The sequence below is a fragment of the Mycolicibacterium aichiense genome (assembly GCF_010726245.1).
GTDB classification, from domain to species: Bacteria; Actinomycetota; Actinomycetes; order Mycobacteriales; family Mycobacteriaceae; genus Mycobacterium; species Mycobacterium aichiense.
In genome coordinates this window covers 513874-569745 of record NZ_AP022561.1, presented here as the reverse complement: position 1 = coordinate 569745, position 55872 = coordinate 513874, and the positions used below count along the sequence as shown (strand labels likewise).

Below are 55872 nucleotides of genomic sequence, written 5' to 3'. Positions count from 1 at the left end.
CCCCCGAGGGGCACGTGCGCTGACGACACTCCCTTGGCGAAGGTGATGACGTCGGGCTTGACATTGAACCGGGTCGAGCCGAACCACTCCCCGAGCCTGCCGAATCCACAGATCACCTCATCGGCGACCAGGACGATGCCGTACCGATCGCAGATCTCGCGCACGCCTTCGTGGTATCCCGCCGGAGGCACCAGCGAGCCCCCTGCGTTCTGCAGCGGCTCCAGGAAGACTCCCGCCACGGTTTCCGGTCCCTCCTGCACGATCAGCGATTCCATCTCGCTCAAGAGCAGACCGGTGAACTGCTCTTCGGTCTCCCCCGCCGGCCGCCTGTAACGCTTGCTGTTCGAGATGTGCCGAGACCCGTACATCAGCGGTTCGAACTGTTTGCGCAAATTGGTCATCCCGTTGAGAGACAGTGCTGCGTAGGACGTTCCGTGGTAGGCCGAGCGGCGCGAGAGAAACTTGATTCGCGTGTACTCACCGCGAGCCTGGTGATACTGCCGGATGAGTTTGACCGCGGCTTCGTTGGACTCACCGCCACCGGAGGTGAAGTACACGCGGTCCAGTCCGGGTGGCGCCAGTTCGGCGATCTTGGCCGCCAACTTCGCCGCAGGCGGGTGTGCGGCGTTCCAGTTGGTGTAGTACGGCAGCTCGGCCATCTGCTCACGGACTGCTTCACCGATCTCGGCACCGAAGCTGTAACCGACGTTGACGCAGAACAATCCGGCCAGTGCGTCGATGTACTCGCGACCGTCGGCATCCCACAGACGGCTGTCCGCGCCGCGGACCATTACCGGCGGTGGCGCGCCCGTGTACGCCGAGCCCGAGGTGAAACTCATGACGAGGTGCCGCTGAGCCAACCTGCCCAGGTCGGTCGCCTCGGCGGCAGAAACCGAAGTGCTGGGGCTCTCGATTGTGTCGGTCATGTGGTGCCGTCCTCTCACCCGATGCTCGCGTCGGATCGCTCACATTCTTTGCGCTCTACCGCAAAGAATGCTCCTTGAAGAAGTTCGCGTCAAGTGGGACAGCGGGTTTCTCAGATATCGATGCCAGTGGCCGAGCGCGCATAGCTGCGCAGCAAGGCCGCGGCGGCAGCGGCGTCCAAGGACGAGTTGCCGCCATTGATGTACATGCCGAAGGCGTCCTCGAGTGCGACAAAGTTCTGTGCGATCGCGAGCACCGACTCCGTGAGCACGAAATCTTCTGTCTTCAGGCCAGATTCGAGAACGGAGACGTAGAGCGAGACCTCCCGCTCGAACAGCAGCATCATGAGCGCGCCATGAGTGGGTTCACGTCCGGCGTTGACCGAGAACTCGTACAGGGCTCGGCTGAGCATGTCACCGTCGCCCGTGGGGAGCCCCGATTCGATCAGGTTGACGAGCCGGTCGACCGGACTGTCCAGCTTGCTGATCGCCTCGAGCCGTTGCCAGTAGTACCTATCAACGGCGCTGCGGTACACCTCGTCGATGAGATCGTCGATCTCCGGGTAGTAGTAAGCCACCAGTCGTGGCGATATCCCCGCGACCTCGGCGATGTCCTTGGCGCGCACGGCACCCAGGCCGCGGTGGGCGATGACCTCGATCGCCGCTGCCACCAATTGGCTGCGTCGGGCGTCCTGGTTGCGCACTCGCGCCACAGCCTGCTCCTACCCGTCCCGAGGTGTCCGCCAAGGGTACGGTATGCCGCCGCGCTCTCCTACCGGGCTGCCGGCGTCATCTACGAGTCATCGCACGGAATGTGAGCTCACCGCCGCCGTCGTGCGATTGTCCTCGGCGATGAGGTCGCTTGCGCGTTCGGCAACCGCCATGATCGTCCCCACCGGGTTGACCGAGGGGATCGTCGGGAGCACCGACGCGTCGACGACCCGCAACCCGCGAACCCCGCGCACACGCAACCGTGAATCACACACTGCCAGTGGCTCTTCGGATGCTCCCATCCGGCACGTGCCGGACACGTGATACACGGTCTGGTGCGTGGCGCGCAGCACGGGCGAAAGCTCCTCGTCGGTGGTGAGGTCCGCGCCCGGAAACACCTCGGCACCGATCCAGTCAGACATCGGCGCCGTCGCCGCAATGCGCCGCGCGAGCCTGATTCCGGCGATCAAGGCCGCTTCGTCGGCACCGCCTGCGTCGGTGAAGTAGCCGTAGTCGATGTCGGGCGGTACATCCGGATCCGCCGTGGTGATCCACACCCGGCCGCGGCTGAGGGGCTTGGCGACGTTGGGCGCCAACGCCACGATGCGATCGGGCAGTTCGACACCGTAGGTGACAGCGTGGTCGGCAACGGCCTCCACCGGAAAGTGCATGAGAATGTCGGGCCGCGCGGGACCGTCGCTGCGCAGCCGCACCGCGGCACCGGCGTCCCAGCCGGTGGCACAGGTGCCGGGGATGTCGCGCCGGGCCTCCCAGACGATGAGGCCCTCGGCATGGTCCATCAGGTTCTCCCCGACACCGGGGCTGTCCACGACCGTCGTCACACCCGCTGCGGCCAGAACGGCCTGCGGCCCGATCCCGGAGAGCTGCAACAACTTCGGTGAGTCGATCGCGCCGCAGCACACGACCACCTCGCACGAGGCACGAATCTCATGCTCGGCTCCGTCGTCGTCGACGGCCAACACGCCTACCGCGACCCCGTCCTCGAGCAGTATGCGCACCGCGCGCATACCGTGCCGAACTCTGAGGTTGTCGCGCACGCCGATGATGTCGTGCAGGTAGTGCACCGATGTCGACGACCGCAGATGAGTCTGTGGCGTGTAGCCGATCTCGAAGAAGCCCGATCCCACGCCGGTGCGGGCGAAGTCGGGATCGCTGTTCCAGTTCGACCGCCGCGGCAGATCGAGGGCGGTCACCGCGGACGCGACGACGTCGGCGACGTAGCGATTCTGATCTTGCTCGGGTATCGGGACGATCGGCGTCGCGAGTCTGTCAAAGCAGGCGTCGACCGTGTCAGAGTCCCAGCCCTCGACACCGAGTGCCGCCCACTCCTGCAGATCGGCGGCCAGCGGTCGCCAGCTGATCATCGTGTTGGCCGTGGAGCATCCACCCAGGATGCGCATCCGTGCCTGCCGGATGTTGGAGTTACCCCGCTGTTGCGTGATGCTGCGATAGTCGAGGTCGTACTCGCTCTCCACCATCTCCGGCCACCGACGGATATCCAGCGCACGGGGCTCGCCTGCGTCCGAGGGCCCAGGCTCGATGAGGGTGACCCGGACATCGGGATTCTCCGAAAGGCGGGCAGCGACAATGCATCCTGCGGTGCCACCACCGACGACCAGGAACTCGCAGTCACTCACGCGACGCTCGGTGCCGCACGGTTGACGGTTGCCGCGGACACCCGCGGCCGCATCAGCACGTAGTACAGCGGGCAGATGACGGCCAGGCCGACGATCCACGAGATGTCCACCTTGCCGATGGCCTCGGCGGCGAACCCGGTGAACAACGTCGTGGACAGGAACGGAATCTGCACCAGGATGCCGGCGAAGTAGCAGCCGATGGCCACCCAGTTGAAGCGGCCGTAAATGCCGCCGTCACGCTCGAAGAGCGCATCGATGTCGTAGTGGCCGTGTCGCAACAGGTAGTAGTCGACCAGGTTCACCGCCGTCCACGGAATCAGCACACACAACAGCAGTGCCAGGAAGTTGGCGTAGTTGGCCAGGAAGTCGTCCGCGCTGATCAGTGCCGGTATCAACGTGAGCACGAACAGCACGATCGCGACGGCCGCGCGACTGCCGGCCTGGGGATTCCAGCGCGGGACGATGTTCTGCCCGATCGTGATCGTCGACAGCGTTCCGCAGTACAGGTTCATCGCGTTGGTGGCGGTGATACCGATCGCGAAGATGGCGAACACCCCGGTCGTGACGCCGTGGGTCAGCGTCGAGAGTCCGTCGAGTGTCTCGTCGTTGGGCAGCGCAGCACCCACCAGCACACCGAGCAACATCGGGAGCACCGAGCCGAGCACGCACCCCGAGTAGGTGCCCCAGAACGCGGCGCGCTGGCCGGTGTCCTTGGGCATGTACCGGGTGTAGTCGGAAACGTATGGGGCGTAAGCAATCTGCCACAGAGCAGCCACCGAGAGGGTGGCCATGAAGCCGGCCCAGGTGAAACCGTCGGTGTGCCACGTGCCTGCCGGCACGCCGTTGACGCCGACGATCCACACGAAGGCGACGACGAGCGCTCCGCCGGCCACTACCGACAACACCGCCGTCACTCGGTGAATCAGCCGGTAGCCCACGATCGTGGCGGCCACGCTGATCAGTCCGATGATCACGATGGACCAGTTCGTGGGGATACCCGTGACGTGCGAAAGTGCCTGTCCGCCGAGGACTGCGTTGGAGGCGAAGAAACCCAGATACATGAACACGACGAGGACCACGACCAGAAGGCTGCCGTACGACCCGAACTGGGCGCGGGTCTGCAGCATCTGGGGTACCCCCATCTGCGGGCCCTGCGCAGCGTGCAACGCCATCACGACCGCGCCGATCACGTTGCCCAGTACCACCGCGACCGCGCCGGCCCACCACGGCAGACCGAATACCGTGGTGGACAGCGCCCCGGTGATGATCGTCAGCAGCATGATGTTGGACCCGAACCACACCGTGAACAGATCACGCGCTCGGCCGTGGCGTTCGTCCACCGGGACGTGGTCGATGGTCCGGCGCTCGACGGATTCCGGTTTGGAGCTGGGTGCGGTCATGGACACCGGCCTTCACTGACGACGTTTCTCGCGGCTGAGACCGCGACCACTTTCAGTATTCGGCCAGTACTGAAACGGATAAATCACAAAAAGCCGGACTGCTAGATCTGTTTCATCGATGTAGGGCAGCGGGAAGTCCGCGTTGACCGCATACCGGGAACGGCGTGACGATCTCCCGGTGCGCGCCGATTACGTTTTCACCAACGCCTCGGTCTTCCGCCCCGTAGGTGACACCCCCGCCGACAGTGTCGCAGTGCGCGACGGTCGGATCGTCGCCGTCGGACGCGGCGTCGATCGCGACGTGATCGGAGCCAACACCCAGATCGTCGACCTCGGCGGCGCGACCCTGCTTCCCGGCTTCGTCGACGCCCACGTCCATCCCGTCGCCGCCGGAATGCAAGCTCTCCGTTGCGATCTGTCCACGCTTGCACACGACCGGTCCGGCTATCGCGCGGCGATCGCCGAGTACGCGGCAGCCCATCCCGAGGACCACGTGATCGCGGGGAGCGGTTGGTACGGCGACGCCTTCGACGGTGGTTTCCCCACCGCCGCCGACCTCGACGATGTGGTCGCCGATCGGCCGGTCGTGCTGTCGAGCCACGACGGCCACGGCGTCTGGGTCAACAGCCGCGCGCTCGCCCTCGCCGAGGTCGACGCCGCCACCCCGGACCCGCCAGGCGGGCGCATCGTGCGCGACCACGACGGAAAGCCCACCGGCATGCTCGTCGAAAGCGCCGCCGATCCGTTCAACCGCCTCATCCCACAGGTCACCCCGGAGTTCCTGCGGAGGGCTCTACTCGAGGCCCAGCGACAGCTGCATGCCGTCGGTGTGACGAGCTGGCAAGACGCCGGTGTCGGCATTCCTGCGTTCGGCCTTACCGATATCCTCGCGACCTACCTCGACGCGGATGCCGCCGGCGAGCTGAAGTCACGGGTGGTCGGGGCGCTGTGGTGGACAGCCGAGGCGGGGATCGCCCAGATGGACGAACTCCTGGCCCGCCGTGCCGCGGCAGGCCAACGCCGGTTCAGTGCCACAACGGTCAAAGTGATGCAGGACGGCATCTGCGAGAACTGCACGGCAGCGATGCTTGCTCCCTATCAGGGCGGTACCTGCGCCACTGCGACAACCGGGATGTCGTTCATCGACGCGAGCGAGCTCACCGAGATAACGACTCGTCTTGCCGCCGAACACTTTCAGATCCACATGCATGCCGTCGGCGACCGCGCGGTGCGCGAGTGTCTCGACGCGCTGGAAGTGGCCGTCCGATCGACGCCACAATTCGACGGGCGACACCAGATCGCGCACCTCGACGTCGTCGACCCGAGCGATATCCCGCGATTCGGCGCGCTCGGCATCGTCGCCAACATCCAGGCATTGTGGGCCCGTCGAGACACCGAGATCGTCGAGCGCAAGCTGCCGCTGCTGGGACCGGACCGCGCCCGGTGGCACTTCCCGTTCGGATCATTGTGGCGGCACGGTGCGCGGCTGGCGATGGGGAGCGACTGGCCGGTCACCGACCCGAATCCGTTGTGGGCCATCCACACCGCCGTGCACCGCACAGGTACCCGCGCCGATCCGCACGCGGTCGGCACGGACGTGTTCGACAGTCCTCTGCAGGCACAGGAGGCCATCGAATTGCGCACCGCCTTGACGGCGTACACCGCCGGCTCGGCGTATGCCAACCATGACGCGGAGCGCGGCACCATTGCGGTCGGCAAGGTCGCGGACCTGGTCGCACTCGACGGCGACGTCTTCGGCGCCGAGGACATCGGCGCCGTGCAGGTGGCGCTGACCATGGTCGGCGGGGAGGTCGTGCACCGGCGGTGATTCACATTTGCCGATCGCGGGCATTTCACTGTCGTGACCGACCAGTCCCACCCCATCCGCAATTCGAGCGTGCTGGCGAAAGCCATGAAGTACTTCGCCCGCGCCCACATCGCGGTCTATCGCCGCACCAACGGCAAGCTGGGTGCGAAGCTGCTGTGGTTTCCCGCCGCGCTGCTGACGACCACCGGCCGCAAATCCGGTCAGCCGCGCACCACCGCAACGCTCTATCTGCAGGACGGCGATCGGATCGTGCTGCCCGCGTCCTACGGCGGGCGCAACTCGAATCCCGCGTGGTATCTGAATCTGAAGGCCAACCCGAAGGTCGAGGTCCAGGTGCGCGGCACGATTCGAAACATGACCGCACGGGACGCGACCGACGACGAGCGCCGGGTGTACTGGCGCCAGCTGACCCGAATCTACCCGCCGTACAAGGGGTATCAGGACGCCGCGGACCGGCGCATCCCGTTGGTGGTGTGCGAGCCGGTGTGAGTCAGGCGCCGAAGACCGGCAGCGGAGTGCGCGAGTTGGCGATCAGGTCGCGGACGACCGGGCCCAGCTCGGCGGGATCCCACCGGTCGCCCTTGTCGATGGTGCCGCCGCGGTTCCAGCCCTCGGCCACTCGGATGATGCCGCCCTCGACCTCGAACACCTGGCCGGTGATGTCTTTCGACTCGACGCTGCCCAGCCACACCACCAGCGGCGAGACGTTCTCCGGTGCCATGGCGTCGAAAGCCTTGTCCTGCGTTGACATCATCTCGGCGAAGACGGTCTCGGTCATCCGGGTACGCGCCGACGGCGCGATGGCATTGACTGTGACGCCGAAGCGGCCCATCTCGGCGGCGGCGACCAGCGTCAGCGCGGCGATGCCCGCCTTGGAGGCGCTGTAGGTCGCCTGCCCGACGCTGCCCTGCAAGCCAGCGCCCGAGCTGGTGTTGATGATCCGGGCGTCGACGGCGTTGCCGGCCTTGGACTGTGCGCGCCAGTACGCCCCGGCGTGCTTCATGGTGGCGAAGTGCCCCTTGAGGTGCACGGCGGTGACGGCGTCGAATTCGTCCTCGGTGGCGTTGACGAACATCCGGTCCCGCACGATGCCGGCGTTGTTCACCAGCACGTCGAGGCCGCCAAAGCTGTCGACAGCGGTCTGGATCAGCGCCTCGGCCTGGGCCCAGTCCGCGACGTTGGATCCGTTGGCGACGGCTTCCCCACCGGCAGCGGTTATTTCGTCCACCACGTCCTGCGCAGCGCTACCGCCGCCGGCCGGCGAGCCGTCGAGCCCGACCCCGATGTCGTTGACGACCACACGCGCGCCTTCAGCGGCGAAGGCCAGCGCGTGCGCCCGGCCGATGCCGCCGCCCGCTCCTGTCACGATGACGACACGGCCGTCGAGAAGTCCCATTGACGTTGTCTCCTTATTTGATGTCGGCAGTGGTGGTCGACAGGTAGTGCGGCGGTTCCCCGCCGCCGTGTACCTCCAGCGACGCACCGCTGATGTAGGACGCCGCGGGCGAGGCGAGAAATGCTGTGGCCCAACCGATGTCCTCGGGCTTGGCCAGCCTCCCCAGCGGCACGTTCGCCGAAATGGCCGCGATGGACTCGGCGTCACCGTAGAAGAGTTCGGACTGCTCGGTCTCGACCATGCCGACGACGACGGAGTTGACCCGGACCTTCGGCGCCCATTCCACGGCGAGCGTGGTGGTCATGTTCTCCATGCCGGCCTTGGCCGCCCCGTAGGCGACGGTGCCCGGCGTCGGCCGCCGGCCGCTCACGCTGGTGATGTTGATGATCGAGCCACCGGAGTCCTGAGCCTGCATCACCGCATTGGCATGTTGCGAGACCGACAGCGCACCAAGGAGATTGAGCTCCACGATCTTGGTGCTGAATTTCGCCGACGCATCGGCGGCGAGTACATAAGGTGAGCCACCCGCATTGTTGACGACGACGTCGAGGCGCCCGTGGTCGGCGACGATGCCGTCAATGAGAGCTTTGACGGCCTCGTCGTCGCGGATATCGCATGCCCTGAACTCGTACGGCGACCCCTCGACGGGGCGCCGGGCGCACGTGATGACGGTGGCGCCCTGCGCGGCGAAGACAGCGCTGATTCCAGCGCCGACACCCCGCACACCCCCTGTCACCAGGACGACAGAGGCGCTCAATTGCAGGTTGATACCGCTGTCAGCCGCTTCGGTCACTGTGCTAGCGTACCAAGCAAGTGCTTGCTTAGGTATTCACCCCGTCAGGAAGTGGCCCAGGTATCCCGATGACCATCACCACCAGCACCGTCGAACCGGGCATCGTCGCCGTCACGGTGAACTACCCGCCCGTCAACGCGATCCCCTCCCGCGGCTGGTTCGAGCTCGGTGACGCCATCACCGCGGCAGGCCGCGACATGAGCACCCACGTGGTGATCCTTCGTGCCGAAGGCCGCGGCTTCAACGCCGGCGTCGACATCAAGGAGATGCAGAACACCGAGGGGTTCACCGCCCTGATCGACGCCAACCGCGGGTGCTTCCATGCATTCCGCGCGGTGTATGAGTGCGAGGTGCCGGTGGTCGCGGCCGTCAACGGCTTCTGCGTCGGCGGCGGTATCGGACTGGTCGGCAACTCCGACGTGATCGTCGCGTCCGACGACGCCAAGTTCGGTCTGCCCGAGGTGGAGCGCGGCGCACTGGGCGCGGCGACCCACCTGTCCCGGCTGGTGCCGCAGCACATGATGCGCCGGCTGTTCTTCACCGCCGCCACGGTGAGCGCCGAGACGCTGCATCACTTCGGATCGGTGCACGAGGTGGTGCCCCGCGCCGAACTCGACGAGGCAGCACTGCGGGTGGCCCGCGACATCGCCTCCAAGGACACCCGGGTGATCCGCGCCGCCAAGGAGGCGCTGAACTTCATCGACGTCCAGCCGGTCAATGCTCGGTACCGGATGGAGCAGGGCTTCACCTTCGAACTCAACCTGGCCGGCGTCTCCGATGAGCACCGCGACGCGTTCGCGGGAACCGACAAGGGATCGAAATAGCATGGCAGATAAGCAAACCACCCTTGACGAGGCCGTCTCGGTCGTCGAAAGCGGGATGACGATCGGCATCGGCGGTTGGGGTTCGCGGCGCAAGCCGATGGCCCTGGTGCGCGCCTTGCTGCGCACCGACGTGACCGACCTGACCGTCGTCACCTACGGCGGCCCCGACCTCGGACTGCTCTGCTCGGCCGGCAAGGTCAAGCGGGTCTACTACGGCTTCGTGTCCCTGGACTCGCCCCCGTTCTACGACCCGTGGTTCGCCAAGGCCCGCACGACAGGTGCAATCGAGGCACGCGAGATGGACGAAGGCATGCTGCGCTGCGGTCTGCAGGCCGCGGCCCAACGTCTGCCGTTCCTGCCGATCCGCGCCGGGCTGGGCAGTGACGTGCGGGCGTTCTGGGGTGACGAGCTCAAGACGGTGAAGTCGCCGTATCCGACCGGGGAAGGCTACGAGGAACTCGTGGCCATGCCCGCGCTCAACCTGGACGTCGCCTTGGTGCACCTCAATCTCGGTGACGCTCAAGGCAATGCCGCGTACACCGGCATCGACCCGTACTTCGACGACCTGTTCCTGATGTCGGCGCAGAAGCGGGTCATGTCGGTGGAGAAGGTGGTGCCGACCGACGAGCTGGTGAAATCTGTTCCGGTGCAAGCATTGCTGATCAACCGGATGATGGTTGACAGCGTGGTCGAGGCACCCAACGGTGCCCACTTCACCACCGCCGAGCCGGACTACCGTCGCGACGAGAAATTCCAGCGTCACTACGCCGAGGCCGCCGGATCCGACGACACGTGGGCCGAGTTCGTCTCGACCTATCTGTCGGGGAGTGAAGACGATTACCAAGCCGCAGTGCGCAAGTTCAAGGCAGATCAGGAGGCCGCGAAATGATCTCCGCAACCCGCGCCGAGGTGTGCGCCGTCGCCTGCGCGGAATTGTTCCGTGACGCAGGCGAGATCATGGTCAGTCCGATGGCCAACATGGTGTCGATCGGTGCCCGGTTGGCCCGACTGACGTTCTCCCCCGACATCCTGCTGACCGATGGCGAAGCGCGCATCCTCGCCGACACCCCGGCAATGGGCGCCACCGGAGCCATCGAGGGCTGGATGCCGTTCGGCCGTGTCTTCGAGACGCTCGCCTGGGGCCGGCGCCACGTGGTGATGGGCGCCAACCAGATCGACCGCTATGGCAACCAGAACCTGTCCGCGTTCGGGCCGCTGCAGCATCCGACCCGGCAGATGTTCGGCGTGCGCGGCGCTCCGGGTAACACGATCAACCACGCGACCAGTTACTGGGTCGGCAACCATTCCAAACGGGTGTTCGGCGAGAGCGTCGACATCGTCTCCGGAATCGGCTGGGACAAGATCGATCCGGACAATCCGGCCTACCGCTTCATGAACGTCTACCGGGTGGTGACCAACCTGGGTGTGTTCGACTTCAACGGACCCGACCACCAGATGCGGGCGGTGTCGCTGCATCCGGGCGTGGAGCCCGAACAGGTCGCCGAGAACACCTCGTTCGAGGTGCACGGCCTTGGCGAGGCCGACACCTCTCGCCTGCCCTCCGGCGAGGAGCAGAAGCTGCTGCAAGAAGTCATCGACCCGAAGTCGTTGCGGGACAGAGAAGTCAAGTGATGAGCGCTTGCGCGAAGAACCTCGGGCCCCGATGACCGCCCGCCTGAAGACCCCGCTGACCGACCTGATCGGCATCGAACACCCGGTGGTACAGACCGGCATGGGCTGGGTCGCCGGTGCGCGGCTGGTGTCGGCCACGTCCAACGCCGGCGGCCTTGGCATCCTGGCATCGGCCACGATGACCATCGACGAGCTGGCGAACGCCATCAAGAAGGTCAAAGCGGCCACCGACAAACCGTTCGGCGTCAACATCCGCGCCGACGGCGCCGACGCCCCCGATCGCGTCGACCTCATGATCCGGGAAGGGGTCAAGGTCGCGTCGTTCGCGCTGGCCCCCAAGCAGGAACTGATCGCGAAGCTCAAAGAAGCAGGCTCCGTGGTGATTCCGTCGGTCGGCGCAGCCAAACACGCGAAGAAGGTGGCGAGCTGGGGCGCCGACGCCGTCATCGTGCAGGGCGGTGAAGGCGGCGGCCACACCGGCCCGGTCGCCACCACCCTGCTGCTGCCCTCGGTACTCGACGCTGTCGACATCCCGGTGATCGCCGCCGGCGGCTTCTTCGACGGACGCGGACTGGCCGCGGCGTTGTCCTACGGCGCGGCGGGAGTCGCGATGGGAACCCGGTTCCTGCTGACCTCGGATTCGACTGTGCCCGAAGAGGTCAAGCAGCGTTACCTTGGCGCTGCCCTCGACGGCACCGTGGTGTCCACCCGGGTCGACGGCATGCCACACCGGGTGCTGCGCACCGAACTCGTCGAGAAGCTCGAAAGCGGCTCGCCGGTTCGCGGCTTCGCCGCGGCGGTGCGTAATGCCGCCAAGTTCAAGAAGATGTCTCAGATGACGTGGGCGGGGATGATCCGCGACGGTCTGGCGATGCGCCACGGCAAGGACCTCACCTGGTCGCAGGTGCTGATGGCGGCCAACACCCCGATGCTGCTGAAGGCCGGGCTGGTCGAAGGCAACACCGAGGCGGGTGTCCTGGCCTCCGGGCAGGTCGCCGGGATCATCGAGAATCTGCCGTCCTGCGCCGAGCTGGTCGAGACCATCGTCACCGACGCCGTCAAACACCTGCAGTCCGCCAGCTCCTACATCATATAAAGCTATACGCTTCATTGTGTCGAAATGAAGCTATAGTCTTCATATGAACGAAGTGAAGGCTATCGCTTCATCGTGCCGGGCGGCATTGATCGGCGACGTCGTCGACTCCCGCCGCGCCACCGACCGCGCGGACCTGCACCGGCGCGTGACCGAAGCGCTCGGCGCGGTCGCCGCGGACCCTCCCGCGTTCACGGTCGGTGACGAGTTCCAGGGCAGTTATCCGACCGTGGGCGCCGCGATCGACGCCGCGTTGACCGTCCGCTTGGCGCTCGATGCCGACATCGACGTGCGCTTCGGTATCGGCTGGGGTGAGATGACGGTGCTCGACTCGGCCACCGGCATTCAGGACGGCCCCGGCTGGTGGTCGGCGCGAGAAGCCATCGAGTGGACCGCGGCCGCCCAGCAGCAACCTGCGCTGGCAACGGTGCGCACCGCCTACCGCCGCCACGGCGACACCGGCCCCGACCCGCAGGCCGTCAACGCCGCCCTGTTGTGTCGGGACCACCTGCTTGGATCGATGGATGCCCGGTCCCTTCGGCTCCTGCGGGGACTGCTCGACCACAAGACGAAGAAGGAATTGGCGGCCATGGAAGGGATCAGCGCATCGGCGGTGTCCCAGCGGACCGCCCGCGATGGACTGGATCTGCTGGTGCTGGCTTCCGAACAGCTGAGGGTGGTCCGGTGAGCGGCGTCGCCGTGTTTCTGATCGCGATCGGGTGTGCCGATGGCCTGCGCAGGCTGACTCGGCACCGATGGCCGCCGGTCGTCAGCGGCCCCGTGGTCGCGGTGATCACCGCCGCGATGTGCGGGCTCTGGCATCTCGGTGATCTGATCCTGGTCGGCATCGCCGCGGCGGCCTCGGTGGTGTGGGAGCTGTCATGCACCCGCGCCGAGCGGGTCGGGGGCCGCAGGCAAGTGGCGCCGCTGGTCTTGTTCGGCGGCGTGCTGACGGTGCTGATCCTGCTGTCCGGCTTGGGTTCGCCGGTGGCCGGCCCGGTCAAGGCCTGGCTCGGCGGGCCCCGGTGACCGCGACCGATCCGACCCGAATCATGTTGGCGGTCGGGGTGATTCTGCTGCAGATCGCGACAGGCAACCAACTGGTCCGTCTTCTGCTGGGGTCAGTGGGCTCGGTCAAGCCTGCCGGCGAGCCGCAGCCGTCCGACAAGCTGAAGGGCGGGCGGCTACTCGGGCCGATGGAACGGTTGTTGATCGTCGGGCTGGCCCTGGCCGGGCAGCTGGCCGTCGCGACGGCGGTGGTGGCAGCCAAGAGCATCATCCGGTTCCCGGAGATCAACGCCCAAAAGGCCAGGGAGAATGGCGGTATCGGCATCGACGATGTGACCGAGTACTTTCTGGTTGGCAGTTTCGCCAGCTGGATCGTGGCGCTCGGTGGTCTCGCCCTGACCGGTCTCGGTTAGCCGAATCGCCGTCGCGGGACGGCGTCGGCGTCATACGTTGTGCACCATGAAAATGAATGCCGCCATCTTGTGGGATTACGGCCAAGACTGGAGCGTCGAAGAAGTCGAGCTCGATCCGCCGAAGGACGGCGAGGTTCTGGTTTCGTTCGAGGCCACCGGGTTGTGCCACTCCGATCACCACATCCGCGACGGTGATCTGGTCGCGCCCATTCCGCTGATCGGTGGGCACGAAGGCGCGGGCATCGTGCAGGAGGTCGGGCCGGGAGTTCGCGATCTCAAGGCCGGCGATCACATCGTGGCCGCATTCCTGCCCGCCTGCGGACGCTGCCGCTGGTGTGCGACCGGAAAGTCGAACCTGTGCGACATGGGCGCCGAGATCCTCATGGGCCTACAGCCCGACGGCACCTTCCGCCGGCATGCCCGCGGCCAAGACATCTACGCGGCAATCGGTTTGGGCACCTTCGCTCCCTACGGCACCGTCCCGGAGGCGTCGCTGGTCAAGATCGACGACGACATCCCGCTGACCCGGGCCTGCCTGCTCGGATGCGGTGTCACCACCGGATGGGGTTCGGCGGTCAACACCGCCGACGTGGCGCCGGGCGACACCGTGGTCGTCATCGGTTGCGGCGGCATCGGTAGCGGTGCCATCCAGGGCGCCCGGCTGGCGGGCGCCGAGAAGATCGTCGTGATCGACATCGTAGAGAGCAAGCGGGACAAGGCATTTCTGTTCGGCGCCACCCACTTCGCGACGTCGATCGCGGAAGGCACCGAGTTGGTCCGCGAGCTCACCAAGGGGGTGATGGCCGATTCCGCCCTGCTGACGGTGGGACTGGTCGAAGGCCAGATGATCAACGACGCACTGGAACTCGTCAGCAAGGGCGGCGCCGTGGTGCTCACCGCGCTGGCGCCGATGACCGACGTGACGCCGGTGCTGCCGATGACGATGTTCACGCTGTTCCAGAAGCGGCTGCTCGGCAGCCTCTACGGACAGGCCAACCCGCGCGCCGACATACCCAAGCTGCTCAGCCTCTACCGCCAGGGCAAGCTGCTGCTCGACGAGACGGTCACCCACGAGTACAAGCTGGGCGAGATCAACAACGCCTACGACGACATGCTCGCCGGCCGCAACATCCGTGGAGTCGTGCTGCACGACCACTGACGTCGCGATTGTGCGGTTTCATACGCTGCCGACGGCGCGCCGCGTATGAAACCGCACAATCGACGAAAGTCGTTAGAGCCGTTCGATGATCGTGACGTTGGCGGTGCCGCCGCCTTCGCACATCGTCTGCAGGCCGTAGCGGCCGCCGCGGCGCTCGAGTTCGTTCAGCATGGTGGTGAACAGCTTGGCGCCGGTGGCCCCCAGCGGGTGGCCCAGTGCGATCGCGCCACCGTTGGGATTGACCCTCTCCGGGTCGGCCTTGGTCTCCTTCAGCCAGGCCATCACCACCGGCGCGAACGCCTCGTTGATCTCCACGACGTCGATGTCGTCGATCGTCAGGCCGGCCTTGTCCAGTGCGTACTTGGTCGCCGGGATGGGGCCGGTGAGCATGAACACCGGGTCGGCGCCGCGGGCGCTGATGTGGTGGATGCGGGCCCGCGGGGTGAGCTTGTGGTCCTTGACAGCCTGCTCGCTGGCGAGCAGGACCGCGCTTGCGCCGTCGGAGATCTGGCTGGCCATGGCCGCGGTCAGCCGGCCGCCTTCGCGGAGCGTCTTGAGCCCCGCCATCTTCTCCAGGCTGGATTCGCGCGGGCCCTCGTCGGTGCGGAAGTCACCGACCGGGACGATCTCGTTCTCGAAGTTGCCGTTGCGGATGGCGGCGAAGGCCTTGTTGTGGCTGTTCAGCGAGAACTCTTCCATCTCCTCGCGAGACAGGCCCCACTTCTCGGCGATCATCTCCGCGCCGCGGAACTGCGAGATCTCCTGATCGCCGTAGCGGTGCAGCCAATTCTCCGACTCGTTGGTCGGCGAAGTGAAGCCGAACTGCTCGGCGACGGTCATCGCCGAGGAGATCGGGATGCGGCTCATGTTCTGCATGCCGGCAGCCAGGATCAGATCCGCGGTGCCGGCCATGATGGCCTGTGCACCAAAGGAAATCGCCTGCTGGCTGGAGCCACACTGGCGGTCGACGGTCACGCCCGGCACCTCTTCGGGGAACCCGGCCGCCAGCCAGGTGTTGCGGCCGATGTTGCCGGCCTGCGGGCCGATGGTGTCCAGGCAGCCGACGATCGCGTCCTCGACGGCGCCGGGGTCGACGTCGACCCGGTCGAAGATGCCGCGGAACGCCACCACTCCGAGGTCGATGGGATGGACGTGGGCCAGCGAACCGTTGCGCTTGCCGACCGCCGTGCGTACGGCGTCGATGACGTATGCCTGTGAAGCGGGGGCCATGTCGATCTCCTTACTTTGCGGCGGCTATTCCGCCGAGGACGATGGAAAGGTATTGGCGGCCAACCTCTTCGGCCGTCAGCGGGCCACCCGGTTGATACCAACGCACGGAAACCCACGTGGTATCCCGGATGAACCGGTAGACCACGTCGACGTCGATGTCGGGCCGGAAGTAGCCCTGCTCGACGCCGGAGTTGAGCAGGTCGAGCCACATCTTGCGCTGCTCTTTGTTGCGAGCTTCGACGAAATCGAACTGCGGCAGCGACGACAGCCGCTTGGCCTCGTCCTGGTAGATCACCACCTGCGCGTGCCGGTCTTCGATCGCCTCGAAGGACGTCATGAACAGGCCCTTGAGCCGCTCCAGCGGATTGGGCTCGGTGGTGATGATCTGCTGATAACGGTCGAACAGCCAGTCCAGGAAGTCGCGCAGGACCTCCTCGACCATCTGCTCCTTGCTCTTGAAGTGGTGATAGAGGCTGCCGGACAGAATGCCCGCCGAGTCAGCGATGTCGCGCACGGTGGTCGCACGCAGGCCGCGCTCGGCGAACATCGTCGCGGCGAGCACCAGAAGCTCGTCGCGACGACTGACCGGCTGCTCCGTCACGCGCGTTGGCTCGAAACCGAAATGACTTCGCCGGTCAGGTAACTCGAGTAGTCACTGGCAAGGAACGCGATGGTGGCCGCCACCTCCCACGGCTCCGCGGCGCGGCCGAACGCCTCACCCTCCGACAGCCGATCGAGCAGGTCGGCCGAGCTGACCTTCTCCAGGAACTTGTGTCGCGCGATGCTCGGCGACACGGCATTGATACGTACCCCGTATTCGACGGCTTCGATTGCGCTGCAACGGGTCAGCGCCATCACGCCGGCCTTGGCGGCGGCGTAGTGCGACTGCGAATGCTGCGCCCGCCACCCGAGCACGCTGGCATTGTTGACGATCACTCCGCCGTGACCGGCATCGCGGAAGTACCGCAGCGCGGCGCGGGTCGCCCGCATCACCGACGTCAGCGTCACGTTGAGGACGCGGTCCCATTCCTCGTCCGTCACGTCGATGACGGGAGTCTCAGCGCCGAGCCCGGCGTTGTTCACCAGCACGTCGAGGCGGCCCATTCGCGCGGTGGTGGACGAGATCAGCGCATCGACCTGGGCGGTGGACGTGACATCGCACACCACCGCCTCGACCCGGCCCAACCCCAATTCGGCCAACTGGTCCCGGGTTTCACCGAGCCGGCGTTCGTGGTGATCGGAGACGACGACGTCGGCACCTTCGAGCAGCGCGCGCCGCGCCGTCGACGATCCGATACCGGTTCCCGCCGCCGCCGTCACGACGACGACCTTCCCGGTCAGCAGACCGTGGCCCGCGATTTCCTCGGGCACCTCCGACAATGACGCCACTAGCCCTTCGCCTCTCGAGGTAGGCCGAGTACCCGCTCGGCGATGATGTTGCGCTGGATCTCGTTGGACCCGCCATAGATGGTGTCCGACCGGGAGAACAGGAACAGCCGCTGCCACTCGTCGAACTCGCCGCCGTCCAGGAGCAGCCCGGAGCGGCCCTTGATGTCCATCGCCAGCTCGCCGAGGTCGCGATGCCAGTTCGCCCACAACAGCTTCGACACGTTGTCCATGCCTGGCTGCTCCACGTCCATGGTTGCCAAGGCGTAAGAGCGCATGGTCTGCAGCCCCGCCCACGACCGGGTGAGCCGCTCGCGGATCAGCGGATCATCGATCGCACCATTGGACTTGGCCAGCTCGGCGACACCGGAAAGCTCACGGGCATAACGGATCTGCTGTCCGAGAGTGGACACCCCGCGCTCGAAAGTCAGCAATCCCATCGCCACCCGCCAGCCGTCGCCCGGCTCGCCGACCACCAGGTCCGCGTCGGTGCGGGCGTCGGTGAAGAAGACCTCGTTGAACTCCGAGTCGCCGGTCAGCTGAATGATCGGGCGGATCTCCACGCCCGGCTGATCGAGCGGCACCAGCAGGAAGGACAGGCCGGCGTGCCGCTTGGAGCCCTTTTCCGTGCGAACGACCACGAAGCACCACTGCGCCCAGTGCGCCAGCGAGGTCCACACTTTCTGCCCGTTGATGATCCATTGGTCACCGTCGAGAACGGCCGAGGTGGAGACGTTGGCCAAATCGCTGCCGGCGCCGGGTTCGGAGTAGCCCTGCGACCACAACTCGGTGACGTCAAGAATCCGCGGCAGGAACCGCTGCTGCTGCTCGGGGGTGCCGAAGGCGATCAGGGTGGGCCCGAGCAGTTCCTCGCCGAGGTGGTTGACCTTGTCCGGGGCGTCAGCCTTGGCGTACTCCTCGTAGAACGCCACCCGGTGGGCGACCGACAGGCCGCGCCCACCGTGCTCGACCGGCCAGCCCAGGCAGGTCAGGCCCGCAGCTGCCAGGTGCTGGTTCCAGGCCAGCCGCTCCTCGAAGGCTTCATGCTCGCGACCCGGGCCGCCGAGGCCTTTGAGCGCGGCGTATTCACCGACCAGATTGTCGGCCAGCCACTCGCGGACCTCCGCCCGGAACTCCTCGACCGTGATCACCCTTGTAGGCTAACCTACCAAGCACTTGCTTTGTTAGCCCGGGACCGATGCACCGGGTATCAAGCCTTGAGGAGTCTCGATGACGAGCGCCCCGCGCACCACACCCGCGGTGCTGGACCGGATGGCACTCGATTTCGCCGACCACGACGCACTGGTCACCGACGACCGCACGTTCACTTTCGCCGAGCTCCGCGACGAGGTCCGCCGGGCGGCCGCCGCGATCATCGGGCTGGGCGTGCAACCCGGCGACAAGATCGCCATCTGGTCACCGAACACCTGGCACTGGGTGATCGCTTGTCTGGCCACGCAGTACGCCGGTGCGGTGATGGTGCCCCTGAACACGCGTTATACCGCCGACGAGGCCTCTGACATCTTGGCCAGGACGCACGCGCCGCTGCTGTTCGGCATGGGCCGGTTCCTGGGCGCCGACCGGGTCGGCGATCTCGACCGGGCCGCGCTACCCGATCTCCGGCACATCGTGCGCATCCCGATCGACGAGGCGGACGGCACCTGGGACGAGTTCCTCGCCGGCCCGCAGGTGCCGCTGTCGGAGGTCGAAGCGCGCGCCGCCGCGGTGCGTCCCGATGATCCGTCCGACGTGCTGTTCACCTCGGGCACCACCGGCCGCAGCAAAGGTGTGCTCTGCGCGCACCGGCAGTCACTGGCCGCGCCCGCGGCATGGGCCGAGTGCGGCCAGCTCACCAGCGCCGACCGCTACCTGTGCATCAACCCGTTCTTCCACAACTTCGGCTACAAGGCCGGCATCCTGGCCTGCCTGCAGACCGGGGCGACCCTGATCCCTCAGCTGACGTTCGACCCCGAGCAGGCCATGCGGGTGATCGCCGAGAAGCGCATCACCGTGGTCCCCGGGCCGCCGACCATCTTCCAGACCCTGCTGGATCACCCGAATCGCACCCAGTACGACCTGAGCTCACTGCGGTTCGCGGTGACCGGCGCGGCGACAGTGCCGGTCGTGCTGATCGAACGCATGCAGGCCGAGCTGGACTTCGACATCGTGCTCACCGCGTACGGGCTGACCGAGGCCAACGGCTTCGGCACGATGTGCCGCGCCGACGACGACGCCGTCACAGTCGCGACCACCTGCGGACGGCCGATCGCGGATTTCGAACTGCGCATCGACTCCCCGGATTCCGAGACCGGAGCCGGTGAGGTGCTGCTGCGCGGACCCAATGTGATGCTGGGCTATCTCGACGATCCGGCGGCGACGGCGGCGGCGATCGACAGTGATGGCTGGCTGCACACCGGGGACGTCGGCACCGTCGACGAGGCCGGGAATCTGCGCATCACCGACCGGCTCAAGGACATGTACATCTGCGGCGGTTTCAACGTCTACCCCGCCGAGATCGAGCAGGTTCTGGCCCGGCTGGAGGGAGTCGCCGACGCCGCCGTGATCGGCGTGCCCGACGAACGCCTCGGTGAGGTCGGGCGGGCGTTCATCGTGCGCCGGCCCGGCAGCGACCTCGACGAGCAGGCCGTGATCGATTACACCCGCAAGCACCTGGCCAATTTCAAGACCCCGCGCTCGGTGGTATTCGTGGAGGCACTACCACGAAACCCCGGCGGAAAAGTGGTCAAACCCACACTGCGAGAGATGGTTTGATGGATCTACGCTACGACGACGCGACCGAAGAGTTCCGCACCGAGGTGCGGAACTTCCTGGCGGCCAACAAGGATTCGTTCCCGACGAAGTCCTACGACAATGCCGAAGGGTTCGAACAGCACCGCCGCTGGGACCGAATCCTGTTCGACGCCGGGCTGTCGGTGGTGACCTGGCCGGAGAAGTACGGTGGCCGCGACGCAACCCTGCTGCAATGGGTGGCTTACGAGGAGGAGTACTTCCGGGCCGGCGCGCCGGGTCGCGCGAGCGCCAACGGCACCTCGATGCTGGGACCCACCCTGTTCGCGCACGGAACCGAGGAACAACTGGACCGTATCCTGCCGAAAATGGCCAGCGGCGAGGAGATCTGGGCGCAGGCCTGGTCGGAGCCGGAGTCCGGGAGCGACCTGGCGTCGCTGCGGTCCACGGCCACCCAGACCGACGGCGGCTGGCTGCTCAACGGCCAGAAGATTTGGAGCAGCCGCGCACCGTTCGGTGACCGCGCCTTCGGCCTGTTCCGGTCCGATCCGAGCGCCGAACGGCACAAGGGATTGACCTACTTCATGTTCGACCTGAGGGCCGAGGGTGTGACAGTGCGCCCGATCGCGCAGCTCGGCGGTGACACTGGCTTCGGAGAAGTGTTCTGCGACAACGTATTCGTGCCCGACGCCGACGTCATCGGCGCCGTGCACGACGGCTGGCGGGCCGCGATGAGCACGTCGAGCAACGAGCGCGGTATGTCACTGCGCAGCCCGGCTCGATTCCTCGCACCGGCCGAGCGTCTGGTGTCGGAATGGCACCGCCGTGGTGCCGACCCGGCGATCGCCGACCGGGTAGCCGATGCCTGGATCAAGGCGCAGGCCTACCGGTTACACACATTCGGCACCGTGACCCGGGTCGCCGCCGGCGGCGAACTGGGCGCCGAGTCGTCGGTGACCAAGGTGTTCTGGTCGGATCTCGACGTCGCACTGCACCAGACGGCGTTGGAACTCCGCGGCGCCGACGCCGAGCTGACCGACTCCTGGACCGAAGGCCTGCTGTTCGCGTTGGGCGGTCCGATCTACGCCGGGACCAACGAGATTCAGCGCAACATCATCGCCGAGCGCCTGCTCGGGCTGCCCCGAGAAAGCTCAGCGAGCGCAGGAGCGAAGAAATGAAATTCGCACTCGACGAACAGCAGCGGGATTTCGCCGCCAGTATCGACGCCGCGCTCGGTGCCGCCGATGTGCCCGGCGCGGTCCGGGCATGGGCGCAAGGCGACACCGCACCCGCCCGCAAGGTGTGGTCGGCGCTGACCGACCTCGGCGTGACCGCCCTGGCCGTTGCCGAGAAGTACGACGGTATCGAAGCGCATCCCGTCGACCTGGTGGTCGCCCTGGAACGCCTCGGCCGCTGGAACGTTCCCGGACCCGTCACCGAATCCATTGCGGTGGCGCCTGTTCTGCTCGTGGATGACGACCGCTCGGCCGCCTTGGCGGCCGGTGAACTGATCGCCACGGTGGCATTGCCGCCGTCGGTGCCCCGCGCGGTCAACGCCGACTTCGCCGGGCTGACCCTGCTGGCGCAGGACGGATCCGTGAGCGATGCGACCGTCGGCGACGCGCACTCCTCCGTCGACCCCAGCCGCACGCTGTTCGACGTGACCGCCGCAGAAGCCCGCGACGCCGATGTGGCACGGGCCTTTGAGTACGGGGCGCTGGCGACCGCCGCACAACTGGTCGGCGCCGCGCAGGCGATGTTGGACATGTCTGTCGAATACGCCAAGCAGCGCAGCCAGTTCGGCCGCATCATCGGCAGCTACCAGGCGATCAAGCACAAGCTCGCCGACGTGCACATCGCGGTGGAGCTGGCCCGGCCCCTGGTCTATGGAGCGGCGCTGTCGCTGGCCGACGGATCCCCGGACACCGCACGCGATGTCAGTGCAGCAAAGGCGGCGGCCTCGGACGCCGCGCTGCTGTCGGCACGGGCATCGCTACAGACCCACGGCGCCATCGGTTTCACCTCCGAACACGACCTGTCGCTGTGGCTGCTGCGGGTCCAGGCGCTGCACTCGGCGTGGGGGGATCCGAGCAGCCATCGTCGTCGAGTGCTGGAGGCGCTGGCATGACATCCACCGAAGAACGGCAGATGCTGCGCGAGACCGTCGCCGCGCTGATCGACAAGCACGCGTCACCCGCCGCAGTGCGCGAGGCGATGGAGTCAGATCGCGGCTACGACGCGTCGTTATGGTCCAAGCTGTGCGAACAGGTCGGCGTCGCCGCCCTGGTGGTGCCCGAGGAACTCGGCGGTGCCGGCGGGGAATTGGCTGATGCTGCAGCAGTTCTCGAGGAGCTGGGTCGCGGCCTGGTCCCGACGCCGCTGTTCGGAACGACGCTGGCCGAACTGGCCCTGCTCGCCGCGGACGAGCCCGACACCGACGCACTCGAACAGCTCGCTGCGGGTGAGTCCATCGGCGCCGTGGTGTTCGATCCCGGCTACGTGGTCAACGGTGACATCGCCGATGTGGTGGTCGGCGTCGAGGGCGGCTCACTGACCCGGTGGAGTGACGTCACCGCCGAACCGGTGCAGACCATGGATCCGACTCGCCGGCTGGCGCGCCTGTCCGCCGGATCCGCCACCGCAATTGGCACCGATCCCGGCCTGGCCGACACCGCGTCGATCCTGCTGGCGGCCGAGCAGATCGGCGCGGCCACCCGCTGCCTGGAGCTCACCGTCGACTACACCAAGGAACGCGTGCAATTCGGCAGGCCCATCGGCAGCTTCCAGGCGCTCAAACACCGGATGGCCGATCTGTACGTCGCCGTGCAGTCCGCCCGTGCCGTCGTCGACGACGCCATTGCCGCACCGTCGCCGACATCGGCAGCGCTGGCCCGCCTGGCCGCCACCGAGGCGCTCACCAAGGTGGCCGGTGAAGCGATCCAACTGCACGGCGGAATCGCGATCACCTGGGAGCACGACATCCAGCTGTACTTCAAGCGTGCGCACGGCAGCGCCCAGCTGCTCGGTCCGGTGTCGGACCAAGTACGCCAGCTCGAATCACAGGTGTTCTAGCCTGACTTCGGTGAAGTTCACCGCGGTCAACCTGCCCCATCCGATCGGCTACGTCCTCGGCGGGGGCGGCAGCCTGGGTGCGGTACAGGTCGGCATGCTGCAGGCGCTGAGCGAGCGAGACCTGGGTCCCGACCTGGTGGCCGGCACCTCCGTCGGATCGATCAACGGGGCGGTGCTGGCGTCGGACCCGGTCGGGGCCGCCAACCGGTTGTCCCACGCGTGGGCGCGGATGACCCGGGAGGAAGTGTTTCCCGGCGGCCTGATCGCCCAGGCGTTGCTGTTGCAACGGGTCAAGACCCACCTGTTCCCCAACACCGGGCTGGCAGCCGTCATCGCCGACTTCCTCGGCCCTACCACGGATTTCGCCGATCTCGTCCTGCCGTTCGCGGCCGTCGCCGTCGATGTCGCGACCGCGCAGCCCCATGTGCTCCGGCAGGGCCCGCTGCTGCCCGCGCTGCTGGCCAGCTCCGCCATACCCGGCATCTATCCGCCCGTCGACCACGACGGAATGCGGCTATACGACGGCGGCGTGGTGGCCAACGTCCCGATGCGCCAGGCCGTCGCGATGGGCGCCCGCTCGCTTGTGGTGCTGGACTGTTTCTTCCCTGGTCAGCTGCCGCGCTCCACCGACACCATCGCCGACATCCTGCTATACACCGCTCTGGTGACCATGCATTCACAGTCGGTGTCCGAGGCGACGCTGGTAGCCGAGAACATCCCGGTGGTGTACCTGCCCGGACCCGCGCCGCGGCTGGTCTCGCCGCTGGACTTCACCCACACGGCCGAGCTGATCGAGGACGCGTACCTCGCGGCGCGTCAGTTCCTCGACGAGCTCAACGTCGACGGACCCGGGCTGTACCGTCAGCGCCCGCCGGAGAAAGGTGCTCTAGCGTGAGTCCGGTGAACGACCACGTGGCGTTGCGGGCCGGAATCCCGCCGTTCTATGTGATGGACGTGTGGCTGGCCGCCGCCGAACGCCAGCGCACCCACGGTGATCTGGTGAACCTGTCGGCGGGCCAACCCAGCGTCGGCGCTCCGGAACCGGTGCGGGCAGCCGCGGCGGCGGCTCTGGAGGCCAACCAGTTGGGCTACACCGTCGCTTTGGGCATCCCGGAGCTACGGCAGGCGATTGCCGGGTCCTACGCCGACCGGTACGGCGTGGACGTCAGCGCCGACGACGTGGTGGTCACCACCGGATCCTCCGGCGGATTCCTGCTGGCATTCCTGGCATGCTTCGACGCCGGCGACCGCGTCGCGATCGCCAGCCCCGGTTATCCCTGCTACCGCAACATCCTGTCCGCTCTGGGATGCGAGGTGGTGGAGATCCCGTGCGGGCCCCAGACGCGGTTCCAGCCGACGGTGCAGATGCTGGCCGAGCTGGACCCGCCGGTGCAGGGTGTGATCGTCGCCAGCCCGGCCAACCCGACCGGCACCGTGATCCCGCCCGAGGAACTCGCGGCGATCGCCAGCTGGTGCGACCAGACCGGGGCCCGGCTGATCAGCGATGAGGTGTACCACGGGCTGCTCTACCCCGGCGCCCCGGAAACGTCATGTGCGTGGCAGACCTCGCGCAATGCCGTTGTGGCGAACAGCTTTTCGAAGTACTTCGCGATGACGGGCTGGCGGCTGGGCTGGCTACTGGTGCCGCCGGCGTTGCGCCGGGCGGTGGACTGCCTGACCGGCAATTTCACGATCTGTCCGCCGGTGCTGCCGCAGTATGCGGCGGTGGCCGCGTTCACGCCGGAGGCCATCACCGAAGCGGAAGGCCATCTACACCACTACGGCGCCAACCGGGAGAAGCTGCTGACCGGACTGCGCGACATCGGCCTGAACCGGCTGGCCCCGACCGACGGGGCGTTCTACGTGTACGCCGACGTCTCGGACTACACCTCGGACTCGTTGCGGTTCTGCGAAAAGCTCTTGGCTGACACCGGATTAGCGATCGCGCCGGGGGTCGACTTCGACACCGTGCGCGGCGGGTCGTACGTCCGGTTGTCATTCGCCGGGCCGTCGAGCGACATCGACGAGGCGCTGCGCCGGCTGGGACCATGGCTGAGCAGCCAGTAGCTCAACGGGCGCTCCAGCCGCCGTCCATCGTGTAGGACGCGCCGGTCACCATCGCCGCGGCAGGCGATGCCAGCCAGCCGACCAGGTCGGCGACCTCGTCGGGTTCCACCAGCCGCTTGATCGCACTCTCGCTGAGCAGGATCGTCTCGAGTACTTCCTGCTCGTCGATGCCGTGGGTCCGGGCCTGATCAGCAATCTGCTTGGTGACCAACGGCGTTCGCACGTAGCCCGGGTTGACGCAGTTGCTGGTAACGCCGTGCGGGCCACCCTCCAGTGCGGTCACCTTGGACAAGCCCTCCAGCGCGTGTTTGGCCGTCACGTAGGCGACCTTGAACTCCGAGGCACGCAGCCCGTGGATGGAGGAGATGTTGATGATCCGGCCGAACCCGCGCTCGTACATCACCGGCAACACGGCACGCACGAGCAGGAACGGCGCCTCCACCATCAGCGCGAGCAGCGTCCTGAACTTCTCCGGCGGATAGTCCACGATCGCATCGATGACCTGCATTCCGGCGTTGTTGACCAGGATGTCGAAGTCCAGGTGCAGCTCTTCCAACGCGGTGACGTCGAGAAGGTCTACCTCCCAGGCTTTTCCGCCGATCTCACCGGCCAGCGCAGCGGCCCCGGCACCGTCGATGTCGGCGACGGTGACTTTCGCCCCGCGGGCGGCCAGCTCGCGGGCGCAGGCCGCACCGATGCCACTGGCCGCCCCGGTGACCAGAGCAGAGCGCCCGTCGAGCGCCGTCATGTCAGCGCCGCCGCGGACGCCGGCCTGCCCTCACGCTGGGCATCGGCGGTGTCGATATCCGCCAGGTCGATACCCTTGGTCTCTCGGGTGAACGCCAGCGCGACAAGGGTTATCACCGCGGCGCCGGCCAGATAGATCGCGATCGGCACCGCCGACTTGTAGGTCTCCAACAGCTTCACCGCGATGATCGGCGCCAGCGACCCCGCGAAGATGGCGGTGACCTGATAGCCAAGGGAGACACCGGAATACCGCATCCGGGTCGGGAACATCTCGGCCATCAGCGCCGGTTGCGGCGCGTACATCAGCGCGTGGATGACCAGACCGAGAATGATCGAACTCATGATCAGCAGGTAGTGGCCGCTGTTCATCATCGGGAAGGCGAAGAAGCCCCATGCGCCGGCGCCGAGCGCACCGATCAGATAGACCGGTCTGCGCCCGAAGCGGTCCGACAACCGGCCCGCGTATGGGATCACCACGAAGTGCACGGCGTGCGCGGCCAACAGCCACCACAGGATGTCGCTGGTGTCGGCGTGCACCTGCACCTTGAGATAGGTGATCGAGAAGGTGACCACCAGGTAGTACATGATGTTCTCCGCGACCCGAAGCCCCATCGCGGTGAAAACTCCACGCGGATAGCGCTTGACGACCTCGACGACACCGTAGGAGCTCGCCTTGATCTGCTCTGCCTCCTTTTGCGCCTCGACGAAGATCGGGGCGTCGGTGACCTTGGTCCGGATGTAGTAGCCGATGAGCACCACCACCGCCGACAGCCAGAACCCGACCCGCCATCCCCAGGACAGGAACGCGGTTTCCGACAGCGTGGTGGTCAACGTCAGCAGCACCACCGTGGCGAGGATATTGCCCACCGGCACACCGGCTTGCGGCCAGCTGGCCCAGAATCCGCGCTCCCGGCTGGGACTGTGTTCGGCGACCAGCAGCACCGCGCCGCCCCACTCACCGCCCACGGCGAAGCCCTGAAGGAAGCGCAGCACGACCAGAAGCGCGGGCGCCCAGTAGCCGATCTGCCCGAAGGTCGGCAGGCAGCCCATCAAGAATGTCGACGCCCCGACGAGAACCAGGCTGAACTGCAGGAGTTTCTTCCGGCCGTACTTGTCACCGAAATGGCCGAACACGATTCCACCGAGCGGTCGCGCGGCGAAGCCGACGGCATAGGTGATGAACGCCGCAAGGATCGCGTCGAGGTCGCTGGTCCCCTTGGCGAAGAAGATCTTGTTGAAGACCAGCGTGGCCGCTGTGCCGTAGAGGAAGAACTCGTACCACTCGACGACGGTGCCCGCCATCGAGGCAGCGACCACCTTGCGAAGGCCGCTCGTCACAGTGGTCACGCTCATCTGTCCCTCCTCGGTAACTCCCATGCCCCTATGTGACGGCAGCCACACGTTGATGAGTATTCGCGCACGCCATATCCCACGCAATGCCGAAATCCGCAGGACGGATCTGCGATTATGCAGATATGTCCGCGTCGTCTGCGTCGAGGCCGAGCGCCGACGATCTGCTCGTGCTGCTGGCCGTCGGCCGGTCCGGGCGCTTCGTGTCCGCCGCCGAAGAACTGGGCCTCAACCACACCACGATCTCGCGGCGGATAGCCGCCCTGGAGCAGACCTTGGGCGGACGGGTGCTGGGGCGCGGCGCCGGTGGGTGGGAGTTGACCGACCTGGGCCGCGAAGCTCTGGTTGCGGCCGAGACCATCGAGTCGGCGGTGCGCTCGCTTGCGGGGAGCGCCGACGGGGCCCGGCCGCTGGAAGGGGTGGTGCGGTTGTCGGCCACGGACGGGTTCAGCGCCTACATCGCTGCACCGGCCGCCGCCCAGATGCAGCGGCGCCATCCTGGCGTCACCGTCGAGATCGTCACCGCGACACGGCGCGCGTCACAACAGCGATCCGGCCTCGACATCGAGGTGGTGGTCGGCGAGCCGCGGGTGCGCCGCGCCGTCGCCACTAGACTCGGCGACTACCGGCTCGGGCTTTACGGATCACACGACTATCTGTCCCGGCACGGCTCCCCCGCCACCGTCGCCGAGCTGGCGCGCCACCGGCTGGTGTACTTCATCGATTCCATGCTGCAAGTCGACGATCTGGACCTGGCGTCGAGTTTCGTTCCGGCGATGCAGGAATCGGTGACGTCGACCAACGTCTTCGTCCACGTCGAGGCGACCCGGGCGGCCGCCGGCCTGGGACTGCTGCCCTGCTTCATGGCCGACCGCCATGACGACCTGGTTCGGGTGTTGCCCGATGAGGTGGCCGTCGACCTGAGCTACTGGCTGGTGGCGCGCGAGGAGACCTTGCGCAGGCCAGAGGTTGGGGCGCTGGTCGAGGCGATCACGGTTCGCATGCGCGAGATGGCCGGCGCACTGGCCGGGACCGGCGCGCCCTGAGCGAAAGTGTTGCGTGACAACACCGGAGCTGGTGGGCTCATGCCATGCCCTTCATCGACCATGACCGCGGCCGCGCCTATTACCGGCACTGGGCCGCCGACCAGCCGCGCGCGGCGGTCGTCTTCCTACACGGGTTCGGCGAGCACACCGGCGTCTACCACCGCCTGGGCTTCGCCCTCAACGCGGCCGGCATCGACTTGTGGGCCGTCGACCAGTTCGGCCACGGACTCTCGCCGGGTGAGCGCGGCGACTTCGGGTCCATCGAGGACAGCTCGGCACTGGCCGATTCGCTGACCGAACTGGCCCGGCAGCAGACGCCCGGGATTCCCCTGATCGCCCAGGGACATTCGTTCGGCTCGGTGGTCACGCTGTTCCGTCTCCTCGAGGACCCGAAACAGTATGCTGCGGCGGTGATTTCAGGTTCTCCCCTGGTGCCGGTCCCCGAACTGCTCGGCGGCGACGCGGTCGAACTCGACCCGGGCTGGCTCTCTGGCGACCCGTTCTACCTGGACTCGCTGGAGAACGACCCGTTGGCCTTCGTGGACGCCGACGGCGGCGCCCTGGCGCGTGAACTAGACCGGGCCTGGGACCATTTCGGCGCGGAGCTGCCGAAGCTGGCCGTCCCGACGCTGGCCATCCACGGCGAGCTGGATCCGATCGCCCCGGTGAGCGCGCTGCGCGCCTACGCCCAGCAGATCGAACCCTTGAGGCTGCACGAGTTCCCGGGTGCGCATCACGACATCCTGAACGAGACGGTTCACCGGGAGGTGGCAGCGGCGATCATCGAATTCATCGACGACCAGCGTTAGAGCCAGGTGTCGGTCGTCGTGGTGGTGAGGAACGCGTCGAGGTCGTCGCGCCACTGTGCCGGGCTGTTCTTGTCCGGCTCGATGCCGGTGTACTCACCGCGATAGAACAGCAGCGGTCGCGGCTTCTTCTTCGGCACCTCGGACAGCGAGTGCACGGCACCGAACACCACGAAGTGGTCGCCGCCGTCGTGCACCGAATGCACGGTGCAGTCGATGTGGGCCAGCGTGCCGTCGATCACCGGTGAGCCGAGCTTGCTCGGGCTCCAGTCGATCCCGCCGAACTTGTCCGGTTCCCTGGAGCCGAACCGGGCGGACACGTCCTTCTGGTTCTCGTGCAGGATGTTGACACAGAACTTTCCGCTGGCCTCGATGGCCGCCCAGGACCGCGACAGCTTGGTCGGGCAGAACAGCACCAGTGGTGGCTCGAGCGACAGCGCCGCGAACGACTGGCAGGCGAAGCCGACCGGCGTGCCCTCGTGCACAGTGGTGATGATCGTGATGCCGGTACAGAACTGCCCGAGCACATGCCGGAATGTGCGTGGGTCGATCTCCGGGGACCCCATCGGCTACTTGAACCCGACGGAGAAGTCGTGGCCCCACAGGCTGACGGCGGTGCTCTCCCGGGCGATCCAGTCGTGATCGTCGACTTCGAGTCCCTCACAACCGAATTCGACGTCGAAGCCACCGGGGGTCTTCATGTAGAACGACAGCATCTTGTCGTTGGTGTGCCTGCCGAGTGTGGCCGACATCTTCACCTTGCGGCGCAACGCACGGTCCAGGCACAGGCCGACGTCATCGGAGTTCTCCACCTCGACCATCAGGTGCACGATGCCGGTCGGGTTCGGCATCGGCATGAACGCCAGCGCGTGATGCCGCGGGTTGCAGCCGTAGAACCGCAGCCAGACCGGGTCCCCGTCAGCGGGGCGGCCGGCGATCTCCGGGGGCAGGCTCATCGAATCCCGCAGCTTGAACCCGAGCACGTCCTGATAGAACGCCTGCGCCGCGGCATCGTCGTCACAGGTCAGCACGACATGGCCCAGACCCTGTTCGGCGGTGACGAACTTGTGGCCGTACGGGCTGACGAACCGGCGACCGAGGTACTGCGCACCGTGGAAAGCCTCGAGGGTGTTTCCCGCGGGATCGGAGAACCGGATCAGCCCCTCGACGCGTCGCTCGGACTTCTCCTCGCGGGTGCCTTCGACGAAGTCGACACCCGCCTTGGCCAGGGTCTCGCGCAGAGACTGCAGCGCGGGCGCATCGGCGACCTCCCAACCGGAGACCAGCAGCCGGTCCCGGTCGCCGGGCACGATCACCAGCCTGGCGGCGAACTCGTCCATGCGGAGGTAGAGCGCGTCGGGGATGGCCCCGTCGCCTTCCACCATGCCGAGCACCTTGGTTCCGAAGTCCCGCCAGGCCGCCACGTCGGTGGCCTCAATCCGCATGTAGCCGAGGGCTTTCAGCGTCATACCCGCCTCCGAGATAGTCGATCGTCAGATTGTTGAACCGGTTACACCATCGTGTCGCCGAGCGGCAACCCGAATGCCTGGTTGCCGAACATCACGTAGGCGCGCTCGGCGTCGTTGGCCGCGTGCACCCGGCCGGCGTGGGCGTCACGCCAGAACCGCTGCAGTGCCGTGTCGGTGCCCAGTGCGGTGGCCCCTGCGCTCTCGAAGAGCCGGTCGACGGACGCGATCGCGCGCTGGGTGGCGCGCACCTGGTCGCGGCGGGCCTTGGCGCGCAGCTCCAGCGGGATGTCCTGGCCGTCCAGCAGCAACTTGTACTCGGCGGCAAGATTGCCCGAAAGCTGCGTCCACGCCGCGTCGATATCGCTGGACGCCTCGGCGATACGGACCTTGGCGAACGGGTCGTCCTTGGCCTTCTCGCCGGCGTAGGCGGCGCGCACCCGCTTGCCCTGGTGTTCGACGTGTGCGTCGTAGGCCCCATAGGCCATTCCCACGATCGGTGTGGAAATTGTCGTGGGATGCATTGTGCCCCAAGGCATCTTGTATACCGGCGCGGTGTTGGTCTGCAGTCCCGGTGACGCCAGGTCACCCATCGCCTTGAACGAGGTGAACCGGTGGCGGGGAACGAACACGTCCTTCATCACCAGGGTGTTGCTGCCGGTCCCCTTGAGCCCCACCACATGCCAGTCGTCCTCGATGCGGTAGTCGCTGATCGGGACCAGGAAGCTGCCGAAGTCGACCGGCCTGCCGTCCTTGATCACCGGGCCACCGACGAACGTCCAAGTGGCGTGATCGCAACCCGACGACCAGTGCCAGGCGCCGTTGACGATGTAGCCGTCGCCGGCCTCGGTCACCACGCCCGCGCCCATCGGCGCGTACGACGAGGAGATCCGGACGGTCGGGTCGGTACTCCAGACGTCTTCCTGGGCCTGCTGATCGAAGTGCGCCAGATGCCAGTTGTGCACACCGAGGATGCCGGCCACCCAGCCGGTCGACCCGCAGGCGCTGGCCAGGCGTCGCACTGCCTCGTAGAACATCGTCGGATCGCTCTGCAGGCCGCCCCACTGCTCGGGCTGGAGCAGCTTGAAGAAGCCGACCTCGTCCAGCTCGGCAATCGTGGCGTCGGGAATGCGACGTAGGTCTTCGGTCTCCTGGGCGCGCTCGCGGAGCTTGGGCAACAGTTCATCGATGCCGGTGAGAACTGCGTTCGCGTCACGCTGTTGAATGGACGTCACTGCATGCCTCCCAGAGTGTGGTTCTGGACCCAAGACTAGAACACGTTACGATTTGTGTCGAGCAGGGCGAGCCTGCGGCTGGTAGCGATATGGAATGCGATTTCTGTAACCTGTTCTAGTTATGCGGAGGGAAGGCTGAACACCGTGACGCAGGTTCCACCCGACGAGCCGCTGGGCAGCCACGTGCTCGAGTTGGAAGTAACCGACGTAGTCGACGAGACCGACGACTCGCGATCGCTGGTGTTCGGCGTGCCCGCCGGTGCCGACATCCCGGCGGATCGGCTGCGCTACGCGCCCGGCCAATTCTTGACCCTGCGCATCCCCAGCGACCGGACGGGTTCGGTGGCGCGCTGCTACTCGCTGTGCAGCTCGCCGTTCACCGACGACGCGCTGACCGTCACCGTCAAGCGCACCGCCGACGGCTACGCGTCGAACTGGCTGTGTGACCACGCGCACCGGGGCATGAAGATGCACGTGCTCGCGCCGTCGGGAACTTTCGTGCCCAAGACTCTGGACACCGATTTCCTGCTGATCGCGGCGGGCAGCGGGATCACCCCGATGCTGGCCATCTGCAAGTCGGCGCTCTCGGAGGGCAGCGGCACGGTGACGCTGATCTACGCCAACCGAGACGAGAAGTCCGTCATCTTCGCCGGCACGTTGCGCGACCTGGCCGCCAAGTACCCCGACCGGCTGACGGTCGTGCACTGGCTGGAGTCGGTGCAGGGACTGCCCAGCACCGCGGCGCTGAGCACCCTGATGGCGCCCTACACCGACCGGCAGGCGTTCATCTGCGGGCCGGGGCCGTTCATGCAGGCCGCCGAACAAGCGCTGGACTCGTTGCAGGTGCCGGCCAAGCAGGTGCACATCGAGGTGTTCCGTTCACTGGACACCGATCCGTTCGCCGCGGTGACGATCACCGACGACGGCGACGAGCCGCCCGCGCAAGCCGTCGTCGAACTCGACGGGCAGACCCACACCGTGTCGTGGCCGCGCAGCGCCAAACTGCTCGACGTCCTCCTCGACAAGGGCCTCGACGTCCCGTTCTCCTGCCGCGAGGGGCACTGTGGGGCATGCGCAGTGGTCAAGCGCAGCGGTGAGGTGGAGATGGACATCAACGACGTCCTGGAGCCCAGCGACATCGACGAGGGTCTGATCCTGGCCTGCCAGGCGCGGCCGACCTCCGATTCGGTCGACGTCACCTACGACGAATAGCGCGGCGCGCTCGTCACGCGCGAGTGTGCGTGCTCATCCGCCGAGGGCGGCGTGTTGCGTATGAAACCGCACACTCGCGAGATGCTCGCTAGCGCGGCAGCCCCAGCAGCCGCTCGCCGGCCATGGTGAGCAGGATCTGCTCGGTGCCACCGGCGATCGTGAGGCACCGGGTGTTGAGGAAGTCGTGCACGAATCCGTCGACGGTGAGGCCACCCGAATCGGACAGCTCCTGGCGGAACTCGGCCAGCGCCTGACGGTGCCGAACACCGATCAGCTTGCGCGCGCTGGCTTCTGCGCTGGTGTCCTGTCCGCCGACCGCCAGCTGCGCGATGCGCTGATCGAGCAGCGAGCCCGCCTGTGCCGACAGGATCAGCTTGGCCGTCTGGTCCTGCAGCGCGGTGTCCAGTTCACGCGCGGCGACCGAGCGCAGCATCTCCTCCACCGGATTGCCCAGCGCGGTGCCCTGCGCCATCGCGACCCGCTCGTTGGCCAGCGTGGTGCGGGCCAGCCGCCAGCCGTCGTTGACGGTGCCGACCACCATGTCGTCGGGTACGAAGACGTCGTCGAAGAAGACCTCGTTGAAGAGCTCGTCGCCGGTGATCTCCCGCAGCGGCCGCACCACGATGCCGGGCGAGCGCATGTCGATCAGGAAGTACGTGATGCCCTTGTGCTTCGGAGCGTCGGGGTCGGTGCGGGCCAGGCAGACTCCCCAGTGCGCCTTCTGCGCGGCAGATGTCCACACCTTCTGGCCGGTGAGCTTCCAACCACCTTCGGCGCGAACAGCTTTGGTGCGCAGGGCAGCCAGGTCCGACCCGGCGCCGGGCTCGCTGAACAGCTGGCACCAGATGATCTCGCCGCGCAGAGTGGCCGGCACGAACCGCTCGATCTGCTCGGGCGTGCCGCCCTCCAGGATCGTCGGCACCGCCCACCAGCCGATCACCAGATCAGGGCGCTGCACATCGGCCTTGGCCATTTCGGAGTCGATGAGCAGCTGCTCGGCGGGCGAGGCCTCCCGGCCGTAGGGCTTGGGCCAGTGCGGGGCGAGCAGACCGGTGTCGGCCAGCGCGGGCTGACGCTGGTCCGCGGGGAGCTTGGCCACCTCGGCGACCGCAGCGGCGATGTCGGGCTGCAGGTGCGCGACGGAGTCCAGGTCGATGTGCAACTCGCGGCGCACCCCGTCCAGCGTCAGCGCGGCGACCCGGCGCAGCCACGCCGGCCGGCCACCGAGGATCTGGCCGATGCTGTAGGCGCGACGCAGGTAGAGGTGGGCGTCATGTTCCCAGGTGATGCCGATGCCGCCGAGCACCTGGATGCAGTCCTTGGCGTTGGCCGTGGCCGCCTCGATACCGATCGCGGCGGCGATGGCGGCGGCGATGGACAGCTGCTGAGCATCCTCACCGGCAGCTGCGACGGCGGCGTCGGCCGCCGCGACCGCAGCCTGCTGGGAGCGCAAGAGCATCTCGGCGCACATGTGCTTGATGGCCTGGAAGCTGCCGATCGGCTTGCCGAACTGCTCACGCACCTTGGCGTAGTCCACGGCGGTGTCCAGCGTCCAGCGGGCGATGCCCGCGGTCTCGCCCGCCAGCACGGTGGCGGCCAGGTCCTCGAACCGGCGCCGCGAGACCGCCAGCGTGGTGGCGAGAACCGAATTCAGCGTCACCCGGCCCAGGGGCCGGGAGAAGTCGGTGGCCGCCAGCAGCTCGACCGAAACCCCGTCGGCCCCGGCGTCGACAATGACGACCTCGTCACCTACCGGCAGGAGCAGCACGCCCGAGCTGTCAGCGCCGAGCACATAGTCGGCGGTGCCGGACACCTGATCACCGTCTTTGCGCAGGTCGGCAGCCAGCGCCAGACCCGCCGAGGTCTCACCGGAAGCCAGCGCCTCGAGCAGCTCGGGATCGGAGATCACCAGCGTGGCGACCGCCGTCGTCGCCACCGGTCCGGGGATCAGCGCCCGCGCCGCCTCCTCGACCATGGCGCACAAATCCTGGATGGAACCGCCGGCACCACCCGCCTCCTCGGCCACCGCGACTCCGAACAGCCCCAGCTCGGCGAGCGCTCGGTACACCGGGCGCCAGGCGTCGGGTGTGCCGTGGTCGACGTCGCGAACAGCGGCAAGAGCGCCGGAGGAGGCCGCCCAGCTGCGGACCAACTCGCGGGCGGCAAACTGTTCGTCGGTGATGGTCGCAGACACCCGCGGCTCCTAAAGGTCACAAAGAACGGGCGCTGAAAAACTTCTCGGCCCACTAGAACGTGTTCTAATAGTGCCAGCGATCAACAGTCAAGTCGACCGGCATCGCAGCAGGACACGCGGCCGTCCTGGGGGAAACAGAAGTGCGCGAAGCAGTGTAGCGATGCGTATCGTTTCTCCCGGAACAGCCTTGGAAGGAGCTAGCCAACCCATGTCATCGCCAGCGCAGAAATCGACGGCCGGCGGTGCGGGTTCGCAGCCACGTGAGGTGCTACCGGTGTCGGTCCTCGCCGAATCAGAGCTCGGATCCGAGGCTCAGCGCGAACGCCGCAAGCGCATCCTCGACGCAACCATGGCGATCGCCTCGAAGGGCGGATACGAGGCCGTGCAGATGCGCGCGGTGGCCGACCGTGCCGACGTGGCGGTCGGCACGCTCTACCGCTACTTCCCGTCGAAGGTGCACCTGCTGGTGTCGGCGCTGGCCCGCGAGTTCGAGCGCATCGACGCCAAGACCGACCGGACCGCGGTGGCCGGCGGCTCACCGTTCCAGCGGCTCAACTTCATGGTGAGCAAGCTGAACCGGGCCATGCAGCGCAACCCGCTTCTCACGGAGGCGATGACGCGGGCATACGTGTTCGCCGACGCCTCCGCCGCAGGTGAAGTTGATCACGTCGAGAAGATCATCGACAGCATGTTCGCCCGAGCCATGAGCGACGGCGAACCGACCGAAGACCAGTACCACATCGCCCGCGTGATCTCCGATGTGTGGCTGTCCAACCTGCTGGCCTGGCTGACCCGCCGAGCCTCGGCGACCGACGTCAGCAAACGTCTCGATCTCGCGGTGCGGCTGCTGATCGGCGACGACGGCGAGTCCTAGGAACCCGTGCCCGAGGACCCTGTGCCCGTCTCCGGAGAGGATCTGCATCGCGCGCTGAGCGAGGTCGCGCGGGTCCCACAGTTGTTGGTGGCATCCGACTTCGACGGCACCGTCGCGCCGATCGTGTCCAACCCGGCCGACGCCCGCCCCCTGCCTGCCGCGGCCGACGCACTTGCCGCACTGGCGAGATTGCAGTCCACCAGTGCGGCGCTGATCTCCGGACGTGCGCTTCGCGACCTGAAAGTACTGTCCGGCGCGCCCGCTGAGGTGCATTTGGTGGGCAGCCACGGCGCGGAGTTCGATGCCGATTTCCTCGACGCGATCGATGACGCCGCGAGGGCGCGGCTGGCCGAGCTCGAGCAGACGATGGCTGCCGTGGCGCAGCGCTACCCGGGCGCGACCATCGAGACCAAGCCGGTGAGCGTGGCATTCCACGTGCGCAACGCGGTCCCCGAGGACGCCCAGGAGGCGCTCGACGATGCGCTGAACGCGGTGCGGGACTGGGATATTCACATCACCGAAGGCAAAGCAGTTCGCGAGTTCGCCGTCATCGACACCGACAAGGGTGCCGCGCTCGAGCAGCTGCGCGAACAGCTCGACGCGACTGCGGTGGTGTTCTTCGGCGACGACGTCACCGACGAGAAAGGGTTCCAGCGGCTCACCGACGGCGACGTCGGGGTGAAGGTCGGTCCGGGCCAGACCCTGGCCCGCTACCGCGTCGACTCCCCCGACGACGTCGCGACCGCACTGGAGTATCTGGTTCGCGCCCGGCGGGGTTAGACCGGCGGGCCCGCCGTTCGCCCCCGCACCACTTCGGTGGGCAGCACATCGATCACCGGCAAGCCGTCGCGAGGGGGGTTGTGTAGCAGCCGACCGGCCCGCTTGCCCTTCTCCAGGCTGGGCTGCGACACCGTGGTCAGCCCCCGGCTCAAGGCCTCGGGGATGCCGTCGAATCCGGTGACCGTCATCTGGCCGGGAACGTAAATCCCTTTGGCGCGTAGATAATCCATCGCCGAGATGGCCAGTACGTCGGCGGTGCACATCAACGCGGTGATCCGCGGGTTCGTCTGTAGCGCCAGTTCGGCGGCCGCCGCCCCGGACGCCGGCCGGTGCTCGCAGCTCTCCACGATGGTCAGGGTGGCCGGCTCGAGTCCGGCACCGGCCATCGCATCGCACACCCCGCCGATCCGCTCGGTCTGGACGTGAAAGCGCGAGTCCCTCAGGCGATCTGCACTCACGACGCCCGCCGCCTGGTCGCCGATGCGCCGCTCGTTGCCCAATCGCATGGTCAGCAAACCGATTTCGCGATGCCCGAGGCCTACGACATAGTCGGCCAGCTCACGCATGGCAGCCCGGTCGTCGATGCAGACCCGGGATGCGCCCGGGACATTCGCGGGCTGGTCGACGACCACGATCGGCACGTGGCGCTGCAGCACGGTCTGCAGGTAGGGGTCGTCGTCTGCCGCGGCATAGACGACGAATCCGTCGACCCCTGCTGCCAGAACGGAATTCGTGCCGTCCGAAACGCTGCGATCCGGTCCGACCGCGACCAGCAGCAGGCCCTGCCCGGCCTCTTCGCACGATTCGGCGAGTCCGGCAACGAAATTCAATGCGGCGGGATCACTGAATGCGTAGGTCAACGGCTCGGCGATCACCAGACCGACCGCGCCGGCTTTTCGGGTGCGCAGCGACCGGGCCACCGGGTCCGGGCCGGCGTATCCCAGCCGCTTCGCGGTGGCCAGTACCCGTTCCCGCAGATCGGCCGACAACTGATCGGGCCGGTTGTACGCATTCGAGATCGTGGTCCGCGAAACCTTGAGTTCAGCGGCCAATGAGGCCAGGGTTGCCCGCCGCCGCGGCGCGGGACTTCGGGACATGCTCCGTGAGGCTAGCGCATCGAGTTGCGCACGAGCGGTACCGATGCCCTATGGTTATTGGAAACGGTTTTCATTTGTATTAGGTTGACTCAGTCAGAGGAGTGCTCGTGCGCAGTACTGCGATCCGCGCGGTCATGGGTTTGTCGGCGTTGGCGCTGGCGGCCGGTCTCACCGCATGTGGCGGCGACAAGTCCCCGGGCGGCGCCCCGGCCGCACAGACACCCACCGTGGTGGCGTCCACCGACGTCTGGGGCAGCGTCGCGCAGGCGGTCGCAGGCGACCACGCCAAGGTCACCTCGATCATCACCAGCGCCTCCGCCGACCCGCACTCGTTCGAGGCCAGCCCCTCGAATGCAGCCGACATCGCGGACGCGTCGCTGGTGGTCTACAACGGCGGCGGCTACGACCACTGGGTCGACGACGTCCTGGCCGGTCACAAGGGCGTGGCGTCGGTCAACGCGTACTCGCTGCTGAAGCCGCCCCCGGGCGAATCCCAGCCGGCCAACGAGCACGTCTTCTACGACCTGGCCACCGCGCGGGCGGTGGCCAGCTCGATCGCCGACAAACTCGCCCAGGACGACCCGCAGCACGCCGCGGACTACAAGTCCAACGCCGAGACCTTCAACCGCAAGGCCGATGCGATCGCGCAGACCGAGAACGCCATCCGCACCACTCACCCGGGCGCCGCGGTGGTGGCAACCGAACCCGTTGCGCACTATCTCCTGGTGGCCGCCGGTCTGACGGACAAGACCCCGGCCGGATTCGCCAGCGCCGTCGAGCAAGACACCGACCCCGCCCCGGTCGACGTCGCGGCCATGCTGGACCTCATCAAGTCCCGCCAGATCGCCGCCGTGGTGTTCAACGAACAGACCATCACCGAGGTCACCAAGCAGGTCCAGGCGGCCGCTCAGAGCGCTGGTGTGCCCGTCGTCAGCGTCACCGAGACGCTGCCCGACGGCAAGGACTACCTGACCTGGCAGCGCGATACCGCCGACCGGTTGACCACCGCGTTGCAGCAGAACCGATAATCACTGCTTGTGAGTACCGAGGTCGTCTGCTTGTCCGGTGCTCGGCTGGCTTTCGGGGACCGGGTGCTCTGGGACCACCTCGATCTGAAGGTGGCCCCCGGTGAGTTCATCGCCATCCTCGGCCCCAACGGCACCGGGAAGACGTCACTGTTCAAGGTGCTCCTGGGCCAGCTGGAGCTCAGCGCGGGCACGGCCACCATCGAGGGCGGGCCGATCGAGGCGGGCAGCGAGCGGATCGGATACGTGCCTCAGCACCGCTCGGTCGACCGGGGCCTGAGCCTGCGCGGCCGCGACCTAGTCCGCCTCGGGGTGGACGGCCACCACTGGGGCATCGGGCCGCTGTCACCAAAGGAGCGCCAGCACCGGAACTCCGTCGTCGAGCGGGCCTTGACAGAGGTCCAGGCGCTCAAGTTGGCCAAGGTTCCGGTCGGGGTGATGTCGGGCGGCGAGCTGCAGCGGGTGCGCATCGCGCAGGCACTGGCCAGTGATCCGGTGCTGCTGTTGTGCGACGAGCCCCTGCTCAACCTGGATCCGGCCAGCGCCCGGCTGGTCGCCCAGCTCATCGACCGGCGTCGCAGGTCCGGTACCGCAGTGATGTTCGTGACGCACGAGATCAACCCGGTGGTCCCCTATGTCGACCGGGTGCTCTATCTGGTCAACGGCCGGTTCCGGATCGGCACCGTGGCCGAGGTGATGACCTCGGAGACTCTCTCGGAGCTCTACCAGGCCGATATCCAGGTCGTGCAGGTCGGCGACCGCTACGTCGTGGTCGGCGAACACCTCGATCACTCCGGCCACACCCATGGGCACACCCATGAATGACCGCTTGGCAGACGTGCTGGATCATTTGTTCGCCTTCGACATCACCGCCGACCTGCTGGGCCGCGGCTTCGTCCAGCAGGCCCTGATCGCCGCCGCGCTGCTGGCGTTGGTGGCCGGGCTGATCGGGCCGTTCATCGTGATGCGCCAGATGTCGTTCGCCGTGCACGGGTCCAGCGAGCTGTCGCTGACCGGCGCGGCCTTCGCATTGCTGGTCGGGTTCAACGTCGGGTTGGGGGCGCTGGTGGGCAGCGCACTGGCCGCGGTGCTGTTCGGCATCCTCGGACAGCGGGCCCGCGAGCGTGATTCGGCGATCGGCGTGGTGCTGGCCTTCGGGCTCGGCCTGGCCGTGCTGTTCATCCACCTGTATCCGGGCCGGGCTGGCACCAGCTTCGCGCTGCTGACCGGGCAGATCGTCGGCGTCGGCTACTCGGGACTGACGCTGCTGATCGCGGTGACCGTGTTGGTGGTCGGCGTGCTGGCCTTCAGTTACCGGCCGCTGCTGTTCGCCACCGCCGACCCCGAAGTGGCTGCGGCACGCGGCGTTCCGGTGCGCATGCTGGGCATCGTGTTCGCCGCGCTGGTCGGTGTGGTCGCCGCCCAAGGGGTGCAGATCGTCGGAGCGCTGCTGGTGATGTCATTGCTCATCACGCCGGCAGCCGCCGCGGCCCGGGTGTTCAGCTCGCCGGCCGCGGTGATCGCGGCATCGGTGATCTTCGCCGAACTGTCCGCGGTGGTCGGCATCGTGCTGTCGCTGGCGCCCGGAGTTCCGGTGTCGGTGTTCGTCACGACGATCTCGTTCGTGATCTATCTGGTGTGTTGGGCCGTCAGCCGACGCCAGGTGGATCCCGCCGCGGCTTGATCCACCTGGCGGCTGGTTAGGCTGGTCCCGTGACGTCGGTCGACCTGAACGCAGACCTCGGCGAAGGCTTCGGGGTGTGGGAACTCGGCGACGACGCCGCCATGCTCGACGTCGTCACAAGTGCCAACGTGGCGTGCGGGTTCCATGCAGGGAACCCGGCCGGGCTGGCCCGCACCAGCCGCGCCGCCGCCGAGCGCGGGGTGCGGATCGGCGCCCAGGTGAGCTATCTCGACCTCGCCGGGTTCGGTCGCCGCTTCATCGACGTCGAACCGGCCGAACTCACCGCCGAGGTGATCTACCAGATCGGCGCCTTACAGGCACTCGCCCGCTCCGCGGGAACGGACGTCGGATACGTCAAACCCCATGGCGCGCTGTACAACACGATCATCACTCATCGCGAGCAGGCCCGGGCGGTCGCCGAGGCGGTGCATGCCGTCGACCCCGGTCTGCCGGTGCTGAGCCTGGCCGGTTCGGTGTTCTTCGAAGAAGCCGAACGACTCGGCTTACGCACCGTCGCCGAGGCGTTCGCCGACCGTGCGTACCGCCCAGACGGCGCGCTGGTTTCCCGCCGGGAGCACGGCGCGGTGCTGCACGATCCGGAGCGGATCGCCGATCGGGTTTCGCGGATGGTGCACAGCGGCCAGGTATCTGCCGTCGACGGATCGACGATCGATATACGAGTGGAATCGATTTGCGTGCACGGCGATTCGCCGGGTGCTGTGCAGATCGCGACCGCGGTCCGCGATCGCCTGCTGCGCGACGGAATCGACGTGGCGGCGTTCACCTGATGCGGCTCAAACTCGGCAGGCCCGATATCGGCCGGTACCGCGACCGCTTCGACGTCCCCGAGGCCCACCGGGACGCCGCGCTGTCGGTCACCTGGCTGGGGGTGTCGACGCTGCTGGTCGACGATGGCACCTCGGCGCTGCTGACCGACGGCTTCTTCTCCCGCCCGCCGATGCTGGATGTCGGGCTGCGGCGGTTGACGCCGTCGGCATCGCGGATCGACTACTGCCTGACCCGCGCCAACATCAACCGGCTGGCCGCGGTGCTGCCGGTGCACACCCACTACGATCACGCCATGGACTCCGCCGTCGTCGCGGCCCGTACCGGCGCCCGGCTGATCGGCGGCGAGTCGGCGGCGAATATTGCTCGGGGATACCGTCTTTCGGATGATCAGATTGTCATCGCGGCTTCGGGCGAAGAGCTGACACTCGGCCCGTTCGCGGTGACACTCATCGAGTCGCACCACTGCCCGCCGGACCGCTTCCCCGGCACGATCACCGCACCGGTCGTGCCGCCGGTGAAGGCATCGGCGTTCCGCTGCGGCGAGGCGTGGTCGACCCTGATCCACCACGCACCCAGCGATCGGCGGCTGCTCATCCAAGGCAGCGCAGGCTTCCTGCCCGGCGCCCTCGACGGCCGGCGCGCCGACATCGTCTATCTGGGTGTCGGCCAGCTCGGTGTTCAACCCCGGGCCTACATCGAGCAGTACTGGGAGCAGACGGTCAGGGCGGTCGGGGCGCAGCGCGCCGTGCTGATCCACTGGGACGACTTCTTCCGCCCGCTCACCGAGCAACTGGTCGCGTTGCCGTATGCCGGTGACGATCTGGACGTCACCATGCGGGTGCTGTCGGGCCTGGCCGAGCGTGACGGCGTCGCGCTGCATCTGCCGACGGTGTGGCAACGCGAAGACCCGTGGGCCTGATCGCGCCGTGCTGATCGTCGCCCTGCTGGCCCTGGTGGTCGTCCTCGTCTTCGCCATCGCCCGGCCGATGGGCTGGTCGGAGGCCTGGGCGGCCGTTCCTGCCGCCGCGCTGGTCATCGCGATCGGTGCGGTGTCGACCCACGATGCGGCCGACGAGGCGGGCCGGATGCTTCCGGTGGTCGCCTTCCTGGCCGCGATACTGGTGCTGGCCAAGTTGTGCGACGACGAGGGGCTGTTCCAGGCGGCGGGCACCTGGATGGCACGTGGCACCGCCGGGAAACCGCGGCGACTGCTGGGTCAGGTGTTCCTGATCGCGGCGGCCACCACCGCGGTGCTGAGCCTGGACGCCACCGTCGTGCTGCTGACCCCGGTGGTGCTGGCCACCGCGCGCACGCTGAAAGTGCCGCCGCGCCCACACCTGTATGCGACTGCGCACCTGTCCAATTCGGCATCCTTGTTACTGCCGGTGTCCAACCTGACCAACCTGCTGGCGTTCAGCGCCGCCGGTCTGACGTTCACCCGGTTCAGCGCGCTGATGACCGCGCCGTGGCTCGCGGCGATCGCCGTCGAATACCTGGTGCTGCGGCTGGCGTTTCGGCGCGATCTGACCGACGTGCCGCCCGAAAGCCCACCCCCGCAGCCGGACCGGCCGGTGTTCGTCCTCGTGGTGCTGGCCCTGACGCTGGTCGGGTTCGCGGTGACCTCGTTCGCCGGCCTGTCGCCGGCCTGGGCGGCACTGGCGGGCGCGGTGATACTCGGTGTGCGCTCACTGGCGCAGGGGCGCAGCACGATCGGCGGGATCGTGCACTCGCTGAACGTGCCATTCCTGCTGTTCGTGCTGGCGCTGGCGGTTGTCGTCAAAGCCGTCATGGTCAACGGTCTCGACACCGCTGCCGCGGACCTGCTGCCCTCGGGCGGCAGCCTATTGGCGCTGCTCGGGATCGCGACGGTGGCGGCACTGCTGTCCAATGTCGTGAACAACCTGCCCGCGGTACTTGTGCTGCTCCCACTGGTCGCAGGCAGCGGTCCGGCCGCGGTGCTCGCCGTACTGATCGGCGTGAACATCGGGCCCAACCTGACCTACGCCGGGTCGCTGGCCAATCTGTTGTGGCGCAGGGTGTTGCACCAGCAGGGCGAGCCGACCAGCGTGCGGGAGTTCACCTGGCTGGGTCTGGCCACGGTTCCGGCCTGCCTGCTGGTGGCGGTGCTGACGTTGTGGGCCGGTGTGCAGCTGATCGGGGTATAGCGCTACCGGCGGCGCTGACGGGCGATCTCGGCCAGCACCACACCGGCTGCCACCGATGCGTTCAACGATTCGGTCGGGCCGGCCATCGGAATCGACACCACCGCATCGCAATTCTGGCGTACCAGTCGCGAAAGTCCCTTGCCCTCCGAGCCGACCACGAGCACCAGCGGACCAGAGCCGTCGAGTTCGTCGAGCGTCGTGTCGCCTTCGGCATCGAGCCCGACCACCTGGACACCCGCGTCAGCCCAATCCTTCAGCGTGCGAGTGAGATTCGTGGCCCGTGCAACGCGCACGCGGGCGGCAGCACCGGCGCTGGTGCGCCACGCGACCGCCGTCACCGACGCGGAGCGCCGCTGCGGGATCAGCACACCGTGGCCCGCGAAGGCGGCCACCGACCTAATGATCGCGCCGAGGTTGCGCGGGTCGGAGATGTTGTCCAGCGCGACCAGAAGCGCCGGCTCATGGTCGGACGTGGCCGCGGCCAGCAGATCGTCGGGGTGTGCGTAATTGTAAGGCGGCACCTGCAGGGCAATACCCTGGTGTAAACCGTTGGAGCTCATCCGGTCCAGATCGTGGCGTGGCACCTCGAGAATCGCGATGCCGCGATCCGCGGCCAGCGTGACCGACTCCGTCAGCCGCTCGTCGGCTTCCGCGCCCAGCGCCACATACAGAGCTGTCGCCGGCGCGTGCGCACGCAGGCACTCCAGCACCGGGTTGCGACCCAGCACCATCTCGGTCTCGTCGGTGGGTTTCGAATACTGGCGCGCCCGCTTGTCGGCGGTGGCGGCGCGTCTGGCCGCCGGATGCCCGGTCCGAGCACTCGCCGGCGGAGTCGCACCGCGCCCTTCCAGACCGCGGCGGCGCTGACCGCCGGAACCCACGGTCGGGCCCTTCTTGGTGCCTTCCTTGCGAATCGCACCGCGCCGCTTGGAGTTTCCCGCCATCTACTTGCCGCCTTCGTCGCGTAGCGCCCACTGCGGTCCGTCGGCAGTATCGGTCACCTCGATGCCGGCTTCCTTGAGCCGATCTCGAATCTCATCGGCCAGAGCCCAATCGCGGGTCTGGCGGGCCCCGTCCCGGCGGTTCAGCTCGGCGCGCACCAACACGTCGACCGCAGCCAGGGCCGCCGACGTCTCGTCGCGGGTCTCCCAGCGCTCGTCGAGCGGGTCGCACCCGAGAATCCCCATCATCGAACGGATTTCCCGCGCCTTCGCCAGCGCGGTCTCATGATCGCCGGATTCCAGCGCACGGTTGCCGTCGGCGCGGGCGGCATGCACCTCGGCCAGGGCGGCGGGTACGGCGAGGTCGTCGTCGAGTGCTGCGCCGAACTTCTCGGTCCAGGTGCTGGGCACCACGATGCCGACGCGAGTCCGCACCCGGTGCAGGAACTCTTCGATTCCGGTGTAGGCCTTGACCGCATCCTGCAGGGCGTTCTCGGAGAATTCCAGCATCGACCGGTAATGCGCGCTGCCCAGGTAGTAGCGCAGTTCGGCGGGCCGAACCCGTTGCAGCACAGCGGGAATCGACAGGACGTTGCCCAGCGACTTGCTCATCTTCTCGCCGCCCATGGTGACCCAGCCGTTGTGCAGCCAGTACCGGGCGAAGCCGTCGCCGGCGGCACGCGCCTGCGCGATCTCGTTCTCGTGGTGCGGGAAAACCAGATCCATTCCGCCGCAGTGAATATCGAATTCAGCACCGAGGTATTCGTGGGCCATCGCCACGCATTCGGAGTGCCAGCCCGGGCGGCCCGCTCCCCACGGCGTCGGCCAGGAGGGCTCGCCGGGTTTGGCGCCCTTCCACAGGGTGAAGTCGCGCTGGTCGCGCTTACCGGTCGCCACACCCTCGCCCTGATGCACGTCGTCGACCTTGTGCCCGGAGAGCTTGCCGTACTCCGGGAAGCTCTGTACGTCGAAGTAGACGTCACCCGCGCCGGTGTAGGCGTGGCCGGTGTCGACCAGACGCTCGATGAGCTCGACGATCTGGGTGATGTGGCCCGTAGCGCGCGGCTCGGCCGACGGCGGCAGCACACCAAGGGCGTCATAGGCCGCCGAGAACGCCCGCTCGTGGGTGGCCGCCCATTCCCACCACGGCCGGCCTGCGTCGGCGGCCTTGTTGAGGATCTTGTCGTCGATGTCGGTGACGTTCCGAATGAACGCGACGTCGAAACCCTTGGCCATCAGCCAGCGGCGCAGCACGTCGAAAGCGACCCCGCTGCGGACGTGGCCGATGTGCGGCAAGCCCTGCACGGTGGCACCACAGAGATAGATCGAGGCATGGCCGGGACGGATCGGCGCGAAATCGCGCACGGCACCGCTGTAGGTGTCGTGGAGTCGCAGGGTGCCGGTCACGACGCGCCAGCTTACCGGCCTGAACGGCTCAGTCAGGCATCGAGGCAGACCCGGCCACCACCAACGCGGTGGCGATGGCCGCCATGCCCTCCCCGCGCCCGGTCAGCCCGAGTCCGTCGGTGGTGGTCGCCGAGACCGACACCGGCGCGCCCAGCAGGCCGGTCAGCAGGCGTTGGGCCTCTTCACGGCGCGGGCCGATCTTGGGCCGGTTGGCGATTACCTGGACGACGGCGTTGCCAACGGTGAAGCCTGCGGCGTCGAGCAGCTCGCGGACGTGTTCGAGCATGCGGGCACCGGTGACACCGCGCCACTGCGGTTGGTCCACGCCGAACACCGTTCCGAGATCGCCGAGGCCCGCCGCCGAGAGCAGAGCGTCGCAGAGCGCATGGACGGCGACGTCCCCATCGGAGTGGCCGGAGCAGCCGTCGGCACCGTCGAACAACAGGCCCAGCAGCCAACAGGGCCGGCCGGATTCGATCGGGTGGACGTCGCTACCCAGCCCAATGCGCGGAATCGTCATGCGGCCAGCAGGGCTCGGGCCAATTGGAGATCAAGCGGCGTGGTGACCTTGAATGCCATCGGGTCGCCAGGCACGGTGTGCACCGGGGTGCCCAGGTATTCGACCAGCGAGGCGTCGTCGGTGACCGAGGCGCCGCCCGCGCGCTCGTAGGCGCGGCGCAGCAGTGCGGTTTCGAAGCCCTGAGGGGTTTGGACAGCACGCAGCCCGGACCGCTCGGGTGTGCCGAGAACGACGCCGTTGGCGTCGACGGCCTTGATTGTGTCGGTGACCGGCAGCACCGGGATGACCGCTCGGAGGCCGTCGCGCAGGGCGGCGACCACCCGCTGAATCTGCTCGACCGGCGTCAGTGGCCGGGCCGCGTCGTGTACGAGAACGAACTCGGGGTCACCGACGGCGGCCAGCGCCCGTCGCACGGTTTCGGGACGCTCCGGACCGCCGGCGACGACCGTGGCACGGCCATCGAGCAGCACTTTGGTCTCGTCAACCCGCTCGGCAGGCGCGGCGACGACCACCCGGTCGACCACGCCGGAGCCCAGCAGTCCCTCGACCGCGCGTTCGAGCATGGTTCGGCCGCCGAGATCCACGAAAGCTTTCGGGATTCCTGCGCCTAGCCGTTCACCGGAACCGGCGGCCGTGACGACCGCGACCGTGTCCGACACCTAACCCCTCAGGGCAGTCAGGACGCGGCGGCCAGCGCCTCGTCGAGAATGATGGTGGCCTTCTCGTCGTCGGTGTTCTCAGCGAGGGCCAGCTCGCCGACGAGGATCTGCCGGGCCTTGGCCAGCATGCGCTTCTCGCCCGCCGACAGACCGCGCTCCTGGTCCCGGCGCCACAGGTCGCGAACGACCTCGGCGACCTTGTTGACGTCACCGGACGCCAGCTTCTCCAGGTTGGCCTTGTAGCGGCGCGACCAGTTGGTCGGCTCTTCGGTGTGCGGGGCACGAAGCACCTGAAACACCTTGTCCAGGCCTTCCTGTCCGACCACGTCGCGCACGCCGACATATTCGGCGTTGTCAGCGGGAACTCGGACAGTGAGGTCCCCCTGGGACACCTTCAAGACGAGGTATTCCTTCTGTTCGCCTTTGATGGTGCGGGTTTCAATGGCCTCGATCAATGCAGCACCGTGGTGTGGATAGACAACGGTGTCTCCGACCTTAAAAATCATCAGTTTCGAGCCCCTTTCACACTCCAATGTTAGCACGGTGCCCGACAGCGTGCGGAACAACGATGCAGGTCAGGGGCACCGAAGGTGAAGAGAGGGGGTTGACAGGGTGACGAAAGCGTGCAACGCGGGCGCTCGTACCCACTGCTCAGCACACCGCCGCCGGGTCGCCGCCGCCGACTTCTGTCACCGCCCCGCGAACCCTCAGCTACCGCCGCGCGACACTACCTACTACTGTGCATAGTCGAACCGCGGCGGCGCGACGATGCCGTCCACACGGGCCGAGCAGGAGGCTGTTGTGAACCGCTTGACGAATCGCCTCGTCGCCGCATCCGCTGGCCTGGCGGCCTGCGGCCTGATCCTGACGGGGTGCGGTACGGGCCAGATCTCGCAGACCGCCGACCAGGAGTCGGCCGTCAACGGTGCCACTGCGAATGTCGCGAACATCGCTCTGCGCAACGTGCACATCCAGGCAGTGCAGTCCGGTGACGCCCTGAAGCCGGGTCGCGCCGTCGAGCTGATCTTCGCCGCGGCAAACATCTCCCCGGACACCAACGACAAGCTGGTCAGCGTCAGCTCCGATGTGGGTTCGGTCGAGCTCACCGGTAACACCTCGATCCCGGCCGGATCCTCCTTGATCGTCGGCAGTGCCGACGGCCAGGCCGAAGCGACGCCGATGGGCAGTGCGCAGCCGGCCAAGGCCGAGGTCACTCTCAGCCAGCCGATTTCCAACGGGCTGACCTATGGCTTCACCTTCACCTTCGAGAAGGCCGGCCAGGCACAGGTCCAGGTGCCGATCTCGGCGGGCGGCGCGGAGCGGCAAGGGGCACCCGCAGGCCAGGAGTGAGCTGACACGGGCCGCTGATACGCGGATCTGTCGGACCCACCCGATAGCGTCATGGCCGTGGCCAAGGCGCGTTCGCAATATCGCTGTTCGGAATGCCGCCATGTAATGGCCAAGTGGGTCGGTCGGTGCCCTGAGTGCGGAACCTGGGGCACGGTCGACGAGGTGGCCGGCGCCAGCGCTGCCGGCAGCACCGCACAGCGCGCGGTCGTGCCGTCCTCCCCTGCGGTGCCGATCAGCTCCATCAACCCGGACCGCACCCGCCACTTCCCCACCGGCGTCGACGAACTCGACCGGGTGCTCGGCGGCGGCGTCGTGCCCGGGTCGGTCAGCCTGCTGGCCGGGGATCCCGGGGTCGGCAAGTCCACCCTGCTGCTCGACGTCGTGCATCGGTGGGCGAGTTCGGGCCGGCGCGCGCTGTACGTCTCCGGCGAAGAGTCCGCGGGCCAGATCCGGATGCGCGCCGGGCGGACCGGCTGCACACACGACGAAGTCTTCCTGGCCGCTGAAACCGACATCAACACGGTGCTCGGCCATATCGAGGCTGTGCAGCCGAGTCTGGTGGTGGTCGACTCGGTGCAGACGATGACGGCCGGTGACACCGACGGCGTGGTCGGCGGGGTAACCCAGGTGCGTGCGGTGACGACAGCACTGACCGCCGCCGCCAAGTCGGGTGGCGTGGCGCTGATACTGGTCGGCCACGTCACCAAGGACGGTGCGATCGCCGGGCCGCGCTCGCTGGAGCATCTGGTGGACGTCGTGCTGCACTTCGAGGGCGACCGCAACTCCACCCTCCGGATGGTTCGTGGCGTGAAGAACCGCTTCGGCGCATCCGACGAGGTCGGCTGTTTCGTGTTGCAGGACAACGGCATTCAGGGGATTTCCGATCCGTCCGGATTGTTTCTCGACGACCGGCCCAACCCGGTGCCCGGTACCGCGGTCACCGTGGCGCTCGACGGTAAACGCCCGCTGATCGGCGAAGTCCAGGCTCTGCTGGCCTACCGCCCCGAAAACGCACCGCAACGCCGCGCCGTCAGCGGGGTGGACAGTTCGCGGGCGGCGATGATCGCCGCGGTGCTCGAGCGGCGGGCCAACCTCAAAGTCAGTGCCACCGACATCTATCTGTCCACCGTCGGCGGGATGCGGTTGATGGATCCGTCGTCGGACCTGGCCGTCGCGATGGCGATGGCGTCGGCCTACGCCGACCTGCCGCTGCCCACCACCACCGTGGTGATCGGCGAAGTGGGTTTGGCCGGCGATCTGCGCCGGGTCACCGGAATGGACCGCAGGCTGGCCGAAGCGGCCCGGCTCGGCTTCACCGAGGCGCTCGTGCCGATGGGGTGCGGAACAGTCCCGAAGAGCTTCAAGGCCATCGAATCGGCCACCATCGGCGACGCGTTGCGCTCGATGTTGACGATCGCAAAACGGCCGTACGACAAGGTCGTTACGCAGCTTCGACGGGAGGGGTCGAGTAACGACCTCGACGCAGTGGACAATAAGTGGCTGTGAGCACCGTCAACGGAGTCAGCGGCTCCGCCCAGCCAACGGCGGCCACGCTGCGGGAGACCATCGGACGACTGGCGCCCGGCACTGCCCTTCGCGACGGACTGGAGCGCATCCTGCGTGGTCGCACGGGCGCGCTGATCGTGCTGGGGTATGACGAGCGGGTCGAGACGATCTGCGACGGTGGGTTCTCCCTCGATGTGCGGTTCGCCCCGACCCGCCTGCGCGAGCTGTCGAAAATGGACGGCGCCGTCGTGCTGTCCACCGACGGCAGCCGGATCGTGCGGGCCAACGTCCAACTGGTGCCAGATCCGACGATCCCCACCGACGAATCCGGAACCCGGCACCGCTCCGCCGAGCGCACCGCGATCCAGACCGGCTATCCGGTGGTCTCGGTGAGCCACTCGATGAACATCGTCACGGTGTACGTCTCCGGGGAACGCCACGTGGTGGCCGACTCGGCCACCATCCTGTCGCGGGCCAACCAGGCGATCGCGACCCTGGAACGCTACAAGGCTCGCCTCGACGAGGTGTCCCGGCAGCTGTCCACCGCCGAGATCGAAGACTTCGTCACCCTGCGCGATGTCATGACGGTGGTGCAGAGACTCGAGATGGTTCGCCGGATCGGGCTCGAAATCGATTATGACGCAGTGGAACTCGGCACCGATGGCAGGCAGCTGCGGCTTCAGCTCGAGGAGCTGCTCGGCGGCAACGACACCGCACGCGAGCTGATCATGCGCGACTATCACGCCAACCCCGACCCGCCGTCGAAGGCTCAGGTCGCCTCCACACTGGCCGAATTGGACTCGCTGTCGGACACCGAACTGCTGGACTTCACCGCGCTGTCGCGAGTGTTCGGCTATCCATCGACGGCGGAGGCGCAGGATTCGGCGCTCAGCGCCCGCGGCTATCGGGCGATGGCCGGCATCCCGCGTCTGCAGTTCGCCCACGTCGACCTGCTGGTACGCCGCTTCGGCTCCCTGCAGGGACTGCTGGCGGCCAGTGCCACCGATCTGCAATCCGTCGAAGGCATCGGCGCGATGTGGGCACGGCACGTCCGCGAGGGCTTGTCGCAGCTGGCCGAGTCGACGATCGCCGACCGGCTGGTCTAGCGCGTCGAGATAGCACTGAGGGCGAAGAATCGGTCGATTCTTCGCCCTCAGTGCTATCTGAATGCCTACCCCGCGGGTGCCGGAGCCGGCGGCGGGGCCTCACCCGGGGCACCGGCGGGCAGCTGCTGCCCGGCGGCGGGCGCGGCACCCGGCGGCGGGGCGTCGGCCAGGATGAACGGCACCGTCGCCGAACGCAGGTTGCCCAGCTGGACGACCAGGTTGTACGTGCCGGGTCCGATCGGCTGGCGCGGCAGCGGGCACTGCGGTGCGGAGCCCATGCCGGTCCAGGTCACCTCGGTGGTCACCTGCTCACCCGGGTTGAACGTCTTGACCAGCGTCTCGTTCGACGGCGCGCAGTCCAGGTTCGACCACAGCCGCTTACCGTCCATCGAGTACACGTAGGCGGCCAGCACGGCTGCGCCGACGTCACGCTTGCAGGCCACCAGACCGATGTTGGTGACGACCATGGTGAACTTCGGCTGATCGCCGATCGCGTACTGCGGCTGGTTGGTGATGCCCTTGACCGCCAGGTTGGAATCCGGGCAGTCGTCGCCCTCTTTGAGAACCGGCGGTGGCATGACGGCCTCGGTGGGCGTCGGCGCGACCGCGACGGGTCCGGACGGGGTCTCCGCCGGTGGCGGCGGCGCGACGACGGGGGTCTTGTTGTCCGGCTGGGGGTTCTGCGGCGCCGCCGCAGGCGTGGTCTTCACGGCGCTCTTCGAATCCGAGCCACCGCTGAACACGATGAAGGCCACCCCGATGACGATTGCGGTAACTACCGCGACGATGCCGATCGCAAGAGCACGACGTCGCCAATAGATTTGCGAGGGTAGGGGTCCACGCGGTTCCAGATCCAGATCCAGCACGTTTCCACGGTAAGGCCAGGTCACCGCGAGTTGTCCGACCCCGCTCGGCGTGTCGCCTTGTTAGCTAGCTGGAAAAATGGTTATTCGCCGATATCGCCGAGGTGTTCGCGCAGCACGACTTTGCCGTCGGCGAGGTGATAGGTCAGTCCCACGATGGCCAGCGCGCCTGCGGCGACCCGCTCGGCGATGAGGGCGGACCGAGCCATCAGCTGCGTGCCGGTTTCGATGACATGGCGGGCCTCGAACTCGTCGACGCGGGTCAGACCCTCGCGGCGACCCACCAGAATCGACGGCGTCACCCGCTCGACGAGATCGCGGATGTATCCGCCCGGCACCGCACCGTCGTCAAGGGCCGACAACGTCGCCTTGACCGCGCCACAGCTGTCGTGCCCGAGGACGGCGATCAGCGGCACGTTGAGAACACCGACCGCGTACTCGATGGAGCCCAGCACCGCGGAGTCGATGACGTGTCCCGCCGTGCGCACGACGAACATGTCGCCGAGGCCCTGGTCGAAGATGATCTCGGCGGCGACCCGGCTGTCCGCGCACCCGAAGATGACTGCGGTCGGGGTCTGTCCCCCGGCCAACCGCGCACGGTCCTCGATGCTCTGGCTGGGATGCTCTGGCTGGCCGGCAACGAATCGCTCGTTACCCTCTTTGAGTGCCTTCCATGCGGTTATCGGACTGGTGTTCGGCATGGCCATCATTCTGCCTTGTCTGCCACCTCGAAACGATATGAGTTCCATTTGTGACGAGCTCGTCGTGTGGTACGGACATGCCCGGCGCGACCTGCCGTGGCGCGGCCCCGATGTGACGGCGTGGCAGATCCTGGTCAGCGAATTCATGCTGCAGCAGACTCCGGTCGCGCGGGTGGCACCCATCTGGCTGGACTGGGTGGCGCGCTGGCCGACACCGTCGGCGACGGCAGCCGCCGGCGCCGCGGACGTGCTTCGCGCCTGGGGCAAGCTCGGCTATCCGCGGCGAGCCAAGCGCCTACACGAGTGCGCGACCGTGATCGCCACCGAACACGGCGACCGGGTGCCCGACGACGTCGAGGTGTTGTTGACCCTGCCCGGCGTCGGCTCCTACACCGCCCGCGCGGTGGCCTGCTTCGCCTACCAGCAGAGCGTGCCGGTGGTCGACACCAATGTCCGGCGCGTCGTGGCGCGCGCGATCCACGGTCTCGCCGATGCCGGAAATCCCTCCGCCACAAGAGATATGGCCGATGTCCTGGCACTGATGCCCGATGACGAGACGGCTCCGGTGTTTTCGGCGGCGCTGATGGAGCTCGGCGCGACGGTGTGCACGGCGCGCTCCCCCAAGTGCGGGGTGTGCCCGCTGACCGTGTGCGCCTGGCGGGTCGCCGGCCACCCGCCGGCCACGACCGCGCCGCGGCCCAGCCAGCGTTTCGCCGGTACCGACCGGCAGGTGCGCGGCAAGTTGATGGATGTGTTGCGCGCCAGCACTTCTCCGGTACTGCGCGAGCAGCTTGACGTGGTCTGGCTGACCGATACCGCACAACGTGACCGCGCGCTGGACTCGCTTCTGGTGGACGGCCTGGTGGAGCAGACCGCCGACGGCCGGTTCGCGTTGTGTGGTGAGGCGGACTAGGCGGAGCGGGCGAAGCGGCGGCGGTAGTCCGATGGGGTGACGCCGACGATCCTGCGGAAGTGGTGGCGCAACAGCGTGGCATTGCCGAATCCCGCGCGCTCGGCGATGCGGTCGACGTCCAGATCGGTCTCCTCGAGCATGCGGCGGGCGTAGAGCACCCGCTGGTCGGTGACCCACTGCATGGGCGTGGTGCCGGCCTCCTCGACGAAACGCCGCGCGAACGTGCGTGCCGACATGTTGGCGCGGCGGGCCATGCTCGCCACCGTGTGCGGCTTGTCGAGGTTGGACAGGATCCAATCCAATTGCGGGGCAAACCCTTCCGAACATCGCGCCGGGATGGGCTGCTCGATGTACTGACGCTGGCCGCCGTCCCGCTGCGGGGGCACCACCATTCGCCTGGCGATGATGTTGGTGACCGCGCTGCCGAGTTCACGGCGGACCAGGTGCAGGCACGCGTCGATGCCGGCAGCGGTGCCGGCACTGGTCACCAGATCACCGTCGTCGACGAACAGCACGTTGCGGTCGATGATCGCGGTCGGATAGCGCCGCGCGAGGGCGTCGGCGTGCATCCAGTGCGTGGTGCAGCGCCGTCCGTCGAGCAGGCCTGCTTCGCCCGCAACAAAGGCGCCGGAACACACGGTCAGGATCGTCGACCCGGCCGCATGCACGGCCCGCAATGCTTCCAGCGCTTCGGGCGGGTACGCCTCGACCGGGCCGGTGACCGCCGATACGGCCACCACGTCGGCGCCGATCAGGGCGTCGAGGCCGTGGTCGGGCACCAGGGTGGCGCCGACGCTGGTGCGCAACGGCGTGCCCGCCTGCGGCCCGCACACTTTGAAATCGAAGTTCGGCACACCGTCAGCCGCCCGGTCGATTCCGAAGACCTCGCAGACCACGCCGAACTCGAAGACGGCGACGTTGTCCAGGACCAGCGCCGAGACGCTCTTCAAAGGCATGGCAGAATTTTATCTCACCGGGTCAGTACTGCCACTGTTGGCGGGATCTTTTTCCCCGAAGCATTACTGCCATGAACGCCTTCGCCGCCATTCTCAAGAAACTGCATCTGCACGCCGATCAATTCCGGGTGTGGGCACCGATGGTCGGTCCGCTGTTCGCCGACGATGCCGACCTGCGCCGGATCAACCACGATCTCGACGCCGTGCGCACCAGGTTCGAAGACCATCCGACCTGGCCGTCGTCAGGTGTCCTCGGGGAGCGCCGCTAGGAACGACTCGACGGCGTCCCGATACCGGTCCGGGTCGTCGTCGTGGACGAGGTGACCTGCCCCGGCGACGCGGACGTAGCGAGCCGCCGGCCCGGCCAGCTCGGCCATCCGGCGCATCTGTCCCGGCGGCGCCACCGAGTCACCCGCCTCGATCAGCAACACCGGCGCCCGAACCGCCTGCCACTGCCGCCAGTAGTCCCTGGTCCCCCACTCCGCCGCGATCTCGATCCAGCGAGCGGGCTGACCGTGCAGCCGCCAGCCGGTCGCCGTGCGGTCGAAGGCCTCGAGGAAGTAGCGTCCGGCGACCGGCCCGAATTCGTCGAAAACCTCTTGCTCCGTGGAGTATTCGATCGGCAGGGCATGCACCCACGGCTCCCACGGGCCCGTCGTGCGGCCGACGAAGTCCGGCGCCATGTCCTCGACCACCAGCGCGTGCACCAGGTCGGGACGCTGCGCAGCCAGGCACCAGGAATGCAGACCGCCCATCGAGTGCCCGATGAGTACCGCCGGGCACTCGAGGCTCGCCACGGCGTCGCCGAGGTCGGTCACGAACCGTTCGGTGCTGACGGGTTCGGCGTCCTGCACCTCACGGCCGCGATGCCACGGCGCGTCGTAGGTGTAGACCGACCCGAACCGGGCCAGCCACGGCACCTGCCGCGACCACGTGGTGCCGCGGCCCATCAAGCCGTGAACCAACACCACAGGCCGCCCGATGCCACCCCGATAGGTCAGCAGCTCAGTGCTCACCAGTTCATCTTGCGCGGTCGGTCACCGGCCCAGGCGGGCGCGGTAACCTTGCGCCATGTCCGTGGTGAAGATCAACGCAATCGAGATTCCGCCTGGTGCCGGTCCAGAGCTGGAGAAGCGGTT

57 protein-coding genes and 1 pseudogene (2 of these 58 cut by a window edge) are annotated in these 55872 nt (G+C 67.5%); 32 read left to right on the top strand and 26 right to left on the bottom strand.

Features of this window, described 5'->3' with window-relative positions:
* The 4 genes from G6N32_RS02705 to G6N32_RS02690 all read right to left on the bottom strand — a co-directional run.
* On the bottom strand, positions 1-926 hold the 5' portion of the coding sequence (locus G6N32_RS02705; RefSeq protein WP_115317473.1) for an aspartate aminotransferase family protein. The gene continues 493 nt to the left of window position 1, outside the view; the window shows 926 of its 1419 coding nt (coding positions 1-926); the start codon lies at positions 924-926; the stop codon falls past the left edge of the window.
* 110 nt (positions 927-1036) lie between these two features.
* A complete protein-coding gene (locus G6N32_RS02700) occupies positions 1037-1594 on the bottom strand; it encodes a TetR/AcrR family transcriptional regulator (RefSeq protein WP_163789097.1) in 558 nt (185 codons plus the stop codon).
* Positions 1595-1723: 129 nt separating this feature from the next.
* Positions 1724-3292, bottom strand: a complete 1569-nt coding sequence (locus G6N32_RS02695; RefSeq protein WP_115317475.1) for a GMC family oxidoreductase — start codon at positions 3290-3292, stop codon at positions 1724-1726.
* On the bottom strand, positions 3289-4692 hold the full coding sequence (locus G6N32_RS02690; protein WP_115317476.1) for a purine-cytosine permease family protein: 1404 nt from the start codon (positions 4690-4692) through the stop codon (positions 3289-3291). Before G6N32_RS02690 ends, G6N32_RS02695 begins: the two co-directional genes overlap by 4 nt.
* A 142-nt stretch (positions 4693-4834) precedes the next feature.
* Between G6N32_RS02690 and G6N32_RS02685 the strand changes: the two genes are divergently transcribed.
* Both G6N32_RS02685 and G6N32_RS02680 read left to right on the top strand, forming a co-directional pair.
* Complete coding sequence (locus tag G6N32_RS02685) at positions 4835-6520, top strand: amidohydrolase (RefSeq protein ID WP_232077453.1); 1686 nt, start codon at positions 4835-4837, stop codon at positions 6518-6520.
* Positions 6521-6604: 84 nt separating this feature from the next.
* On the top strand, positions 6605-7009 hold the full coding sequence (locus G6N32_RS02680) for a nitroreductase family deazaflavin-dependent oxidoreductase (protein WP_115318872.1): 405 nt from the start codon (positions 6605-6607) through the stop codon (positions 7007-7009).
* Position 7010: 1 nt separating this feature from the next.
* Here the strand turns inward: G6N32_RS02680 and G6N32_RS02675 are convergent, their stop codons facing one another.
* Positions 7011-7916 carry an SDR family oxidoreductase gene (locus G6N32_RS02675; protein WP_115317477.1) on the bottom strand — a complete coding sequence of 302 codons (906 nt, stop codon included), beginning with the start codon at positions 7914-7916 and terminating at the stop codon, positions 7011-7013.
* Between the two features lie 13 nt (positions 7917-7929).
* Entirely contained in the window at positions 7930-8709 is a 780-nt protein-coding gene (locus G6N32_RS02670; RefSeq protein WP_115317478.1) for an SDR family oxidoreductase, read from the bottom strand.
* A gap of 68 nt (positions 8710-8777) precedes the next feature.
* Between G6N32_RS02670 and echA20 the strand changes: the two genes are divergently transcribed.
* From echA20 to G6N32_RS02635, 7 genes and pseudogenes are all read left to right on the top strand, one after another.
* Positions 8778-9533 (top strand): (7aS)-7a-methyl-1,5-dioxo-2,3,5,6,7,7a-hexahydro-1H-indene-carboxyl-CoA hydrolase, encoded by a 756-nt coding sequence (gene echA20 / locus G6N32_RS02665; RefSeq protein WP_115317479.1) that lies wholly within the window; start codon positions 8778-8780, stop codon positions 9531-9533.
* A gap of 1 nt (position 9534) precedes the next feature.
* Positions 9535-10422 carry a cholesterol ring-cleaving hydrolase subunit IpdA gene (gene ipdA, locus G6N32_RS02660; protein ID WP_115317480.1) on the top strand — a complete coding sequence of 296 codons (888 nt, stop codon included), beginning with the start codon at positions 9535-9537 and terminating at the stop codon, positions 10420-10422.
* Complete coding sequence (ipdB, locus tag G6N32_RS02655; protein ID WP_115317481.1) at positions 10419-11165, top strand: cholesterol ring-cleaving hydrolase subunit IpdB; 747 nt, start codon at positions 10419-10421, stop codon at positions 11163-11165. Before ipdA ends, ipdB begins: the two co-directional genes overlap by 4 nt.
* A 31-nt stretch (positions 11166-11196) precedes the next feature.
* Entirely contained in the window at positions 11197-12261 is a 1065-nt protein-coding gene (ipdC, locus tag G6N32_RS02650; protein WP_115317482.1) for a (3aS,4S,5R,7aS)-5-hydroxy-7a-methyl-1-oxo-octahydro-1H-indene-4-carboxyl-CoA dehydrogenase, read from the top strand.
* A 43-nt stretch (positions 12262-12304) separates the two neighbouring features.
* Entirely contained in the window at positions 12305-12946 is a 642-nt protein-coding gene (locus tag G6N32_RS02645; RefSeq protein ID WP_115317483.1) for a SatD family protein, read from the top strand.
* Positions 12943-13679, top strand: a pseudogene (locus G6N32_RS02640) (hypothetical protein). The gene G6N32_RS02645 and the pseudogene G6N32_RS02640 overlap by 4 nt, the downstream one beginning before the upstream one ends.
* A 46-nt stretch (positions 13680-13725) precedes the next feature.
* Entirely contained in the window at positions 13726-14838 is a 1113-nt protein-coding gene (locus tag G6N32_RS02635; RefSeq protein WP_115317484.1) for an NDMA-dependent alcohol dehydrogenase, read from the top strand.
* A 72-nt stretch (positions 14839-14910) separates the two neighbouring features.
* Here the strand turns inward: G6N32_RS02635 and fadA6 are convergent, their stop codons facing one another.
* The 4 genes from fadA6 to ipdE1 are packed head-to-tail and all read right to left on the bottom strand — an operon-like array spanning position 14911 to position 18605.
* A complete protein-coding gene (gene fadA6, locus G6N32_RS02630) occupies positions 14911-16068 on the bottom strand; it encodes a steroid 3-ketoacyl-CoA thiolase FadA6 (protein WP_115317485.1) in 1158 nt (385 codons plus the stop codon).
* A gap of 10 nt (positions 16069-16078) precedes the next feature.
* Entirely contained in the window at positions 16079-16669 is a 591-nt protein-coding gene (gene kstR2 / locus G6N32_RS02625; RefSeq protein WP_115317486.1) for a TetR family transcriptional regulator KstR2, read from the bottom strand.
* Positions 16666-17457, bottom strand: a complete 792-nt coding sequence (gene ipdF, locus G6N32_RS02620) for a (5R,7aS)-5-hydroxy-7a-methyl-1-oxo-2,3,5,6,7,7a-hexahydro-1H-indene-carboxyl-CoA reductase (protein WP_115317487.1) — start codon at positions 17455-17457, stop codon at positions 16666-16668. Before ipdF ends, kstR2 begins: the two co-directional genes overlap by 4 nt.
* Complete coding sequence (gene ipdE1, locus G6N32_RS02615) at positions 17457-18605, bottom strand: acyl-CoA dehydrogenase IpdE1 (RefSeq protein WP_115317488.1); 1149 nt, start codon at positions 18603-18605, stop codon at positions 17457-17459. The genes ipdF and ipdE1 overlap by 1 nt, the downstream gene beginning before the upstream one ends.
* 79 nt (positions 18606-18684) lie before the next feature.
* On the opposite strand from ipdE1, the gene fadD3 reads away from it, so the two are divergent.
* From fadD3 to G6N32_RS02585, 6 genes are read left to right on the top strand one after another with little or no spacing between them, the layout of a single operon-like run.
* Positions 18685-20226: a 3-((3aS,4S,7aS)-7a-methyl-1,5-dioxo-octahydro-1H-inden-4-yl)propanoate--CoA ligase FadD3 gene (gene fadD3, locus G6N32_RS02610; protein WP_115317489.1), complete on the top strand. Its 1542-nt coding sequence runs from the start codon at positions 18685-18687 to the stop codon at positions 20224-20226.
* Positions 20226-21380, top strand: coding sequence for an acyl-CoA dehydrogenase family protein (locus G6N32_RS02605; RefSeq protein WP_115317490.1), 1155 nt, complete (start codon positions 20226-20228; stop codon positions 21378-21380). The genes fadD3 and G6N32_RS02605 overlap by 1 nt, the downstream gene beginning before the upstream one ends.
* Positions 21377-22330, top strand: a complete 954-nt coding sequence (locus G6N32_RS02600; protein WP_115317491.1) for an acyl-CoA dehydrogenase family protein — start codon at positions 21377-21379, stop codon at positions 22328-22330. The genes G6N32_RS02605 and G6N32_RS02600 overlap by 4 nt, the downstream gene beginning before the upstream one ends.
* Positions 22327-23274 (top strand): acyl-CoA dehydrogenase IpdE2, encoded by a 948-nt coding sequence (gene ipdE2, locus G6N32_RS02595; protein WP_115317492.1) that lies wholly within the window; start codon positions 22327-22329, stop codon positions 23272-23274. Before G6N32_RS02600 ends, ipdE2 begins: the two co-directional genes overlap by 4 nt.
* A 10-nt stretch (positions 23275-23284) precedes the next feature.
* Complete coding sequence (locus G6N32_RS02590) at positions 23285-24169, top strand: patatin-like phospholipase family protein (protein ID WP_218565258.1); 885 nt, start codon at positions 23285-23287, stop codon at positions 24167-24169.
* Between the two features lie 5 nt (positions 24170-24174).
* Positions 24175-25341, top strand: coding sequence for a pyridoxal phosphate-dependent aminotransferase (locus tag G6N32_RS02585; protein ID WP_115318874.1), 1167 nt, complete (start codon positions 24175-24177; stop codon positions 25339-25341).
* Position 25342: 1 nt separating this feature from the next.
* On the opposite strand, the gene G6N32_RS02580 is transcribed toward G6N32_RS02585, so the two are convergent.
* Together G6N32_RS02580 and G6N32_RS02575 are read right to left on the bottom strand one after the other, a co-directional pair.
* Positions 25343-26089: a 3-hydroxybutyrate dehydrogenase gene (locus G6N32_RS02580; RefSeq protein WP_115317493.1), complete on the bottom strand. Its 747-nt coding sequence runs from the start codon at positions 26087-26089 to the stop codon at positions 25343-25345.
* A complete protein-coding gene (locus tag G6N32_RS02575) occupies positions 26086-27441 on the bottom strand; it encodes an MFS transporter (RefSeq protein WP_272871137.1) in 1356 nt (451 codons plus the stop codon). The genes G6N32_RS02580 and G6N32_RS02575 overlap by 4 nt, the downstream gene beginning before the upstream one ends.
* 122 nt (positions 27442-27563) lie before the next feature.
* On the opposite strand from G6N32_RS02575, the gene G6N32_RS02570 reads away from it, so the two are divergent.
* Both G6N32_RS02570 and G6N32_RS02565 read left to right on the top strand, forming a co-directional pair.
* Positions 27564-28484: a LysR family transcriptional regulator gene (locus tag G6N32_RS02570; protein ID WP_172507214.1), complete on the top strand. Its 921-nt coding sequence runs from the start codon at positions 27564-27566 to the stop codon at positions 28482-28484.
* A 44-nt stretch (positions 28485-28528) separates the two neighbouring features.
* The gene (locus G6N32_RS02565; RefSeq protein ID WP_115317496.1) at positions 28529-29293 is read left to right on the top strand and encodes an alpha/beta fold hydrolase; all 765 of its coding nucleotides are present in this window, start codon (positions 28529-28531) and stop codon (positions 29291-29293) included.
* Here G6N32_RS02565 and hsaB read toward each other — a convergent pair.
* From hsaB to hsaA, 3 genes are read right to left on the bottom strand one after another with little or no spacing between them, the layout of a single operon-like run.
* Positions 29290-29856 carry a 3-hydroxy-9,10-secoandrosta-1,3,5(10)-triene-9,17-dione monooxygenase reductase subunit gene (gene hsaB / locus G6N32_RS02560; RefSeq protein WP_115317497.1) on the bottom strand — a complete coding sequence of 189 codons (567 nt, stop codon included), beginning with the start codon at positions 29854-29856 and terminating at the stop codon, positions 29290-29292. The genes G6N32_RS02565 and hsaB overlap by 4 nt on opposite strands.
* 3 nt (positions 29857-29859) lie before the next feature.
* Positions 29860-30759: an iron-dependent extradiol dioxygenase HsaC gene (gene hsaC / locus G6N32_RS02555; protein ID WP_115317498.1), complete on the bottom strand. Its 900-nt coding sequence runs from the start codon at positions 30757-30759 to the stop codon at positions 29860-29862.
* Positions 30760-30800: 41 nt separating this feature from the next.
* A complete protein-coding gene (gene hsaA / locus G6N32_RS02550) occupies positions 30801-31991 on the bottom strand; it encodes a 3-hydroxy-9,10-secoandrosta-1,3,5(10)-triene-9,17-dione monooxygenase oxygenase subunit (RefSeq protein WP_115317499.1) in 1191 nt (396 codons plus the stop codon).
* A 144-nt stretch (positions 31992-32135) separates the two neighbouring features.
* Here hsaA and G6N32_RS02545 point away from each other — a divergent pair, with 144 nt between their 5' ends.
* Positions 32136-33203 (top strand): ferredoxin--NADP reductase, encoded by a 1068-nt coding sequence (locus G6N32_RS02545; protein ID WP_115317500.1) that lies wholly within the window; start codon positions 32136-32138, stop codon positions 33201-33203.
* An 88-nt stretch (positions 33204-33291) separates the two neighbouring features.
* Here the strand turns inward: G6N32_RS02545 and G6N32_RS02540 are convergent, their stop codons facing one another.
* Complete coding sequence (locus G6N32_RS02540; protein ID WP_115317501.1) at positions 33292-35397, bottom strand: acyl-CoA dehydrogenase family protein; 2106 nt, start codon at positions 35395-35397, stop codon at positions 33292-33294.
* 208 nt (positions 35398-35605) lie between these two features.
* Between G6N32_RS02540 and kstR the strand changes: the two genes are divergently transcribed.
* Together kstR and otsB are read left to right on the top strand one after the other, a co-directional pair.
* Positions 35606-36271, top strand: coding sequence for a cholesterol catabolism transcriptional regulator KstR (gene kstR, locus G6N32_RS02535; RefSeq protein WP_115317502.1), 666 nt, complete (start codon positions 35606-35608; stop codon positions 36269-36271).
* A 21-nt stretch (positions 36272-36292) separates the two neighbouring features.
* Positions 36293-37051, top strand: a complete 759-nt coding sequence (otsB, locus tag G6N32_RS02530) for a trehalose-phosphatase (protein ID WP_115318875.1) — start codon at positions 36293-36295, stop codon at positions 37049-37051.
* Here otsB and G6N32_RS02525 read toward each other — a convergent pair.
* On the bottom strand, positions 37048-38148 hold the full coding sequence (locus tag G6N32_RS02525; protein ID WP_115317503.1) for an Rv3575c family transcriptional regulator: 1101 nt from the start codon (positions 38146-38148) through the stop codon (positions 37048-37050). The genes otsB and G6N32_RS02525 overlap by 4 nt on opposite strands.
* A gap of 134 nt (positions 38149-38282) precedes the next feature.
* On the opposite strand from G6N32_RS02525, the gene G6N32_RS02520 reads away from it, so the two are divergent.
* Genes G6N32_RS02520 through G6N32_RS02495 form a run of 6 tightly spaced genes read left to right on the top strand, consistent with a single transcriptional unit; the run spans position 38283 to position 43811 of the window.
* Positions 38283-39176 (top strand): metal ABC transporter solute-binding protein, Zn/Mn family, encoded by an 894-nt coding sequence (locus G6N32_RS02520; RefSeq protein ID WP_115318876.1) that lies wholly within the window; start codon positions 38283-38285, stop codon positions 39174-39176.
* Between the two features lie 9 nt (positions 39177-39185).
* Entirely contained in the window at positions 39186-39998 is an 813-nt protein-coding gene (locus tag G6N32_RS02515; protein ID WP_115317504.1) for a metal ABC transporter ATP-binding protein, read from the top strand.
* A complete protein-coding gene (locus G6N32_RS02510; RefSeq protein ID WP_115317505.1) occupies positions 39991-40857 on the top strand; it encodes a metal ABC transporter permease in 867 nt (288 codons plus the stop codon). Before G6N32_RS02515 ends, G6N32_RS02510 begins: the two co-directional genes overlap by 8 nt.
* A 29-nt stretch (positions 40858-40886) precedes the next feature.
* Positions 40887-41645, top strand: coding sequence for a LamB/YcsF family protein (locus G6N32_RS02505; protein ID WP_115317506.1), 759 nt, complete (start codon positions 40887-40889; stop codon positions 41643-41645).
* A complete protein-coding gene (locus tag G6N32_RS02500) occupies positions 41645-42565 on the top strand; it encodes an MBL fold metallo-hydrolase (RefSeq protein WP_115318877.1) in 921 nt (306 codons plus the stop codon). Before G6N32_RS02505 ends, G6N32_RS02500 begins: the two co-directional genes overlap by 1 nt.
* A gap of 10 nt (positions 42566-42575) precedes the next feature.
* A complete protein-coding gene (locus G6N32_RS02495; RefSeq protein ID WP_163789519.1) occupies positions 42576-43811 on the top strand; it encodes an SLC13 family permease in 1236 nt (411 codons plus the stop codon).
* A 2-nt stretch (positions 43812-43813) separates the two neighbouring features.
* On the opposite strand, the gene rlmB is transcribed toward G6N32_RS02495, so the two are convergent.
* Genes rlmB through carD form a run of 5 tightly spaced genes read right to left on the bottom strand, consistent with a single transcriptional unit; the run spans position 43814 to position 47844 of the window.
* The gene (rlmB, locus tag G6N32_RS02490) at positions 43814-44755 is read right to left on the bottom strand and encodes a 23S rRNA (guanosine(2251)-2'-O)-methyltransferase RlmB (protein WP_115317508.1); all 942 of its coding nucleotides are present in this window, start codon (positions 44753-44755) and stop codon (positions 43814-43816) included.
* Entirely contained in the window at positions 44756-46159 is a 1404-nt protein-coding gene (gene cysS, locus G6N32_RS02485; RefSeq protein WP_115317509.1) for a cysteine--tRNA ligase, read from the bottom strand.
* 28 nt (positions 46160-46187) lie between these two features.
* The gene (gene ispF, locus G6N32_RS02480; RefSeq protein WP_115317510.1) at positions 46188-46679 is read right to left on the bottom strand and encodes a 2-C-methyl-D-erythritol 2,4-cyclodiphosphate synthase; all 492 of its coding nucleotides are present in this window, start codon (positions 46677-46679) and stop codon (positions 46188-46190) included.
* A complete protein-coding gene (gene ispD, locus G6N32_RS02475) occupies positions 46676-47338 on the bottom strand; it encodes a 2-C-methyl-D-erythritol 4-phosphate cytidylyltransferase (RefSeq protein WP_115317511.1) in 663 nt (220 codons plus the stop codon). Before ispD ends, ispF begins: the two co-directional genes overlap by 4 nt.
* 17 nt (positions 47339-47355) lie before the next feature.
* Entirely contained in the window at positions 47356-47844 is a 489-nt protein-coding gene (gene carD / locus G6N32_RS02470) for an RNA polymerase-binding transcription factor CarD (RefSeq protein ID WP_019512593.1), read from the bottom strand.
* Positions 47845-48139: 295 nt separating this feature from the next.
* Between carD and G6N32_RS02465 the strand changes: the two genes are divergently transcribed.
* Genes G6N32_RS02465 through disA form a run of 3 tightly spaced genes read left to right on the top strand, consistent with a single transcriptional unit; the run spans position 48140 to position 51300 of the window.
* Positions 48140-48688 carry a copper chaperone PCu(A)C domain-containing protein gene (locus G6N32_RS02465; protein ID WP_115318878.1) on the top strand — a complete coding sequence of 183 codons (549 nt, stop codon included), beginning with the start codon at positions 48140-48142 and terminating at the stop codon, positions 48686-48688.
* Positions 48689-48745: 57 nt separating this feature from the next.
* Positions 48746-50194 (top strand): DNA repair protein RadA, encoded by a 1449-nt coding sequence (gene radA / locus G6N32_RS02460; protein WP_115318879.1) that lies wholly within the window; start codon positions 48746-48748, stop codon positions 50192-50194.
* Positions 50185-51300 carry a DNA integrity scanning diadenylate cyclase DisA gene (gene disA, locus G6N32_RS02455; RefSeq protein WP_115317512.1) on the top strand — a complete coding sequence of 372 codons (1116 nt, stop codon included), beginning with the start codon at positions 50185-50187 and terminating at the stop codon, positions 51298-51300. The genes radA and disA overlap by 10 nt, the downstream gene beginning before the upstream one ends.
* A 65-nt stretch (positions 51301-51365) precedes the next feature.
* Here disA and G6N32_RS02450 read toward each other — a convergent pair whose 3' ends face one another.
* The gene (locus G6N32_RS02450) at positions 51366-52157 is read right to left on the bottom strand and encodes a hypothetical protein (RefSeq protein WP_179964171.1); all 792 of its coding nucleotides are present in this window, start codon (positions 52155-52157) and stop codon (positions 51366-51368) included.
* 89 nt (positions 52158-52246) lie between these two features.
* A complete protein-coding gene (locus tag G6N32_RS02445) occupies positions 52247-52864 on the bottom strand; it encodes a carbonic anhydrase (RefSeq protein ID WP_115317514.1) in 618 nt (205 codons plus the stop codon).
* Here G6N32_RS02445 and G6N32_RS02440 point away from each other — a divergent pair.
* The gene (locus G6N32_RS02440; RefSeq protein WP_115317515.1) at positions 52863-53777 is read left to right on the top strand and encodes an A/G-specific adenine glycosylase; all 915 of its coding nucleotides are present in this window, start codon (positions 52863-52865) and stop codon (positions 53775-53777) included. The genes G6N32_RS02445 and G6N32_RS02440 overlap by 2 nt on opposite strands.
* Here the strand turns inward: G6N32_RS02440 and G6N32_RS02435 are convergent.
* The gene (locus G6N32_RS02435; RefSeq protein WP_115317516.1) at positions 53774-54733 is read right to left on the bottom strand and encodes a GlxA family transcriptional regulator; all 960 of its coding nucleotides are present in this window, start codon (positions 54731-54733) and stop codon (positions 53774-53776) included. The genes G6N32_RS02440 and G6N32_RS02435 overlap by 4 nt on opposite strands.
* Before the next feature lie 71 nt (positions 54734-54804).
* On the opposite strand from G6N32_RS02435, the gene G6N32_RS02430 reads away from it, so the two are divergent.
* Positions 54805-55002: a hypothetical protein gene (locus G6N32_RS02430; RefSeq protein WP_115317517.1), complete on the top strand. Its 198-nt coding sequence runs from the start codon at positions 54805-54807 to the stop codon at positions 55000-55002.
* Here G6N32_RS02430 and G6N32_RS02425 read toward each other — a convergent pair.
* Positions 54976-55749, bottom strand: a complete 774-nt coding sequence (locus tag G6N32_RS02425) for an alpha/beta fold hydrolase (protein WP_115317518.1) — start codon at positions 55747-55749, stop codon at positions 54976-54978. The genes G6N32_RS02430 and G6N32_RS02425 overlap by 27 nt on opposite strands.
* Positions 55750-55804: 55 nt before the next feature.
* Between G6N32_RS02425 and mhuD the strand changes: the two genes are divergently transcribed.
* A protein-coding gene (gene mhuD / locus G6N32_RS02420; protein WP_036341775.1) for a mycobilin-forming heme oxygenase MhuD crosses the window boundary here: on the top strand, positions 55805-55872 show its start. The gene runs 250 nt beyond the window's last position; only the first 68 of its 318 coding nucleotides appear in the window; its start codon is at positions 55805-55807; its stop codon lies beyond the right edge, outside the window.

What these genes read in the sequence shown, in the direction of transcription:
- G6N32_RS02525 (WP_115317503.1), bottom strand. Translation starts at nt 38,148, where the DNA reads ATGTCCCGAAGTCCCGCGCCGCGGCGGCGGGCAACCCTGGCCTCATTG.
- G6N32_RS02445 (WP_115317514.1), bottom strand. Translation starts at nt 52,864, where the DNA reads ATGCCGAACACCAGTCCGATAACCGCATGGAAGGCACTCAAAGAGGGT.
- G6N32_RS02675 (WP_115317477.1), bottom strand. Translation starts at nt 7,916, where the DNA reads ATGGGACTTCTCGACGGCCGTGTCGTCATCGTGACAGGAGCGGGCGGC.
- G6N32_RS02690 (WP_115317476.1), bottom strand. Translation starts at nt 4,692, where the DNA reads ATGACCGCACCCAGCTCCAAACCGGAATCCGTCGAGCGCCGGACCATC.
- carD (WP_019512593.1), bottom strand. Translation starts at nt 47,844, where the DNA reads ATGATTTTTAAGGTCGGAGACACCGTTGTCTATCCACACCACGGTGCT.
- ipdB (WP_115317481.1), top strand. Translation starts at nt 10,419, where the DNA reads ATGATCTCCGCAACCCGCGCCGAGGTGTGCGCCGTCGCCTGCGCGGAA.
- G6N32_RS02510 (WP_115317505.1), top strand. Translation starts at nt 39,991, where the DNA reads ATGAATGACCGCTTGGCAGACGTGCTGGATCATTTGTTCGCCTTCGAC.
- hsaB (WP_115317497.1), bottom strand. Translation starts at nt 29,856, where the DNA reads ATGGGGTCCCCGGAGATCGACCCACGCACATTCCGGCATGTGCTCGGG.
- G6N32_RS02575 (WP_272871137.1), bottom strand. Translation starts at nt 27,441, where the DNA reads ATGAGCGTGACCACTGTGACGAGCGGCCTTCGCAAGGTGGTCGCTGCC.
- ipdC (WP_115317482.1), top strand. Translation starts at nt 11,197, where the DNA reads ATGACCGCCCGCCTGAAGACCCCGCTGACCGACCTGATCGGCATCGAA.
- fadA6 (WP_115317485.1), bottom strand. Translation starts at nt 16,068, where the DNA reads ATGGCCCCCGCTTCACAGGCATACGTCATCGACGCCGTACGCACGGCG.
- G6N32_RS02680 (WP_115318872.1), top strand. Translation starts at nt 6,605, where the DNA reads ATGAAGTACTTCGCCCGCGCCCACATCGCGGTCTATCGCCGCACCAAC.
- G6N32_RS02605 (WP_115317490.1), top strand. Translation starts at nt 20,226, where the DNA reads ATGGATCTACGCTACGACGACGCGACCGAAGAGTTCCGCACCGAGGTG.
- G6N32_RS02635 (WP_115317484.1), top strand. Translation starts at nt 13,726, where the DNA reads ATGAAAATGAATGCCGCCATCTTGTGGGATTACGGCCAAGACTGGAGC.
- ispF (WP_115317510.1), bottom strand. Translation starts at nt 46,679, where the DNA reads ATGACGATTCCGCGCATTGGGCTGGGTAGCGACGTCCACCCGATCGAA.
- ipdA (WP_115317480.1), top strand. Translation starts at nt 9,535, where the DNA reads ATGGCAGATAAGCAAACCACCCTTGACGAGGCCGTCTCGGTCGTCGAA.
- G6N32_RS02600 (WP_115317491.1), top strand. Translation starts at nt 21,377, where the DNA reads ATGAAATTCGCACTCGACGAACAGCAGCGGGATTTCGCCGCCAGTATC.
- G6N32_RS02570 (WP_172507214.1), top strand. Translation starts at nt 27,564, where the DNA reads ATGTCCGCGTCGTCTGCGTCGAGGCCGAGCGCCGACGATCTGCTCGTG.
- hsaC (WP_115317498.1), bottom strand. Translation starts at nt 30,759, where the DNA reads ATGACGCTGAAAGCCCTCGGCTACATGCGGATTGAGGCCACCGACGTG.
- rlmB (WP_115317508.1), bottom strand. Translation starts at nt 44,755, where the DNA reads ATGGCGGGAAACTCCAAGCGGCGCGGTGCGATTCGCAAGGAAGGCACC.
- ipdE2 (WP_115317492.1), top strand. Translation starts at nt 22,327, where the DNA reads ATGACATCCACCGAAGAACGGCAGATGCTGCGCGAGACCGTCGCCGCG.
- echA20 (WP_115317479.1), top strand. Translation starts at nt 8,778, where the DNA reads ATGACCATCACCACCAGCACCGTCGAACCGGGCATCGTCGCCGTCACG.
- G6N32_RS02500 (WP_115318877.1), top strand. Translation starts at nt 41,645, where the DNA reads ATGCGGCTCAAACTCGGCAGGCCCGATATCGGCCGGTACCGCGACCGC.
- fadD3 (WP_115317489.1), top strand. Translation starts at nt 18,685, where the DNA reads ATGACGAGCGCCCCGCGCACCACACCCGCGGTGCTGGACCGGATGGCA.
- G6N32_RS02580 (WP_115317493.1), bottom strand. Translation starts at nt 26,089, where the DNA reads ATGACGGCGCTCGACGGGCGCTCTGCTCTGGTCACCGGGGCGGCCAGT.
- G6N32_RS02645 (WP_115317483.1), top strand. Translation starts at nt 12,305, where the DNA reads ATGAACGAAGTGAAGGCTATCGCTTCATCGTGCCGGGCGGCATTGATC.
- G6N32_RS02520 (WP_115318876.1), top strand. Translation starts at nt 38,283, where the DNA reads ATGGGTTTGTCGGCGTTGGCGCTGGCGGCCGGTCTCACCGCATGTGGC.
- G6N32_RS02435 (WP_115317516.1), bottom strand. Translation starts at nt 54,733, where the DNA reads ATGCCTTTGAAGAGCGTCTCGGCGCTGGTCCTGGACAACGTCGCCGTC.
- G6N32_RS02430 (WP_115317517.1), top strand. Translation starts at nt 54,805, where the DNA reads ATGAACGCCTTCGCCGCCATTCTCAAGAAACTGCATCTGCACGCCGAT.
- G6N32_RS02565 (WP_115317496.1), top strand. Translation starts at nt 28,529, where the DNA reads ATGCCCTTCATCGACCATGACCGCGGCCGCGCCTATTACCGGCACTGG.
- kstR (WP_115317502.1), top strand. Translation starts at nt 35,606, where the DNA reads ATGTCATCGCCAGCGCAGAAATCGACGGCCGGCGGTGCGGGTTCGCAG.
- G6N32_RS02440 (WP_115317515.1), top strand. Translation starts at nt 52,863, where the DNA reads ATGGCCATCATTCTGCCTTGTCTGCCACCTCGAAACGATATGAGTTCC.